Here is a 57,671-nt window from a genome sequence, read left to right on the forward strand (position 1 = left end):
CAAGGTGTTCGACCGCGCCGACGAGATCGTTCTGGTCGACCTGCCGCCGGACGAACTGCTCAAGCGCCTCGCCGAAGGCAAGGTCTATGTCCAGGATACCGCGGCCCGTGCGGTCGAGAGCTTCTTCAAGCCGCAGAACCTGACCGCGCTGCGCGAGTTGGCGCTGCGCCGCGCAGCCGAACGGGTCGACGCCGCACTGGTCGAGCGGATGCAGGCGCAGGCGATCGAGGGGCCATGGGCGGCGGGGGAGCGGATCCTCGCCTGCGTCGGCCCGGATACGGCGTCGCCCGGGGTGGTTCGGACAGCCAAGCGACTCGCCGATCTGATGGACGCGCCGTGGATCGCCGTCACGGTGGAGCGCTCCGGCGTCGGGCTCGACGCCACGTCACGCAAGCGGGTGGACACCGCGCTGAAGCTCGCCGAGAGCCTGGGTGCAGAGATCCACACCCTGACCGGCAACGATCTGCCCGACGAATTGCTGCGGTTCGCGCGGTTCGAGAACGTCACCCAGATCGTGATCGGTCGTTCCCGCGGCGGCACGCTGCGGCAATGGCTGCAACGCTCGCTGCAGCAGCGATTGATGCAGCGCTCGACCGACATCGCCATCCATCTGGTGCCATTGCCGGCGGACTCCGCGGTCCGGACGCCGCGGTCGCTGGTGGCGCGGATGAACGCCTCGACGCCGGCCCACTTCCTTTATGCCGCCGCTGCAGTGGCCGGCGCGTTGGTGGTCGGTCGCGGACTCGCCCAGGTGATTCCGGCGGCCAGCCTGTCGGCGGTGTTCCTGATGGCAGTGCTGTTCAGCGCGGTGAAATCCGGCGTGGGCCCGGCGATCTTCGCCTCGGCGCTGTCGTTCCTCACCTACAACTTCTTCTTCATCGCACCGCTCTACACCTTCACCATTGCCGAGCCTTACGAGTTGCTGGCGCTGCTGGTGTATCTGGTGGTCGCCGTGGTCGCCGCCACGCTGGCCGGCCGCCTGCGCGAGCAGGCGCGCGTCTCGGCGGGACGTGTCCGTGCGATGCGCCGGCTGTACGAGTTCACCCGGCGGTTGTCCGGGCTCGCGACGATGGATGCGATTGCCGAAGGTGCGGCGAGTGAGATCCACGCCAGTCTCGGCCGGTCTGTGATGGTCCTGTTGCCGCAGGGCGACGAACTGGTCCTGGCCGCGGCTTGGCCGCCGGAGGATTTGCTCGACGAGGCCGCCACGATGGCGGCGCGTTGGGCCTTCACCCATGCCGAGGCAGCCGGGTTCGAAACCGGGACGTTGCCGATCGTACCCTGGCGGTTTCTGCCGGTGCGTACCGGCGACACCACCTACGGCGTGGTCGGTGTGATGATGCAGGGCAAGGACGGCGCGGCGCTGGATTCCGAAGCGCAGGCGCTGCTCGATACGCTCACCGAGCAGACCGCGGCGGCGTTGCAGCGCGCGGCGCTGACCCGCGACATGGTCAGCGCCCGCACCGCGACAGAGACCGAGCGGGTTCGCAACACGCTTTTGGCGTCGATCTCACACGACTTCCGCACGCCGCTGTCGTCAATTCTCGGTTCAGCCACCAGCCTTCTGACCTATGGCGACAAGATCGACGCCAGCGCGACACGCGATCTGCTCGCCAATATTCGCGAGGAGGCCGAGGGACTCGACGAGATGGTGCGGAACCTGCTGTCGATCACCAGAATCGAGTCGGGGGCGCTGGAACTGCGGCGCGACTGGGTCGATCTGCGCGAGATTTCCGCGCGGGTGATCGCCGCCACCCGGCGTCGCGGCGCGGCGCATCATCTGGTCCTGGAGTGGCCGGCCGACGTTCCGCTGGTGAATGCCGACGCGGCGCTGATCGAACAGGCGCTCGGCAATATCGTTGCCAATGCGGTCGCCCACACGCCGCCGACGTCGAAGATCGTGATCGATGCCGAGGTCGAACCCGGCTGGGTGCGCCTGCGGATCACCGACGATGGTCCCGGCATTGCCGCGGCGGATCTGCCGCAGATCTTCGAACGGTTCGTGCAGAGCGCCTCTGCCAAGGCCACGTCCAATGATCGTGGCGGCGTTGGGCTCGGGTTGGCGATTGCGCGCGGCATCATGCAGGCTCATGGCGGCACGGTTCTCGCCGTCAGTCCGGTCGAAGCCGGTCGCGGCACCCGGATGGTCTTGAGCTTCGTGAACACCGCTGCGACCGAGGTGCAGACATCATGAGCGGTAAACCGCGCGCGCTGGTGGTCGACGACGAGCCGGCGATCCTTCGCTTTCTGAAACCGGCGCTCGAAGCCAACGGCTACGAGGTCGCGCACGCCGAAACGGTGACCGACGCCGTCAAGCACATCGCGTCACAGGCGCCCGATATTGTCCTGCTCGATCTCGGCCTGGCCGATGGTGACGGCAAGGAGGTGATCCGGCAGGTGCGGAGCTGGTCCGACCTGCCGATCGTGGTGTTGTCGGCGCGCGAGCGAGAGGCCGAGAAGATCGCCTCGCTCGACCTCGGCGCCGACGATTACGTCAACAAGCCGTTCGCCACCGGCGAGCTGATGGCCCGGATGCGTGCGGCGATGCGTCACCGGATGCAACGCCACGACGAGCCGGCCGCGCTGACCGTCGGCGGGCTCGAGATCGACGCGGTGCGGCGGCGGGTGACGCGTGGCGGCGCAGAGATCAAGCTGACGCCTAAGGAATTTGAACTGTTGGCGTTTCTGGTCCGTCATGCCGGACGGGTGGTCACCCATCGGCAGATCCTGGCGGCAGTATGGGGCCCGGCCCACACCTCCGACACGCAATATCTGCGGGTCTATATCGGCCAGCTTCGGCAGAAGATCGAAACCCGGGCCGACGAGCCGCAGATCATCCTGACCGAGCCGGGCATCGGCTACCGGATCGGTGCGGGGGACGAACCGCAACGATAAGGTTCCTGGATGCCGCAAACTGGACATTCCACGGCCAAATGTTCACGGAAAAATCGTTGTCTTCGTGGTTCCGTCGTCTCACGAATGCAAATTCGTCGCATTCGTGATTGACAATTACTGCATTGCGATAGACTAAAGTTTGCAGTGCCGCGCCCCTCGCTGCGGGGCCGCCACGGGAGCGCCGAACGCCTCCCGTTCAGATGGCAGCGGTCCAGGCAGAGGAGCAGCGCCTTGAATTTCCTGACTAAAGCCTTCTACCAAATTCCCGTCGTCGGCTGGCTGGTGAAGGACGCCAAGCATGGCAGCCCGGAGGCGCCGTATTTCTTCCTGTTCAACGCCGTGGTCGTCGGCGCCGCGCTGATCTACACCTTCGGTTATCCGCTGGTGATCACCGTGGCGGTGGCCGGTGCGTTCGCCGGGATCGCCGGCCTGGTGGTGCTGACGGCGGGCGATGCCTTCGACAAGCGCTCTTCGCAGCCTGTGGCCGATGTCCGCCGCGCCAAGACGGGGACGGTGCGCCCGCTCAAGAAGGCCGCCTGATCGGCTCACGGTTTCTCCGGCAGACGATGCCGGTTCAGCTTTGAAATCAAAAATCCCGGCAGGTCCGACCTGCCGGGATTTTTCGTGGTCGCTTATGCGCGCCTCAGGCTTCGCCTTCGGCCGCACTCACCGGGGTTGAGGCTTACGCCGCTTCGTCGCGGAAGTGATACCAGCGATACAACATGCGCTGGCCGATCCGGCGGAACGGCGAGAAGGTGTGGGTCGGCAGCGGCGAGGTGAAGATCGGCAGATCCTGACCTTTGAAACGCTGTCCGGCGATCATCTGCGCCATGCGGCGTCCCGCTTGGGCCGAATACGACACGCCGTTGCCACCATAGCCGAGCGCATAGACCAGTTTCTGGGCCGGGTTGGGCTGGAAGATTCGCGGCATCATGTCGTGGCTGACGTCGACCCAGCCCCACCACGAGTAGTCGATCTCGATCCCCTGCAGCGCCGGGAATTTGCGGTGCAGGCCATCGATCAGGAGCTGCAGGTGCTTCGGATGATCGGCGTCGGCGCCGGTGATCGACGAGCGGCTGCCGATCTGGATGCGGTTGTCCGGCAGCAGACGGTAGTAGTAACGCAGCGTGCGGGTATCGGTCAGCACCAGCTTGGTCTTGAAGCCGGTGGCTTCGAGTTCGGCCGGAGTCAGCGGCCGGGTGACGATCGAGTTCGACAGGATCGGCATGCACCGGCCCCGCAGCAGCGGCGTCAGTCCCGGGGCCGTGTAGGCGCCGGTGGCGATCCCGACCGCGCGCGCCTTCACGGTGCCGCCCGGAGTGCGCAGATAGAACGCGCCGCCCCGCTCGGTGATCTCGATCACCGGGCTGCCTGGATGCACGGTGGCCCCAAGGTCGCGCGCCATCTGCTGATAGCCAAACGCGAGCTTGGCCGGATGCACGCCGGTGCCGCGCGGCTCCAGCGTCGCGCCGACCGCCTCGGCTTCGTTGAGGTAATCACTCCGGAGCTGGCCTGCCGAGATCACCTTGGTCGGCTCGCCGAACACTTCGCTCAGCACCTTGGCCTCGGCCGAGATCTTCTCGAAATTGCGCGGACGGTGCGCGATGTAGAGATGACCGCCGCGCTGCGCTTCGCAGTCGATCGGGCTTTGCCGGATCAGTTCCTCGAAGGTCTCGAAGCCGTCGCTGATTTCGGCGTGCAGCTTGAGCGCGATGTCCTGCCCCCAGCGCGCGATCCATTGCGAGCGCGTCAGCCGGCCGGCGGCGTTTTGGCCCTGGCCTCCGTTGCGTGTGCTGCAGCCCCAGGCAACGCGATTGGCTTCCAGCACCGCGGCTTTGATGCCGTGCTCGCGCGCAAGGAACACCGCGGAGGCGAGTCCGGTGAAACCCGAGCCGACGATCGCGACATCGACGTCGATGTCGCGGCTGATCGGACCGTCGTCTTCGGGGAGCGGACCGCAGGTCGCCGTCCAGTAGGTCGGCGCATAGTCGCGATTGAGGCCGGGGCCTTCGCTGACGAGCGGATCGTAGTGCGGATCGTAGGAGGCGAGCGGCGGGGTCTTGATGGGCTTGTTCATGCCGATGCCCCCGTCGCCGGCAGCACCGGACGATCCTTACGGAACGCGCTCTTGGTGCAGATCAGCCCGTCGCGGAAGCCGAACAGGTCGACGCCCTCGGCCTCGATCCTGCCGCCGTCCTTGGTGGTCGCGCGGAAGATCCATTCGGAGATGCCGCGGTCGCCGAACACGGCGTGGCGGGTGCATTCCCAGCTCACATCCGGGAAGGTGGCGAACGTCGTCTCGAACGCGGCGCGGACATCGGCCGTGCCTGCGATGCGGCGACCGCAGGCTTCGGGACCGGCCGCTGCATCGAACACGATGTCGTCGGTCATTACGGCCATCACGGCGGCGCCGTCGTGGCGGTTGAACGCGTCGAAGAGCTGATGCAGCGTCTGCAATCGCTGAGTATCGAGATCGGACATGTCGATTCCATCATGGTGGGCGCGCGAGCGTTTCCGTGGTTGACGCGGACTCGCCGGCAGCTTCGTGCGAAGCGTGTCACGAGCCGCCGCTCGCGCCTTAGAACCAGATGGCGCGGTCTCGGCGGACCAGACGCGAAGCACTAGCGTCTGGCCCAATGGCTTGGGCCGCGCTGGACCTTCGCGTTGGAAGCCGGATCGCCAAGGTGGCGTGATGATCAACATCGCCACCCGCATCGATCCCGCCATCGCCCCCGCCGTGTCGGAGGTGATCTCGCAACTTCAGGCCCGTCACCTGATCGGCAACGCCTTGGTGCCGTCTGTCGGCGGCGCCACGCTCGACGTCGTCGACCCTGCGACCGGGCAAGTGATCGGCAAGGCGCCAGCCGCGACCGGCGACGATGTCGCCCGTGCGGTTGCGGCTGCGTCGGCGGCGTTTCCCGGCTGGGCCGCAACGCCGGCACGCCAGCGCGGCAAGCTGATCGCCGCCGCGGCGCGCGCCATCGCGGAGCAAAGCGACGTCATTGCCACCGTGCTGGCGCTGGAAACCGGCAAGGCGATCCGCACCGAATGCCGCGGCGAAGTCGCGACCGCGATTGATATCACCACGATGTATGCGGGCCTCGCCTCGGAACTGAAGGGTGAGACGCTGCCGTTCGATCCGCAGATTCTCACCTACACCAGCCGTGAGCCGCTCGGCGTCGTCGCCGCGATCCTGCCGTGGAACGTGCCGCTGGTGCTGATGATGCTGAAGATCGCCCCGGCGCTGGTGGCGGGCAACACGGTGGTGGTGAAAGCCTCGGAAGAGGCGCCGTATGCGACCATCGAAATGGCGCGGCTGATGGCGAAGCTGTTGCCCGACGGCGTGCTCAACGTCATTTGCGGCACCGGCCGTGACTGCGGCGCGGCCCTGGTCGAGCATCCTGCGGTCGCCAAGGTCACGTTCACCGGCTCGCAGGCGGTCGGCGAGCTGATCTATCAGATGGCGGCCAAGAAGATCATTCCGGTCAGCCTCGAACTCGGCGGCAAGAGCCCGATGATCGTATATCCGGACGCCGATCTGTCGCGCACTGTCGCCGGTGCGATCGCCGGCATGAGGTTCACCCGTCAGGGCCAGAGCTGCACCGCCGCCAGCCGGATCTACGTCCACGCCTCGCTGATCGATGCTTTCGTGGGGGCGCTCCGCGAGGCGGTGAGCAAGCTGAAGATCGGCGATCCGCTGGACGAGGCGACCGATATCGGCACGGTGATCTCGCAGCGGCAGAAGGCCAAGGTCGAATCCTACATCGATCTCGGCGCGCGCACCGCGGGCGCCAAAGTGGATCGCTGCGGCGAGCTGCCCGGCGCGGCTCATCTGAAGGACGGTCTGTTCCTGCAGCCCACCATCATCACCGGCGTGCCGGAGGATTCGCCGCTGATGCGCGAGGAGATTTTCGGACCGGTGGTCTGCGTGCAGCCATGGGACGACGAGGACGACGTCATCGCGCGCGCCAACGACAGCGACTTCGGCCTGGCCGCGACGGTGTGGACCAACGATCTGCGCAGCGCGCTGCGCACCGTGCAGCGGCTCGACGCCGGCTACGTCCAGGTCAATCAGAACCTCACCATCCAGCCGAATCTGAGCTACGGCGGCTTCCGCAAGTCGGGCCTCGGCAAGGAAGCGTCGCTGGAGGCGATGCTCGAGCACTTCACCAAGAAGAAGACCGTCGTCATCGATATGCGGTGACGACGACGATGCACGAGCTGATCGCCGAGGCGTCTGCGAGTTTCCTGTTGACGCTGCCGTCGCCGATGGCGATCGCCGGCGTGCTGAGCGCGGTCCTGGCGGCCGCGCTGCTGCGCGGCTTCACCGGGTTCGGCTTCGCGCTCGCCGCGGTTCCACTGATGGGCATGTTCATGCCGCCCGCGAAGGCGGTGCCGGTCGCCGTGCTGCTGCAACTGCTCGGCGGGCTCAATGATCTGCGCCGCAATCATCGCGACTGTCACTGGGCGTCGCTGCGTTGGCTGATCGTCGGCGCGGTGATCGGCTCGCCGATCGGGGCGCTGGCGCTCAGCGTTGCGCCGGCGCCGGTGGCGCGGATCGTGATTGCGACCATCACGGCGGCGGCGGTGGTGGTGTTGGGTCGCGGCTTTGCCATCGAGAAGATCCCGTCGCCGCCGGTCACGACCAGCGTCGGCATATTGTGCGGTCTGTTCAACGGCCTCGCCGCGATGCCGAGCCCACCGGCGATCGTGTACTACATGTCGGGGCCGTTCCGCGCGGTCGCGGTGCGCGCCTCGCTGCTGGTGTTTTTCCTTGCGACCTCGATCGCCGGTTTCACCAGCATTGCGCTGGTCGGCCTTGCCACCGTGAATGTGCTGTGGCTGGCGGCGATGGCGCTGCCGGTGATGGTGCTCGGCACCTGGATCGGCGAGCAGGGCTTTCGCCGCGGCAGCGAGCGGCTGCATCGCCGGGTCTCGATCGCCAGCCTCGGCGGCGTCGCGCTGCTCAGCGCCGCGAAGGGGCTGTCCGAGCTGTTGTGAGGCAGACGTGTCCCCGTCATTGCGAGGAGCGTAGCGACGAAGCAATCCAGCTCTTTGCTCGGACCTCTGGATTGCTTCGCTTCGCTCGCAATGACGGCGGTGTTCTTAGCCTTCGAGCTGCTTCGCCAGCACCTTTCCGAGCCGTTCGATGCCGACTTCGATGCGGTCGGTGCGGATCGAGGAGAATCCGAGCCGGAAGCAGTGCCGGCTCGCGGTCTCGTCCATCGAGAACACCGCGCCGGGCTCGATGACGACGCCCTGTTCGAGCGCGGCCTGAGCTAATGCGGTGGCGTCGATCGAGGTCGGGCACGTTACCCAAAAATTGGTCGAGCCCGGCCCTCGTGAGAAACTGCAGCCGGGAAGGTGCTTCGGCAGCAGATGGTCGAGCAGTTTGGCGCGCTCGAGCAGGACCCGTCCGACCTGGGACAGATGCGCCCGATAATGCCCGAGACCGATGAACAGCGCCGCGACGCGCTGATTGTTGAGCGGCGGATGTCGCAGCATCAGCCGGCGCAGCGCGCGGAGTTCGCGGATCACCGGAGCGGGCGCGACGACGTAGCCGAGCCTCAGACCCGGCGCCAACGCCTTCGACAGGCTGCCGACATAGAGCACGTTGCTGGCGCGATCGATGCTCTTCAACGGCGGCAGCGTTGCCGATTCCGGCATCAGTTCGCCTTCGTAATCGTCCTCGACCACCACCACGTCACCGGCTGCGGCGGCCTTCAACAGCTCCACCCGTCGCGGCAGCGGCATCGTCACCGCGGTCGGGCATTGATGGCTGGCAGTGACGTAGGCCAGCGCACAGCTCTGGAACGTGGCATCCGGCACCAGCCCTTCGGCATCGACGGCCAGCGGCGCCACGTTCGGCGTCAGCATCCGGAAGATGTTGCGGGCGTCCGGATAGCCGGGCTCTTCGATGCCGACCTTGGTCTGCCCGTTAATGAACAGCGTCGCGATCAGATACAGCGCGTGCTGGGCGCCGATCGTCATCATGATCTCGTCGGCGCGGGCATGGATGCCGCGTCGCGGAAGGACCTGAAGCTGCAATTGCTCGATCAGGGCCGGATCGTCGCCGTCGATCAGGTCGCGCGCCCAATTGTTGATCTCAGGCACGCTGAGCGCGGCCCGCGCGCTTTCACGCCAATCGTTGGTGGGAAACAGGCTCGGATCGAACTGGCCGAAGATGAACGGATAGGGATGGGTCTGCCAGTCGAGCGGCTTGACGATGTTGCGATGCGCCGACGGCTTGACCGCGAACCGATCGGCCCAGTGTTCGTCGCCGCGGCTCGTGGCTTCGCTGAGACCGGGCGGATCGGTGGCGAATTTCTTCGGCAGGCCGGCGACGAAGTAACCACTGCGTTGCCGGGAGACCAGAAAGTTCTGATCGACGAGTTGCTCGTAAGCGATCACCACGGTGTTGCGCGACACCTTGAGCACAGTGGCGAGGTCGCGGCTCGACGGCATCTTCATGCCGAGCGGCAGCCGTCCGTCTTCGATCGCGGTGACGATGATCTGGCGAATCTGCAATTGCAGAAAGGAGCCGCCGCGATTGAGGCCACGGAACAGTGCGCCCCAGAATAGTTCGTCTTTGCCTAATGCGGCGGCATCCGAGGAGGCAATTGCATCGCCGTTAGGCGTGCGTGCCACAGTGGACTCCCGGTATGTGAGCTGTGCTAGCTTTCCCAAGACGCGATACCCTCACTGAGGCGATGACGCGAAACCGCTGCGATTCCGAAGCATGAAGCCTTTACAAGGCGGTTGCAAGAACCGAGCCATCGGGGGTGGCGGCTGGCGCATGGCCCTGGCTCCATCCGTGCTTGGCATCTGGCGCTAGTGCCGACGGGTCGATCGCTTCACGCTCGCAGTCGCAAGCTTGGAGACTAAGCGTGACGCCCGAAACCGTCGTTTATTCCGCCCGCAAGATTATCACCATGAACCCGTCGCGGCCGAGCGCGACGCATGTTGCGGTGCGAGACGGGCGGATCGTCGCCACCGGTAGCACCGACGAACTGATGGTGAGCGGCGCCCGGCTCGATACACGCTTTGCCGACAAGGTGCTGATGCCCGGCTTCGTCGAGGGCCACAGCCACATCATGGAAGGACTGATGTGGAAGCAGCCCTATGTCGGCGCGTTCGACCGGCGGTCGCCGGAGGGCAAGGTCGTGTCGGGGGTGCCGGACATCGAAGCGATCGTTGCCCGGCTGCAGCAGGCCGAAGCTGCGATGCCGGACGACGGCTCGCCGCTTTACGCCTGGGGCTTCGATCCGCTGCACATCGGCGGCAAGATGCTGACCCGGCAGGATCTCGACAAGGTATCGACCAAGCGTCCGGTGCTGGTGGTCCACGCCTCGTTCCACATCAACAACGTCAACACGCTGACGCTGGAACGTGCCGAGCTGCTCCAGGCCACCAACATCTCCGGCGTCGTCGCGGGAGCCGACGGACTGGCCAGCGGCGAGCTGCAGGGCATTCCGGCGCGGATGCGGCTGTTCCGCGCGCTCGGCCACAACCCGCTCGCCGGCACCATCACCGAAGCCGACGTCCGGCGCTACGCGGCGTCGTCCTGCGTGCAGGGTGTGACCACCATCACCGATCTGCACAACGACCTCGCGGATCCGACCATCGAGGTCTATCGCAGCGTGACCAGCGCCGCTGACTTCGGCGTTCGCCTGGTGCCGGCGCTGGCCGCGGTGTCGCACACACCGGAGCAGGCGATCGCCAAGCTCGAAAGCTTGCGCGGCCATGCCGGCGACAAGCTGCATTACGGCATCGTCAAGCTGGTGGTCGACGGTTCGATCCAGGGCTTCACCGCGCGGCTGCGCTGGCCCGGTTATCACAACGGCGCTCCCAACGGGTTGTGGTACATCGCGCCCGAAGAGCTGCCGCGGCTGGTCGAGGCTTATCACCGTGCCGGTGTCCAGCTTCACATTCACACCAATGGTGACGAAGCGACCGAGGTTGCGCTCGATGCGATCGAGGCGGCGCAGGTCGCAGCGCCGCGCCCCGATCATCGTCACACCTTGCAGCACTGCCAGATGGCCAGTGCGGCGCAGTTCCGGCGGATGAAGAGCCTCGGCGTCTGCGCCAATCTGTTCGCCAATCACCTGTACTATTGGGGCGACGCTCACTACGAGCTGACGATGGGGCCGGAGCGGGCGGCGCGGTTGGATGCCACCGGCACCGCGCAGCGGATCGGGGTGCCGTTTGCGATTCACTCCGACGCGCCGGTAACGCCGCTCGCGCCGCTGTTCACCGCATGGTGTGCGGTCAATCGCGTCTCATCGAGTGGTCGTGTACTGGGGCGGGACACCGAAGCGCTGACCGTCGAGCAGGCGCTTGCTGCAATCACGATCGGCGCGGCCTATACTTTGAAGATGGATCATCTGGTCGGCAGCATCGAAACCGGCAAGTTCGCCGACTTCGTCGTGCTCGACGAAGATCCGCTCGCTGTGCCGGCCGAACGGCTGAAGGACATCGCCGTCTGGGGCACCGTGGTCGGCGGCATGATCCAGGAGGCGCCCCGCGCATGACGGCAGCATCCGCGACCATTTCAGTCACGGTGATCGGCGGCTTTCTCGGCGCGGGCAAAACCACCTTCGTCAACCATCTGCTGCGCAGCGGCGGTCCTCGCACCGCGGTGCTGGTCAATGATTTCGGCGAGGTCAACATCGACGCGACGCTGATCGCGAGCCACGACGGCACTACGATGACGCTGACCAATGGCTGCATCTGCTGCAGTATCGGCACCAGCTTCATCGATACGATGTGCAAGGTGGTCGACGCCGCCGTGCCGTTCGAGCGGATCGTGATCGAAGCCTCCGGCGTTGGCGATCCGTGGAAGATCGCCGAGATCGCGCTGATCGAACCGTCGCTCCGTCTCGATCAGGTGATCGTGCTCGCCGACGCCAGCCGGATCGCGCAACTGGTCGATGATGCGCGGGTCGGCGACACCGTGCGCGGCCAGTTCGAGCGCTGCGACGTGGTGCTGCTGAACAAGACCGATCTGGTCGATTGCGATGCTCTGGCCGCCGCACAGGCTGCGGTGCAGAGGCTGCGCCCGGATGTCCGCATCGTCGCGACCGCCCAGGGGGCGATGCCGACGTTGGCGGAGTTGGAAACGCCTGTCGCGACCAGCGGCTTTCGTGCCGACGCCGCTGAACCGGGGCCGATCGATCACGGCTCGACGTTCAAGAGCTGGGCCTACCGCCGTGCCGGTCGGTTCGACCGCAACCGGCTGGCTTGCGCGGTCGACAAGCTGCCGCCGCAACTGTTGCGCCTGAAAGGCTCCTGCCGCCTCGCCGGAGAGGACGACGCCAAGGTGTTTCAGATGGTCGAGAGCGTCTGGAGCCTGTCGTCCGCCGACACCGGCGTTGCGGAGCCCGGCATTGTGCTGATCGGCGTCGGCACGGCCGACCTGCCCGCGCCGGCCGAGCTCGATGCCATCCTCGATCGCGCGCTCGCGAGCGCAGGGGGAGCGTCGTGACAGCGGCTCCCTCGTCCGAACCCGACCGCGGCGGTCTCGCTTCGGTTTCTATGAGCCATCCACGCCTCTCGACAGCGGAGTCCCGACCATGAAGTTGACCAAGCGATCCTTCCTCGCCGGAGCCATCGGCGGTGCGGCCCTGATCGGTCTGCCATTCGAATTCACCGCGCGGGCCGCGGAAGGTGGCGCTGGCGGCACGCTGGTGATCGGGTCGACCCAGGTGCCGCGGCATTTCAACGGCGCGGTCCAATCCGGCATCGCTACGGCACTGCCGAGCACCCAGATCTTCGCGAGCCCGCTGCGCTACGACGACAATTGGAATCCGCAGCCGTATCTGGCCGAGTCCTGGGAGGTGTCGAAAGACGGCCTGATGGTGACGCTGAAGCTGGTCAAGAACGCCACCTTCCATGACGGCAAGCCGGTGACGTCGGAGGACGTCGCGTTCTCGATCATGACGATCAAGGCGAACCATCCGTTCAAGACCATGCTTGCCGCGGTCGAGAGCGTCGATACGCCCGATCCGCACACCGCGGTGATCAAGCTGGCGCATCCGCATCCGGCGCTGCTGCTGGCGATGTCGCCGGCGCTGATGCCGATCCTGCCCAAGCATGTCTATGGCGACGGCCAGGACGTCAAGTCGCATCCCGCCAACCTGAAGCCGATCGGTTCCGGCCCCTACAAGCTCACCGAATACAAGCAGGGCGATTACTACACGCTTGAGAAGTTCGACAAATTCTTCATCCCGGGGCGGCCCAAGCTCGACAAGATCGTAGTGCGGCTGATCTCGGATCCGAACGCGCTGATGGTCTCGGCCGAGCGCGGCGACGTTCATGTGGTCCCGTATTTTACCGGCGTTCGTGACATCGAGCGGCTCGAGAAAGCGCCCAATGTCGTCGTGACCGACAAGGGCTTCGCCGGCATCGGCGCGCTGAACTGGCTTGCCTTCAACACCAAGAAGAAGCCGCTCGACGACGCCCGCGTCCGTCAGGCGATCGGCTATGCGGCCAACCGCGACTTCATCGTCAAGAAGCTGATGGCCGGCAAGGCGATGCCGGCGACCGGCCCGATCGCACCGGGGTCGCCGCTCGAGGAAAAGAATGTCGAGCAGTACAAATTCGACATCGCCAAGGCCAACAAGCTGCTCGACGAGGCCGGGCTGAAGCCGGACGGCAACGGCGTCCGCACCTCGCTGACGATCGACTACATCCCCGGCAACGACGAGCAGCAGCGCAACGTCGCCGAATATCTGCGGTCGGCTCTGAAGCGGGTCGGCATCAATCTCGAAGTTCGCGCCGCGCCCGACTTCCCGACCTGGGCCCAGCGCGTCGCCAATTTCGACTTCGACCTGACAATGGACACCGTGTTCAACTGGGGCGACCCGGTGATCGGCGTCGATCGCACCTATCTCAGCTCCAATATCCGCAAGGGCATCATCTGGTCGAACACCCAGCAGTATTCCAACCCGAAGGTCGACGAGATCCTCGGTCAGGCGGCCAAGGAAACCTCGCCCGAGAAGCGCAAGGCCCTGTATTCGGAGTTCCAGAAGATCGTCGTCGCCGATGCGCCGATCTTCTACATCAACGCCACGCCTTACCACAGCGCCTTCGCCAAGGGACTCGCCAGCCTGCCGACGACGATTTGGGGTGTCGCCTCGCCGCTCGATGAGCTGCACTGGGCCACGCCGCCGAAGAACTGACCCGCACTCTCGATCGACGAAGCATCAATGGCTCTCCTCACCCATCTTTTCGGAAAATTCGCCAACGCCGTCCTGCTGCTGCTGGCGGTGTTGGTGATGAACTTCTGCCTGATCCATCTTGCGCCGGGTGATCCGGTGCAAGTGATCGCCGGCGAGATGGGTGGGGCGTCGCCCGAAGTAATCGCGGCGCTGCGGGCGAAATACGGCCTCGATCACAGTCTGCTCGAACAGTTGTTCACGTATCTCGGTAAAGTGGCGCACGGCGACTTCGGCTACTCGTACTATTTCAACCAGCCGGTGCTCGGCCTGATCCTGCAGCGGCTGCCCGCCACGCTCTATCTGGCGGGGGCCTCACTGGTGGTGGCCGTGCTGATCGGTACGGTGCTGGGCGTGATCAGCGCGCGGCGGCCGAACGGTCTGCTCAGCCACGGCGTCACCGTGCTGGCGCTCGCCGGCCACGCGGCGCCGATCTTCTGGACTGGTCTGCTGCTGCTGCTGCTGTTCGGCTCGGTGTGGCCGATCTTGCCGGTCAACGGCATGACCGACGTGGTCGATCCGAAGACCGGCCTGGCCTATGTGGCCGATGTCGCCAAGCATCTGGTCCTGCCGTCGGTTACGTTGGGGCTGGTGTTCGTCGCGCAATATTCGCGGCTGGCCCGCGTCAACATGATCGACGTGCTGTCTGCCGACTACATCCGCACCGCTCACGCCAAGGGCCTGCCGGAGCGGGTCGTTCTGGTCAAACATGCACTGCGCAATACGCTGATCCCGATCGTCACCGTGGTCGGTCTGCAGTTCGGCAATCTGTTTGCCGGCGCCGTCCTGGTGGAGACCGTGTATTCCTGGCCCGGCATGGGCCGGCTGGTGTTCGACTCGATCCTGCGCCGCGACTACCCGACGCTGATGGGTGTGCTGTTCTTCTCCGCCCTCATGGTGATCGCCGCCAATATCCTCACCGACCTGGTGTACCGGTTGATCGACCCCCGTATCCGCGCAGGTGCCCGATGAGCACGATGGAGACTTCGCTCGCGATGGCACAGAAGCCCGCTCCCAGCGTCACCAAGGTTCCGGAGGCGGTCTCGCCGGCCCGGGCCGCGCTCCGGCAGTTCATGAAGAGCGCGTCCGGCGTCGCCGGCGCGATCCTGCTGTTGTTGCTGATCGCCGGCACCATCTTCGGCCCGTGGCTGCATCCGATCGATCCGCTCGACATCGTCGGAATGCCGTTCGCGCCTCCGGATGCCGACGCTCTGTTCGGGACCGACTATCTCGGCCGCGACGTGCTGGCCGGCCTGATCTATGGCGGCCGCGCGACGTTGACGGTAGGAGCGGTGGCAGCGCTGATCACGATCGTGATCGGCGTCACCGTCGGCGCGCTCGCCGGCTTCTTCGGCGGCTGGGTCGACTCACTTCTGGTCAAGATCGCCGAGTTCTTCCAGGTGCTTCCGCCACTGTTGTTCGCGATGGTGCTGGTCACGCTGTTCGGGCCGAAGCTGTCGACCATCACGCTGGCGATCGGCGCGGTGAGCTGGACCTCGGCGGCGCGGCTGACGCGCGCCGAATTCATGCGGCTGCGGGATCTCGATTTCATCAAGGCCTCACGCGCCGCCGGTGCCGGCAATCTGCACCTGATCCTGCGGGTGGTGCTGCCGAACGCGCTGCCGCCGATCATCGTGTCGGCGACATTGGCGATCGGCACCGCGATCCTGTTCGAGGGTGGCCTCAGCTTCCTCGGCCTCGGCGACCCCAACACCATGAGCTGGGGCCTGATGATCGGTCAGAACCGCAACTACGTGCTGGACGCCTGGTGGGCCGTGACGTTCCCGGGCGCAGCGATCTTCCTGGCGGTGCTCGCGGTCAGTCTGGTCGGCGACGGCGTCAACGATGCGGTCAATCCGCGGCTGCGACGGAGGTAACGATGACGCCGGTGCTTTCGGTCGAAAATCTCAGCGTCAGCATGACCAATCGCGACGGCGATCTGGTGCCGGTGCTGGAGAATCTGTCGTTCACCATCGACAAGGGCCGCACCATCGCGCTGGTCGGCGAATCCGGCTGCGGCAAGAGCATGACCGCGCTGGCGATCATGCGGCTGCTGCCGGAAGGATTCGTGATCACCGGCGGCCGAATCGTGCTCGACGGCGAGGACCTGCTCACTGCGCGGCCGAAGCGGATGCGAGCGCTGCGGGGCGATGCGATGTCGATGGTGTTCCAGGAGCCGATGACGGCGCTGAACCCGCTCTACACCGTCGGCGACCAGATCGCCGAGGTGCTGTATTATCACCGCCGGCTCAGCCGCAAGGATGCCGCCGAGCAGGCGGTGCAGTTTCTGAAGGCGGTGCAGATCCCGGCCGCCGAGCAGCGCGCCAAGGCGTATCCGCATCAGATGTCGGGCGGCATGCGGCAGCGGGTGATGATCGCGATGGCGCTGGCGTGCCGGCCGAAGCTCTTGATCGCCGACGAACCGACCACTGCGCTCGACGTTACCGTGCAGGCGCAGATTTTCGATCTGCTCGCCCAGCTCCAGGACGAGACCGAGACCGCGATCGTGCTGATCACCCACGATCTCGGCGCCGTCGCCGAGCTCGCCGACGAGATCGCCGTACTGTATGCCGGCCGCTGCATCGAGACCGGGCCGGCGCAGCGGATCGCCGCAATGCCACGCCATCCCTATACGCGCGGTCTGCTCGGCTGCGTGCCGCATCTGACGGTCGGGGTCGCCAAGCCGGACCAATGGACCGATCTCGGCGAGATTCCCGGCATGGTGCCGGGGCTCGGTAATCGCGGGCCGGACTGCGCCTTCCTGGCGCGCTGCGCCAACGCTTCTGAACAATGCCGTTCGAAGCCGCAGCCGCCGCTCGGAAATGTCGAAGCTGGGCATGCGGTGTCGTGCTGGCGCGCCGCGGAGATCGCCGCATGATGATCCACGAAGACCTCCGCCCGGCTGACGGCGATCCGTATCTGCTCGACGTCAACGATCTGGTGGTGCACTTCCGCGCCGGGCGGAAGCGGCGCTGGGGCAAGCCGTCGTTCGTCCACGCGGTCGACGGCGTCAGCTTCCGCGTCAAGCGCGGCACGACGTTTGGTATCGTCGGCGAAAGCGGTTCGGGCAAGTCCACCACCGCTCAGGCGATCATGCGGCTGGTGCAGGCGACCTCGGGGCAGGTGGTGTTCCGTGGTGAAGACATCATGCCGCTCACCGGCGAGCCGCTGCGCAAGGCGCGCAAGCATCTGCAGATCGTGTTTCAGGATCCGTTCTCGGCGCTCGACCCGCGCCGCCGCGCCGGCGACCAGATCCGCGAACCGCTCGATCTGCTCGAAATCGGCAATCGCAGCGAACGCGATGCCCGGGTGCGCAAGCTGCTCGCAGAAGTCGGCCTGCCGCCCGAGGCCGCCGATCTGTTTCCGCATCAGTTCTCCGGCGGTCAGCGCCAGCGGCTGTGTATCGCCCGCGCATTGGCGCCGGAGCCCGAGCTGATCGTGTGCGACGAGGCGGTGTCGGCGCTCGACGTCGCGATCCAGGCGCAGATCCTCAACCTCCTGAAGAAACTGCAGCGCGAGCGGGGCCTCACCTACATCTTCATCTCGCACGATCTCGGCGTGATCCAGCAGTTCTGCGACGAGATCGCCGTGATGTATCTCGGCAAGATCGCCGAGCAGGCGCCGGCCTCGGCGCTGTTCACCGCGCCGCGCCATCCTTACACTTGGTCGCTGGTGTCGGCGGCGGTGCCGCCCGGTCCGCTGCGCGACGAGCTGAAGGCCAAGTATCTGGTCAAGGGCGAGCCGCCGTCGCCGGTCGATCCGCCGCCCGGCTGTCGCTTCGCCCAGCGCTGCCCGTTCGCCGAGGCGCGCTGCCGCGAGACGCTGCCATTCCTCGACGCCACCGGTCACGAGCATTACGTCGCCTGCCACCGCAAGGACGAGATCGGTGTACCCGACTTCACGCTGCGCGCCGCGAGCGGGCCGATCGGTTAGTTGCTCGGCGGCGAATATCAATCACCGTCATTGCGAGGAGCGAAGCGACGAAGCAATCCAGCCTCGTGCGTTGAGCTGGATTGCTTCGCTTCGCTCGCGATGACGAAAGAAGCTACACCTTGGCGTCGAGCAGAGCCTTGCTCATCTCGCGGTCCGCCTTCAGCGAGGCGAGGTTCGCCGTGTAGCTGTATTTGGCGACCATCTGGCCGATGAATTCCTGTGCCAGATCGACGTTCGGGGCCGCCACCATGCCGTCGGCATTCGCGAACGGCGCCTGCGGGTCGGACACGGGAATGGTGGCCGGCGAGGACGTGCTGAGGCTGGTCTGGGTGCCCCCGGTCGGCGCATCGGTCTGATTGACCTGCAGCGGCTTGTAGGCCTGAGGCGTGCCGGCCGGTACCGTGCCGTTCGCGCCCGGCAACGCTCCGGTCGATTGCTGATTGGCGATGTTGCTGGCCGACACTTCAAGCCGGCGGGTCGCTGCTTTCAGGCCGGAGACGGCGATCGACGAAATGCTGGACATGGATGGGCTCGTTGCGGCGGACAGGTGTGGGCAGAAGACGCCCGCACCTTCCAACGATCCGTGCACCGCTTCGATGCAATTCGACCGAACCGGTTAGGACAATCTCCATCCTGCCGGTGCGCTCACGCAGCCTGCCTCAGGCCGGCTGAGCCGCCGGCCGCTCCGGACGCCGCCGCAGCTTGCGCCGGGTCCACAGCCAGACGCCGGTGATCAGCAGGCCGAGCAGCACCACCGAGGTGATGACGTTGAGCGTGCCGGACAGCCACGTCGACCAGTTGCCCTCGTGCAGCAGCCGCGGCCAATTGCGCGGCAGCGCGCTGACGCCTTCCGGCGTGAAGGTGTAGGCGCGCAGTTCGCCGTTCTCATAGATCCGCGCCATCATCCGCCCGCCGCGATTGGCGATCATCGCCAGATGCGAGACGTCGTGCGACTGAGCGATCTGCTGTACCGCATCGGTCAGCTTGATCGTCATCCGCGCCGGCGGCGGGCCGCTCGAAAACGTCAGTCCGGCAGCCATGCACAGCGCGGTGAGGGGACTGAGCAGCAGCAGCGGCAGCGTGAACCATGCCGCGCCCTTGTGCCAGCCGGCGAGACTGTTGCGCAGTCGCGGCAGTCCCATCAGGATGCCGACGGTCATCAGCACCGTCATGGCGATGGTCGAGGTGATCACCAGCCATCCGTAGCCGAGCAGGTGCTCGTGGGTACGGCGCGCCCACAGCAAGAGGTCGCCGGTAGAGTCGCTGGCCGCCGCAGCTTCGCCTGTCGCCAGATCGATCGGCGGCGCCTTGATGCCGAGCAGCCGCATCTGCTGGCCGGTGGCGTTGATGGCGAGTCCGCGGGCCTGGCCTTGCGGATCGTAACGTTCGATCAGCCCGGTCAGACGGGCGGCATCGAGCGCGCCGGCCGGCAACCCGCGACCTTGGAGCATCGGCTCGACCGACAGGATCAGTCCGGTGACGATGATGGCGACCAGCGGCAGCGCGAACACGAGGCTGGTCCAGCGATGCAGTTTGAGCAGAAGTGCGTTGTTCATGATGGGACTTCGGGTTGCGATCAGCGGCGAGAAGCAAACCGATCCCGTCATTGATCAGGGCCTGAACGTCGACGTCTGGCGTCGGCGCTCCTGGATTCGTCCGGCCGCCGCATGACCGCGGTCAGCCTTGATGTCGCGGCGAGCACATGCAGCGCCGGATGAGGCGGATGGAACGCGACGTGTTGTAGGCGCCCGAACCTATCGATTCGCTGACAGCTTCCGCAGAACACGAAGCCATTGGGTTCGATCGATCGCATCCTGATTCGGGGCTGGCAGTGCCGGCGGAGGTAAGCGGCTGACGTTGTTCTGTCCGGGAAATCCCGAATCACACGAGGTTGCGGTCTGCACGGCGGCTACGATCGCATCTGCCGGTCGTCGGTGCCGTTGTGCCCGAATGCGCGCGCTCGCATGCGTCCCGTTGCCGCGCTGTCGGCCGCCGAGCTCCCCTGCGGCCTCTCTCCGCCTCTCGAACGACGTTTGCTTGTCCGGCAAATCACCAACTCGCGCAGTCCGATGCTCGACGGTAACATTGCGGCGAGTGGTCCGTCGTGACGTTGCGCAATCGATGTCCGGCTGTCTGATCGAGCCGTCGTCGGCGTGCGTCCAAAGCGTGCGATGGTTGGCGGAGGCCTCACCCTTAGTAGTAGTTGCGCGGCCTTTAAGCGTGCTGAAACTTGCACCTGTTGAAATTCCCGGGTGTTGATAACATGCTGCAGTTGCAAACAGTCTGGTGACAATTCCAACAGGTATGGAGGTAGTATGCGCTCCTCATCGATGATCTTCTTCGGTGCCATCGCCCTCGTCGCCGCGCTGTCGGTGATGAATCAGGTCGGTGTGCCTCATCCTGCGTTGATCGAACCCGCTGTCGCCGCCACCCCGGTTGCGCCTCCGGTCAGCGCGTTCCGCACCGTGACGTCGTCGACCTGTTCGTCCAACGGCTGTCCGACTGCGTGCGAGGCGGATGAAGCGCTGATTTCCGCGATCTGCATCGGCCCGAGCAGCGCCAAGTTCAGCGACAACCTCACTCTGGAGAACGGGCAGATGACCGCGAGCTGCGGCCCGAGCTCCTCCTCGATCGTGGTGTCCTGCGCCCGCAAATAACGCAGGCAGTTCGCTTCTGGGAGCCGGCGGTTGATCCAACCACCCGCGGGCTCCCGTCAGTCTCAAAGGTCTTCTCCGATGCAAAACTGGTTCATCGCACTCGCGGTCGCAGTGCTTCTGCTCATCGGCTTCGCCGCCGGACCGATGTCCGTCGTCGTCGCTTTCCTGGCGTTCTGGGTCACGCTGTATCTGGTGTGGGCCCGCGACCTCGGCTTCAAGGACACCTGGTCGCGCTACGGTCTGCAGCGCGTCAAGCCGCCGTTCTGGGCGGCGGAAAACAAGATCTGGTTCTATCCGATTTTCGACGACCGGACCAAGGTCGTGAAAGCAGCCGCGGTGCCGCTACTGATCGTCGCGCTCAGCCTGATGCTGCCGACCTCGGTGGTTCGCATCGGGACCCTGATCGTGTTGGCGTGGTATTGCCTGGAGATCTACCGGTCGCAGAAGGGGATGGATCAGCTCGACCGCGCGCGCTTCAACTAATTCCGCGCTGCGCCGTTCGTTCGGCGTGTGCGATGACGATGCTGGAAACGGCGGGTGAGGGCAGGTCCCACACCCGCCGTTCGCACGTCGGCGGTTAGGCATCTTTAAGAGCTGATCAGTTAGTACTGGACGGCGCTGCAGATTTTGCGATCATGGCCGCGTGCAGGCGTCGTGCATGGGGCTCCGGCCTTGCGGTCGTCTGGTGCTTGATAGCCGGGGAGCCTCGAGGAGATCGCGATGGCAGAGAAAAAATCGTCCGACGTCATCCTGAACATGATGACCAAGAACCTCGATCAGGCGCGCGGCGCGATGACCAACTACCTCGAGTTCATCAGCAAGAGCATGTCGGTGGCGCCGATGGGGCAGAGCACTCAGGCCACCGCGCTGAAGGACTATGTCGATCGCAACGTCCAGGCGACCTTCGATTTTTCGCAAGCGCTCCTGCACGCCAAGGATTTTCAGGACGTCGTCCGGATCCAGACCGAATTCCTGCAGACGCAATTCCGGGTGCTCACCGACCAGGCCAAGGATGTGGTCGAGATGACCCGCCCCACCGTGATCGTTCCGCGCGACGGCTAGGTTGACTCGGCCCGAGCTGGGCTTCTCGCAACGGGTAAGTGCGGCGCAGCAGAGCGTGTCGCCGGGAACGGTGATGTCCGATCGGCATTGACCAGGGACTCGACGCGACCCGTTCAGACTTGGATGAGAGGCATGCTGAAATTTATTGTCCCGATGATTTCACTGACACTGATTGCCGGTCCGGCGCAGGCGCAGCAGCAGCGCCGCCCGGACCCCGGCTGTGGCCGCGATGTGTCGCGGTTTTGCCGCGCGGTGATGAATGAGTCCGACGGTGCGATCCTCAACTGCCTGCAACAGCATCGCGCCAAACTCAGCGCCAAATGCGCCAAGGTGCTGGCCGACCACGGGCAGTAAATGTCCCGGTGAGCGCATCGCGACGGAACAATAGCGACGCGCGGGATGCGATCAGGTCGAGCCGCCGCTGACGCCGGCGACCGGGAGCACTTCGGTCGCCGTGGTCCGATCGGGCGATTCTTCTTTCCAACGCACCGAGCCGAACGGCCGCTCCAGCATTCGTCGGACGCGTAACGGTTCCGGCCCGCGATGGAACGCGATCGCGCGCCGGTGCAGCGCTCGGTCGTCCTGGGTCGAGCGGCTGCGCTGGCGCAGATAGTCGAGCCAGGTCGGGCATTGATAACGCTCGGTCCACAGTTCCGGGTCGGCGACGTCGCGCGCAATCGACCACCCATAGGCTCCGTTGCGCTGCCGGCTGAGCTGCACTTCCTGCATCACGTTGTGAAACGCGCGCGCCTCGTCGGCGTGGACGCGGTAGTCGATCTCGATCACCACGGGGCCGCTGCGCGAGGTCAGGGCCAGCTTGACCTCCGGATCGTCCAGCAGCTCGGCGTCCTCGGTGCGGGTTCCGACCGGCGGCATCGGCAGTAGAAAAGCCAGCACTGGCGAGGCCAGCATTGCCAGCCCCGAGAGCAGCATCGACGTCGCGACGCCGGACAGGTCCGCGACGTGGCCCCACCCCCAGCTTCCCATCGCGATCCCGCCGGAGATCGAGGCTTGGAACGCGGCGAGCGAGCGGCCCGCCACCCACCGCGGCGCCGAGAGCTGCACACCGATATTGAACAGCGCGATCGCCAGCATCCATACGGCGCCGGCGATCACCAGAGCGGCGGCGGTGAGCAGCGGCGAGCGGCTGATTGCGATCACCGCCATGGCGACGCCCATGATCATCGCGCACAGCCGGATCGCCGCTTCGCTGCTCAGGCGCTGCCGCGCGATCCCGACATTGAGGGCGCCGATCACCGCGCCGATGCCGAAGGCGCCGAGCAGTAGGCCGTAGGTCTCGGCGCCGCTGTGCAGCAGGTCGCGCGCCACCAGCGGCATCAGGGCCAGCACCGAAGAGCCGGCGATGCCGGTCACCAGGGTGCGGGTCAGCACGATGCGGATCGCCGGCGAGTTGGTGATGTAGCGCACGCCGGAGACGATCGCGCGGTTCAGCCGCTCCGGCGGCAACCGAGGCGCTTCGCTCTCCCGGCGCCAGAGCAGCAGAACGATCAGCAGCGGCAGATAAAGCACCGCATTGGCGGCGAAAGCCGCCACAGCGCCGGCGGCCGCCACCACGATGCCGCCGACCGCCGGGCCGAAGCTGCGTGCGATGTTGTAGCTGATGCCGTTCAGTGCGACCGCTGCCGGCAGCGTTTCGGGCGGCACTTGTTCGGATACCGAGGCCTGCCAGGACGGGCCAAACAGCGCCATGCCGGTGCCGATCACGAAACAGAAGATCAGCAGGATGTTGGGTGTCACCAGGCCCAAATGTGCCAGCGCCGCAAGCGTGGAGGCCCCGCTGAGTCCGATACCGAGCGCCGCCAGTGCCACCAGGCGGCGGTCGTACATGTCGGCGATCGCACCGGCCGGCATCGCCACCAGCATGATCGGCAGCATCAGGGCGGTCTGCACCAGCGCCACCTTGTCGGCGGACGCTGTCATCTGCGTCATCGCCCAGGCGGCGCCGACGCCGTTGATCATCAGGCCGAGATTGGACAGCAGGCTCGCCAGCCAGATCCGCCGGAACAGCGCGTGCCGCAGCGGCGCCGCGATCCCGTCGCCGGAGAACAGCCCGCGCTTCGCCGTGCCCGCCATCTGGTGCCGCCCCTCCGCCGCCGTCCTCGCCGCCTCGCCGATTCACCGGCGCTGGAAACAGTGATGCCTGCGAAGCGCTCGCGCTGTCCAGAGCCAACGCTGCGAAGGTCTCAGGCCAAGGCGCGGCTCAAAGGTGTCGGCTGAGATCGGTGATGGTCGGGGCATCGCCGTTCAGCGGATTTTGCGGGTCGCGGCTGTAGCGCAGCGTTTCGAACCGCATCGCGCGGGCGTCGATCATCACCAGCCGTCCGACCAGCCCTTCCCCGAAGCCGACGATCTCGCGGATCGCCTCCAGCGCCATCATCGAGCCGAGCATGCCGGCGAGCGCCCCCATCACGCCGGCTTCTTCACAGCTCGGCACGGTGCCGGCCGGCGGCGGTTCCGGGAACAGGCAGCGATAGGTCGGGTTCGGCTCGCCCGCTGCATTGCGTTCATGGGCGCGGATCGTGGTCAGGGATCCGTCGAACTGGCCGAGCGCGGCGGTGACCAGCGGCTTCTTGGCCAGATAGCAGGCGTCCGAGACCAAATAGCGCGTGGCGAAATTGTCCGAGCCGTCGAGCACCAGGTCGCATCCGCCGATCAGTGCCAGCGCGTTGGAGCCGTCGAGCCGCACCCGGTGCGGCACCACGCGGACATTGGGATTGAGCGCGAGGATCCGGCTCGCTGCGCTGTCGGCCTTGCGGGCGCCGATGTCCGGCGTGGCATGGATCACCTGACGCTGCAGGTTCGACAGCGTGACGATGTCGTCGTCGACGATATCGAGCATGCCGATGCCGGCGGCAGCGAGATACATCAACACCGGCGCGCCGAGCCCGCCGGCACCGACCACCAGCACCCGCGCGTTCTTCAGCGCCGCCTGCCCAGGGCCACCGACATCGCGCAGCACGATGTGGCGGGCATAGCGTTCCAGTTCTTCGGCACTCAGCATGATCGGATGGTATCCTTCACTTCCACGGCCGGGCCGGCACCGTCATTTGGAAGACGCGCATCCGGTTCATCCTTTCCTGCCGCCGAATGGGGAAGGGGCAGGCGAGTTGTCACGCTGCGGGCCGCGTCGAACCGGCGCAGCATTGGCGCCGACCAAGCGGGTGTGATTATTTGCGCATGGCGCAACGTTGTTCGGGAATTGTCATGAGATCGATGCTGGCTGCAACCCTGATCGTCGCCGGTGCCGCCACGCTGGCGGTGCATGGCGTGCACGCTGCACCGAAGCAGGCCGCAGCACCTCCGGCGGCGCAGACACCGGCCGAGACGGCGAAGACGCTGACCCTCGCCGAGCGGCAGGCGATTCAGTCTGATCTCGCCTGGACCGGCGATTACAACGGTCTGATCAACGGCGAGGTGTCCGACCGGATGATCACGGCGATCAAGCAGTTCCAGACCAACCAGGGCCACAAGCCGACCGGGGTGCTCAATCCGCAGGAGCGCGGACAGCTCGCCCAGGCTTCGCGCAAGCTGCAGGCCAGCGTCGGCTGGAAACTGGTGTCCGATCCGGTCACCGGCGCGCGGCTCGGCGTGCCGACCCGGCTGGTCCCGCAGCAGGCTTCCGACGCCAACGGGACGCGCTGGAGCTCCTCCACCGGCACGATCCAGGTCTCGCTTGCACGGCGCAAGGAGGCGAACCTTTCGACTGCCAAGCTCGCCGACAGGGAAAAGAAGGAGCCCGGCCGCAAGGTCGAATACAGCGCGGTCAAACCGGACTTCTTCGTGCTGTCGGGCACTCAGAACCAGAAGAAGTTCTACATCCGCGGCAGCTTCAAGGATGCCGAAGTGCGCATCCTCACCGTGCTGTACGATCAGGCCACCGAAGGCACGATGCAGCCGGTCGTGGTGGCGATGTCGAGCGCCTACAATCCGTTTCCGGCCGGCGTGCAGGGCGGCCCGCCGCCGCGCAAGAAAGTCGAGTATTCGACCGGCACGATCGTCGGTGCCGACGGCGCGATCCTCGCCGATCGCGAAGCGGTCGACGGCTGCCTGTCGATCGTCGTCGCCGGCTACGGTCCAGCCGATCTAGCGGATCGCAGCAAGGAGCACGAACTGGCGCTGCTACGAATCTACGGTGCGTCCGAGCTGAAGCCGCTGCCGATCGGCGGTGCTGCCGCTAAGCCCGGGCTGGTCGAAATCACCGGCGTCGCCGATCCGCAGAGCCAGGGCGGCGGTGCGGCCGTTACCACGGTCAAAGCCCAGATCGCTCCGGCCGGCAGCAGCGCTGGCCTCGCCGTGACACCGCCGCCGAGCCTCGGCTTTTCCGGCGCGCCGGCACGGGATGCGGACGGGCGTTTCGCCGGGCTGACGACGCTGCGTCTGCCGCTGGTCGCAGGACCGGCGGATGGCGCCGCGGTACAAGCGTCGCTGATTTCAGCCGACATCGTCCGCGGCTATCTCGCCGGTCTCGGCGTCAAGTCGGCCGATGGCAGTGCCAAGGACATCAAAACGAGCGTCGTCCGGGTGATCTGCGTGCGGAAGTAAACGGTCTAGTGCCAGAGTTACTTCTGGCACTTCGGGCACCAGAACGTTGATCGCCCGTTCTGCACGAAGCGCTGCACCGTGCCGCCGCAGGTCGGGCACGGCTCACCCTCGCGGTCGTAGACTTTGAAGGAGTGCTGGAAGTAACCGAGTTCGCCGCTGGTCTGGCGATGGTCGCGCAGTGACGAGCCGCCGGCCTTGATCGCTTCGCTCAGCACCTCGCGGATTGCTTCCGTCAGCAGAACCGCGCGGTCGGTCGGTTCCTCCTTGCGATTGGCCAGGGTCGAGGCTTTTCGCTTGGGCGACAGGTGCGCACGGAACAGCGCTTCGCAGACATAGATGTTGCCGAGTCCGGCGACGACGCGCTGGTCGAGCAGGGCTGCCTTGAGGCTAGTCTGCTTGCCGGCGCAGGCCTTCGCCAGCAGGCTGGCGTCGAATGCGTTGCCGAGCGGCTCGGGGCCGAGGCCCTTCAGATGGGGTTCGGTGTCGATCTCGCTGCGCGGAAACACCTTCATGAAGCCGAACCGGCGCGGGTCGTTGAACACGATGCGGGCGCCGGACGCCATGTCGAACACGACGTGGTCGTGGGTGCGGTTCTCGCCGCGCGGATAGTGGAACTCGCCCGGCGTGGTCTCGCCGTCGGCCTCGACCACCCGGAACGAACCGGACATCCCGAGATGCATCAGCAGCACGTCGCCGCTCGACAGATCCGCGAGCAGATATTTGGCGCGCCGGCCGAGGCCGGTGACGGTCTGGCCGGTGAGGCGGGCGACGAAGTCCTTCTGCAGCGGGAACCGCAAATTCTCCCGGTGCGCCACCGCGCGGTCGATCCGGAAGCCCTCCATCGCCGGCTGCAGCCCGCGGCGGACGGTCTCGACTTCGGGGAGTTCAGGCATGGGCGGCTCGTCGCTTGGCTTTTCCCGTCATTGCGCGCGCAGCGAAGCGATCCAAGGCCGCTCGGGCAGCCTCAATTGCTTCGCTGCGCGCGCAATGACGGGGAAGGCTTGATCCGTCTCGAAAATTCCTGCCCCAAAGCTAGGGCATTCAGGCAATAGCGCCTCCGCATTAGGCGCGCTATATGGTCCGCCGCGGACCGCGTTTTTTGTTTCGGGCGGCATTCGGCCCGAAAAGCGGTCCGCGCGCAGGAGTTGAAGGCATGACTGAGCCGGGCGAAACCACGCATTTCGGCTATCGCGACGTTCCGCTGGACGAGAAGCAGACGCTGGTCAACGACGTGTTTCACAGCGTCGCCGGCCGTTACGACCTGATGAACGATCTCATGTCGGGCGGCATGCACCGGTTGTGGAAGGACGTGATGATCACGACCCTCAACCCGCCGCGCGACGACACGCCGTTCCGGCTGCTCGACGTTGCCGGCGGCACCGGCGACATCTCGTTCCGCGCCGCCAAGGCCTCGGGCGCCGGCTTCCATGCCACCGTCTGCGACATCAACACCGACATGCTCGAAGTCGGTCGGCAGCGCGCGGTCGAACGCAATCTCGACGACAAGGTTGATTTCGTCGAAGGCAACGCCGAGAGCCTGCAATTCGACGATCGCAGTTTCGACGCCTACACCATCGCGTTCGGCATTCGGAACGTGCCGCAGATCGATCTGGCGCTGAAGGAAGCCTATCGGGTGCTGAAGCCGGGCAGTCGGTTCCTGTGCCTCGAGTTTTCGTCGGTCGACGTGCCGGGCCTGTCGAAATTGTACGATCTGTTCTCGTTCAAGGTGATCCCGGAGATCGGCCGCGTCGTCACCGGCGATGCCGACAGCTACCAGTATCTGGTCGAATCGATCCGCAAATTCCCCAAGCCCTACGACTTCGCCGAGATGATGCGTGACGCCGGCTTTGCGCGCGCCAACTGGCAGGTGATGAGCGGCGGCATCGTCGCGCTGCATTCGGGCTGGCGTTTGTGATCGCAGCACTCACTCATGTGGCGCGGCTCGGCCGCGCCGCCTTCGTGTTCGCGCGCGAGGGCGTGTTCGGCGTGGTCGATCCGGGGCTGATTCCGCCTGCCGGCCAAGTGCCGGTGCGGCTGGCACGTCTGATCGAACGCCGCGGCGCCAAGTCCGGGGCGCGGCTGACGCGTGCGCTGACCCGGCTCGGCCCGGCCTATCTCAAGCTCGGCCAATTCCTCGCCACCCGCCCCGACGTCGTCGGCGTCGCGATGGCGCGCGATCTCGAGAGCCTGCAGGATCGGCTGCCGCCGTTCTCCCAGGACGAGGCCGAACAGGTGATCGCGACCTCGCTGGAGCGGCCGCTCCGCGAGCTGTTCATCAGTCTCAGCCCGCCGGTGGCGGCCGCCTCGATTGCTCAGGTGCATCGCGGCGAGGTCGAAGTCGACGGCGTGCGCAAGCAGGTCGCCGTCAAGGTGCTGCGGCCGAACGTTTCGGCGCGGTTCAGGCGCGACCTGTCCGACTTCTTCTACGTGGCCGAGAAGGCCGAGATGTACTCCGCCGAAGCGCGGCGGCTGCGGCTGGTCGAAGTCATCAACACCATGTCGCGCTCGGTCGCGATGGAGATGGATCTGCGGCTGGAAGCGGCCGCGGCGTCCGAGATGGCGGAGAACACCAAGGACGATCCGGACTTCCGTGTCCCCTCTGTCGATTGGGATCGCACCAGCCACAACGTGCTGACGATGGAGTGGATCGACGGCATCCCGCTGAACGATCACGCCCGTCTCAAGGAAGCCAACGTCGACACCGTCGAGCTCGGCCGCAAGGTGATCCAGAGCTTCCTGCGCCATGCGCTGCGCGACGGCTTCTTCCACGCCGACATGCATCCGGGCAATCTGTTCCTGGATCGCGACGGCAAGCTGGTGGCGGTCGATTTCGGCATCATGGGCCGGCTGCTGCCGAAGGAGCGGCGCTTCCTCGCCGAGATCCTGCTCGGCTTCATCACCCGCAATTATCGCCGCGTCGCCGAGGTGCATTTCGAAGCCGGCTATGTGCCGCCGCATCATTCGGTCGAGAATTTCGCGCAGGCGATCCGCGCCATCGGCGAGCCGATCCACAATCGCACCGCCGAAGAAATCTCGATGGCCAAGCTGCTGACGCTGCTGCTCGAGGTTACCGGCCTGTTCGACATGCGGACCCGGCCGGAGCTGATCCTGCTGCAGAAGACCATGGTGGTGGTCGAAGGCGTTGCGCGGTCGTTCGATCCCAAGCTCGACATCTGGAAGGTCGCGGACCCAGTGGTGCGCGAGTGGATCCAGCGCAATCTCGGCCCGATCGGCAAGGTCGAGGGCGCGCTCGCCGGCGCCGGCGAGCTCGGCCACACCCTGACCAGCCTGCCGACCATCGTGTCGCGTGCCGTCACCGTGCTGAACCAGCTCGAGGTCATGACCAAGGATGGCCTGGTGCTGGCGCCCGAGACGATCGCCGCGATCGGGCGAACCGAGCGCGGCCGCACCCGCGGCCGGACGGTGGCGCTTTGGGTGATTGCCGCAACCTTCATCGGCGTCCTGATCGCGCTGTCGCGCATGATTTGATCGCATTGCATTCATCTCTTGAATGCAATGCGGGTGTCGATTAGCCTTTCCGCATGGCCAATCTGACGATCCGCAAGCTCGACGACGTCCTTAAAGCCGAACTGCGCCAGCGCGCGGCCGCCAACGGCCGCTCGATGGAGGACGAGGTTCGGGTGATCCTGCGCGACGCCTGCCACAGGCGGCTCGGCTTCGCGGAGTCCGCCTCGGCTGATCCGTCCGGCCCTGCAGCTCCGGCGGCCGATGAGCCGGCGGACGGCGTGCGGTCCCTGCCGCAGCCGGGCGGCGCGCGGGTGACGCTGATCGTCGGCGGCGGCATCGCAGCCTACAAGGCGATGGATCTGATCCGCCGGCTGAAGGAGCGCGGCGCCGATGTCCGCGTGGTGCTGACCAAGGCCGCCCAGCAATTCGTCACGCCGCTGACGGCGAGCGCGCTGTCGCATCAGCGCTGCTACACCGACCTGTTCGACCCCTCGAGCGAGTTCGATGCCGGGCATATCCGCCTGGCGCGCGATTGCGACCTGATCGTGGTGGCTCCGGCGACCGCCGATCTGATGGCCAAGATCGCCGGCGGCCATGCCGACGACCTCGCCACCGCGATCCTGCTCGCCACCAACCGCCAGATCCTGCTGGCGCCGGCGATGAACCCGCTGATGTGGAACAACGCCGCGACCCGGCGCAACGTCGCCCAGCTCAAGCAGGACGGCGTCGCGCTGATCGGCCCCAATGCCGGCGAGATGGCCGAGCGCGGCGAAGCCGGCGTCGGCCGGATGGCGGAACCGACCGAGATTGCGGCCGCGGCTGAAGCGCTGTGGCGGCCGCAGCCGCCGAAGCCGCTGCTCGGCAGGCGGGTGCTGATCACCGCTGGCCCGACCCACGAGCCGATCGATCCGGTCCGCTACATCGCCAACCGCTCGTCCGGCAAACAGGGCTACGCCATCGCGGCTGCGGCGGCTGCCGCGGGGGCCGAGGTGGCGCTGATCTCCGGCCCTGTCGATCTCCGGGCGCCGGCGGGGGTCGACTGCACCCGCGTTGAGTCCGCACGCGAGATGCTCGCCGCCGTGCAATCCGCGCTCCCGGCCGATGTGGCGATCTTCGCTGCCGCGGTGGCGGACTGGCGCGTCGCCAGCGAAGGGATGCAGAAGCTCAAGAAGGGCGCGGGCGGGCCGCCGCCGTTGCAGCTCACCGAGAATCCCGACATCCTCGCCACGATTGCGAAGCTGACCGAAGGCCGGCCGCCGCTGGTGATCGGCTTTGCGGCCGAAACTGAAAACCTGATCGATAACGCCACCGCCAAGCTCGCCCGCAAGGGCTGTGACTGGATCGTGGCCAATGATGTGTCTCCGGCCACCGGCGTGATGGGCGGCGACCGCAACACCGTGCATCTGTTGATGCGCCATGGCGCCGCCACCGATCTCGAATCGTGGCCGCTGATGACCAAGGACGAAGTCGCGACCGCGCTGGTGGCGCGGATCGCCCAAGCAATGGCAGTTCCCGCATGAGCCAAGTGATCACCGTTTCGATTCGCCATCTGCCGCACGGCGAAGGCTTGCCGCTTCCGGACTATCAGACCGCGAACGCCGCCGGGCTCGACCTGATCGCGGCGGTTCCGCAGGGCGCACCGCTGACGCTGCAGCCGGGGCGCTATGTGCTGGTGCCGACCGGGCTCACCATTGCGCTTCCGGAGAACTACGAGGCTCAGGTGCGGCCGCGCTCGGGCCTCGCCGCCAAGCACGGCGTCACGGTGCTCAATGCGCCGGGCACGATCGATGCCGATTATCGCGGCGAGATCGGCGTGCTGCTGATCAATCACGGCACCGAACCCTTCACCATCTGCCGCGGCGAACGCATCGCCCAGATGGTGATCGCGCCGGTCGGCCGCGCGCGGTTCGTCGCCGTCGACGCACTGCCGGAAAGCGGCCGCGGCGCCGGTGGGTTCGGATCGACCGGCCGCTGAGTAGCGGCTCCGCATTGAGGTGATACTTCCGCGACTCAACTAGATTTAGTGTCAAGCACGGCCGGAATCCGCGTCGGAAAATATAAACCGTCCGTTTACGAACGGTCCTGCCTCCGTTCACGGTCTGGACTCTTACCCCCCGAGTCGTGATGGCGATAATGTCCCGTGATTCGGCTATGGTGCGGCTTGTCAGTTGCGCCGTGCGGTTTGGGGCAATCGATGTCAGGCGTATTGGGGTCCATACGTCGGACCAGTCTGTCGTGCACGTCGCTGGTGCATGGTCTGGCTGGGACGGCCGTGATGGTCGTGTCGTCGCCGGCGCGAGCCGCAGACGATCGCCTGGCCGCCGTCACCTCGTCGCTGCTGATCGATCTCAATCGCCACGAGATGATGACGCTGATCGTCGCGCTCGCGGCGCTGGGCTTTTCGGTGATGGCGGCGATCGTGCTGGTCCGGACGCGGCAGCGCGCGGTCGAGCGCGAAGCTGCGCTGCGCGCCGACCTGATCGGCCTGCAGGCGGAGTCCGATCGGTTTCAGGCGCTGCTGTTCGCAGAGCCGCAGGTGCTGGTGTCCTGGACCGCGGGTGAGAGCCGGCCGCAGATCAGCGGCGACACCGCCTTGTTCATGCCTCCGGACGCCCAGAACCGTCAGTCGCAGCGCATCCTGGCATTCGGCACCTGGCTGCCGCCCGAGCCGGCGCTGCAGATGGATCACGCAGTCGATGCGCTGCTCGACAAGGGCGAGGGGTTCCTGCTGCAGCTCGTCACCTCCGGCGGTCGAGCGATCGAAGCGATGGGCCGTGCCGTCGGTGGACAGGCGGTGGTGCGGATTCGCGAACTCAGCGGCGTGCGCCGCGAGCTTGCCGACATGACCCGGCGGTTCAAGGCGCTGCAGGAAGAAACCGAAATGCTGCGCGGCTTCGCCACCGCTGCGCCGTGGCCGATCTGGACCCGTCGCACCGACGGCACGCTCAGCTTCGCCAACGCCGCCTATGCGCGCGCGACCGATGCCAGCGACGCTGCGGACGCGGTCGGCCGCAATCTCGAGCTTTTGGATTCGGGCGATCGTGCCGCGCTGGCCCGTTCGCTCGGTGAAAGCGCCGAGTTCGCCGGCCGGCTGCCCATCGTGGTCGGCGGCGAGCGCCGCTATTACGACGTGCGGGCGCTCAAGGTGAACGGCGGCAGTGCCGGCATCGCGGTCGACGCCAGCGAAACCGCTGCGCTGGGCGCAGCGCTCGAGCGGATGGCGGATGCGCACCGGCGCACGCTCGACCAGCTCTCGTCCGGCGTCGCGGTGTTCGACGCCCAGCGCCGGCTGGCGTTCTACAACGACTCCTATCGCAAGCTGTGGAGCCTCGATCGCGTCTTCCTCGACGGCCACCCCGACGACTCCAGCGTGCTCGACCGGCTCCGCGCCGAACGCAAGCTGCCGGAGGAGCGTGACTTCAAGGCCTGGAAGAACAAGCTGCACGAAGCCTATCGGGCGGTCGAAGCCGAAAAGGACGTCTGGTATCTGCCGGACGGCCGCGCCGTCAGCATCGTCACCACGCCGAATCCCGAAGGCGGCGTCACCTATCTGTTTGACGACGTCACCGAAAGCCTCGACCTCAAGCGTCGCTACGGCGGCCTGATCGACGTCCAGCGCGAGACGCTCGACAACCTCTCCGAAGCGGTCGCGGTGTTCGGCTCCAACGGCTGCGCGCAGTTGTTCAATCCGCCGTTCGCGCGGATGTGGAACCTGACCGCGGAGTCGATGCAGAGCCAGCCGCACATCGAGGCGATCGAGGAGTGGTGCCGGCCGTTGTTCGACGACGACGTGTTCTGGCAGGCGCTGCGCGGTGCCATCACCGGCATCGACGATCGCCGCCACGTTCTGCTCAAGCTGGAGCGGAAGGACGGCAGCGTGCTGGCGTGCAAGACCATGCCGCTGCCCGACGGCGCCACGATGCTGACGTTCCAGGACATCACCGACACCGAGAACGTCGAGCGGGCGCTGCGCGAGCGCAACGAAGCGCTGGAGACGGCCGATCGGATCAAGATCGATTTCGTCCACCACGTCTCCTACGAGCTGCGGTCGCCGCTGACCACGATCATCGGTTTCGCGCATTTCCTCAGCGATTCCTCGACCGGACCGCTGACCGACAAGCAGGCCGAGTACGTGAATTACATCACGACCTCGACCAACGCGCTGATGGCGATCATCAACAACATCCTCGATCTCGCCAGCATCGATGCCGGGGCGATGACGCTCAACCTCGGGCCGATCGACATCCGCAAAGCGATCGACGCCGCTGCCGAGGGCATTCAGGATCGGCTGGCGCGCGACCAGATCGCCCTGCAGATCGACGTCGATCCGACGATCGATCGCTTCATCGGCGACGAGCGGCGCGTCGTGCAGGTGCTGTACAATCTGCTCGCCAATGCGATCGATTTTTCGCCGCCGCAAGGGACGGTTCGGCTGGCCGTGCACAAAGGTGAGCAGCGCGTGGCGTTCACCGTCGCCGACGCCGGGCCGGGAATCGCGCCGGCGTTCAAAGAAAAAATGTTTGATCTGTTCGAAAGCGATCCGCAGGGCTCGCGGCATCGCGGCGCCGGGCTCGGGCTGTCGCTGGTGCGCTCGTTCGTCGAACTGCACGGCGGCAAAGTCCAGGTCGAGTCGGCGGTTGGCCGCGGCACCTCGGTGACCTGCGAGTTTCCGATCGAGCCCGCCGCCCAACGTCACGCCGCCGAATGAGCGCGGCGGCGACATTCTCGGTCGCGCTCGCGAACGAGGTTGCGACCACGCGGCTGATGGCGGAAGTCGCGCTGCTGATCGGCTCCGGTGATGTCGTGACTCTGTCGGGCGATCTCGGCGCCGGCAAGACCGCTGCGGCGCGGGCGATGATCCGCTATCTGGCCGCGGACGACACGCTGGAAGTGCCGAGCCCGACCTTCACGCTGGTGCAGACTTACGATTTACCGCCGTATCCGCTGCTGCATGCGGATCTCTACCGCGTCGAGGATCCGTCGGAGCTGGAAGAGATCGGGCTGTCGCCGCTGCCGGACGGCACCGTGGCGCTGATCGAATGGCCCGAGCGTGCCGCGTCGGAGCTGCCGGAAGACCGCATCGATATCGCGCTGAGCCATCGCCCGGCGCTGGGCCCTTCGGCGCGCGCTGCGGAGATCACCGGTCACGGCAAGGCCGTGAAGCAGGTCGAGCGTCTCGCCGCGCTGCGCAGCTTCATCGAGACCGCCGGCTATGCGGACGCCGAGCGCCGCCACATGCCGGGCGACGCCTCGACGCGCTCCTACGCGCGGCTGCAGCGCGGCGGCGAGAGCGTGATCCTGATGAACGCGCCGCGCCGTCCGGATGGTCCGGCGCTGTATGCCGGCAAGAGCTACAGCGCAGCGGTGCATTTGGCTGAGGACGTCCGGCCGTTCGTTGCCATCGCCCAGGGGCTGCGCGAACGCGGCTTCTCGGCGCCCGCGATTCATCACGCCGATCTCGACGCGGGCTTTCTGATCACCGAGGACCTCGGCAGCGTCGGCTTCGTCGAAGGCTCCCCTGCGGGGCCGGTGGTGGAGCGCTATCAGGCTGCCGCCGACATGCTGGCGGCGCTGCATGCCAGGCCGCTGCCGGATCATCTGCCGCTGTCGGCGCGCGAGAGCTACGCGGTGCCGAGTTTCGACGAAGACGCGATGATGATCGAGGTCGGGCTGATGCCGGAATGGTATCTGCCGGATCGCGGCGCGCCGCCGACCGAGGTGCTGCGCGCCGAATTCGCCGCGCTGTGGCGCAAGCTGCTGGCCGGCATCGCGGCCGAGCCGCGGACCTGGGTGCTACGCGATTATCACTCGCCGAATCTGATCTGGTTGGAAGGCCGTCCCGGTATCGAGCGCGTCGGGATCATCGACTTCCAGGACACCGTGCTGGGCCCTGCCGCCTATGACGTAGTGTCGCTGCTGCAGGATGCCCGGATCGACGTGCCCGAGGCCGTCGAGCTGTCGCTGCTCGGCCGCTACGTCAAAGCCCGGCTCGCCGCGGATCCGGAGTTCGATGCCGCCGGTTTCGCGCGGCTCTATGCGGTGATGTCGGCGCAGCGGAATACACGGCTATTGGGAACTTTCGCTCGACTCAACCGGCGGGACGGCAAGTCGCAGTACTTGAAGCATCAGCCCCGGGTGTGGGCGTATCTGGCGCGTTCGCTGGCGCATCCGGCGCTCGCCGAGGTCCGGGCTTGGTACCGGGACCATGTGCCGCCACCGCTCTGATGCGGCCGATTTCTTTTACCCATCTTTAGCGCAGCGCTCGTAGCTTTGCGGGGCGGGGCGCCGCGGCATGGCCGGGCGGCACGAAGACCAAACTGCAGGACGACGAGATGGTTGCCGAACGCAATAAGGACGGTCGCGTTGTATTCGATCGTGGGTTGCGCGCTCAGATGATGGCGATCGACGGCACCTGGCGCCGTCCCTGCCTGATCGAAGACGTCTCCGAACTCGGCGCCAAACTGACGATCGAAGGCTCGGTCGAAGGGCTCAACCTCAAGGAGTTCTTCCTGCTGCTGTCGTCCACCGGTCTGGCCTATCGGCGTTGCGAGCTGAGCTGGATCAATGGCGACCAGATCGGCGTGAGCTTCCTCCGTCTCGACAAGAAAAAGAAACGCCCCGCGGCCCAGGCCGAGGACGCCTGACCTGCTCCGGGAGCGCGTTTCCGGGTGTCCCGCCGAGCGTCGCCCGGCGTCGTATCTCCGTCATGATCCCCGACTACCCAGAGGCCGCCTCCGATAGACCGTTCGGAGCAGCATGATACAATCGATTCGCGCCGCTTGGTGCGTTCCGAGTCGGAGAACATGACCGTTCGCCCCCACAAAGCCATGGTACTTGCCGCCGGCCTCGGCCTGCGGATGCGACCGCTCACCGATCATTTGCCGAAGCCGCTGGTGTCCGTCGCCGGCCGCCCGCTGCTCGACCACGTTCTCGACCGTCTGGCCGAGGTCGACGTCGCCGAGGCGGTCGTCAACGTCCACTATCTGCCGGACCAGATCATCGACCACGTCGCCGGGCGGACGAGCCCGCGGGTGATGATTTCGGACGAGCGCGATCAGGTGCTCGGCACCGGCGGCGCGGTGGTGAAGGCGCTGCCGTTGCTCGGCGATGCGCCGTTCTATCACCTCAATGCCGATACGATGTGGATCGACGGCGTGCGGCCCAATCTGGCGCGGCTCGCCGAAGCGTTCGATCCGGCCCGGATGGACATCCTGCTTCTGATGGCGCCGACCGCGAACAGCATCGGCTATACGGGCAAGGGTGACTTCGCGATGAGCCCCAACGGCAGCCTGCACCGGCGCAAGGAAACCGAGGTGGTGCCGTTCGTCTATGCGGGCGCCGCGATCATGTCGCCGGCAATCTTCAAGGACGCGCCGGAGGGCGAATTCTCGCTGACCAAGATGTTCGACCGCGCCGGCCAGCAACATCGGCTGCACGGGCTGCGGCTCGACGGCGTGTGGATGCATGTCGGCACGCCGGACGCGGTGGCTGCGGCAGAACGAGCGTATCTCGCCAGCGTCGCCTGACGGGGCGGCCCGCGCCGGCCACCTCCTTTCGCCGGATTTGCCGTGCCATGATGGCGAAGGCGAATCAGGACATCGATGCACCTTTTCAGCGTTCCATCTTCGGCGCCGTTTCTGCGCACGATCATCGCGGCCCTGGTCGACGGCCGGCTGGTCGAGGGCTTCGAGGCGCGCACTGCGCCGGAGCGGCTCGCCGACGCCACGCTTTACTTGCCGACCCGGCGCGCCGGCCGGATGGCGCGCGAGATATTCCTCGACGTGCTCGGCACCGATGCGGTGCTGCTGCCGCGGATCGTCGCGCTCGGCGATATCGACGAAGATGAGCTGGCATTCGCGCAGGCCGCATCGGGCCTCGCCGATCTGGAGATTCCGCCCGCGCTCGACGGGCTGCCGCGCCGGCTGTTGCTGGCGCAACTGATCGCGAGCTGGGCGGCGCGGCTGAAGCCGGACGATCCGGCGCAGGCGCCGCTGGTGGTCGGCGGACCGGCCTCGGCGCTGGCGCTCGCCGACGATCTGGCGCGGCTGATCGACGACATGGCAACCCGCGGCGTCGGCTGGTCGGCGCTCGATGCGCTGGTGCCTGATGCGTTCGATCGCTACTGGAGTCTGACACTCGACTTCCTCAAGATCGCCGGTCACGCCTGGCCGCAATATCTGAAAGAGACCGACCGGATCGAACCGGCGGCGCGGCGCGACCGGCTGATCGACGCCGAGGCGCAGCGGCTCGCGACCCAGCGCAGCGGGCCGGTGATCGCCGCGGGCTCGACCGGCTCGATGCCGGCGACCGCGAAACTGCTCACCGCGATCGCGCGGCTGCCGCATGGCGCCGTGGTGCTGCCCGGGCTCGATGTCGATCTCGATAATGCGGCGTGGGGCTTGATTGGCGGCAGCCGCGACAAACAGGGCAAGCTGGTGACGTTGCCGTCGCCCAACCATCCGCAATACGCCATGCACGGCCTGCTCGAACGGATGGGTGTAACGCGCCGCGACGTGCAGCAGCTCGGCACCCCGGTCCGGCACGGCCGCGAACTGCTCGCCTCCGAGGCGTTGCGGCCGTCGTCGGCGACGGCGGTGTGGCACGACCGGCTGAAGGACGCCGAGGTCGACCGTCTGATCGGCGAAGGCACAGATGGGCTCACGCTGATCGAAGCGCCGAACTCGGAAGCCGAGGCGCTGGCGATCGCCGTGGTGCTGCGCGAGGCGCGGGAGCAGGGCAAGACCGCCGCGCTGGTGACGCCGGATCGCGCGCTGGCGCGCCGCGTGGTCGCCGCGCTCGGCCGCTGGCATCTGCCGGTCGACGATTCCGGCGGCGACTCGCTGATGGAGACGCAGCCAGGCATCTTCGCGCGGCTCGCGGCCGAGACCGCGCTCGAAGGCTGCGAACCGGCGACGCTGCTGGCGTTGCTCAAGCATCCGCTTCTGCGGCTCGGGCGCGCGGGTCATGGCTGGCGCGGCGCGATCGAGACTTTGGAACTCGCGCTGCTGCACGGCCCGCGGCCCGCGGCGGGTAGTGACGGCCTCGCCAAGGAGTTCGTCACCTTCCGCGCCGAGCTGGCCAAGCTGAAGCGCGGCGAGGCCAGCGCGCTGCATCCGTCCGAGCCGCGCACCCGGCTGTCCGAACCGAGCCTCGATGAAGCGCAGGACCTCATCGCCCAGTTCAAGGCCGCGCTCGCACCATTGGAAACCGTCGGGCCGAACCCGCTCGATCTGTGCGAGATCGGCGCGCGGCATTGCGCGGCGCTGAAGGCGCTGACGACGGATGACGACGGCATCGCCGAAGTGTTCGAAGGGCCGCAAGGCTCGGCACTGCTGCGCGCGTTCGACGATCTCGCTGCTGTGGGGCCGGCGAGCGGCGTGCTGGTCGCTGCACGCGACTATGGCGAGGTGTTCGAGACCGCGTTCGGTGATCGCGTCGTCCGCCGTCCCGAACTCGCCGAGGCGCCGATCCGGATTTACGGCCCGCTCGAAGCGCGTCTGACTCAGCAGGACCGTATCGTCCTGGGCGGACTCGTCGAAGGCGTGTGGCCGCCGGCGCCGCGGATCGATCCATGGTTGAGCCGGCCAATGCGGCACGACCTCGGGCTCGATCTGCCGGAGCGCCGCATCGGCCTGTCGGCGCACGATTTCGCGCAGGCGCTCGGTGCCGATGAGGTGGTCATCAGCCACGCCGCCAAGGTCGGCGGCGCGCCGGCGGTAGCGTCGCGCTTCCTGCACCGGCTCGAGGCGGTGGCCGGCGAGAGCCGCTGGAAGGCGATGAAAACGCGTGGACAGACGTATCTCGACTACGCGCACGAACTGGATCGCCCCGAAACCGTGACGCCGATCGCGCAGCCTGCGCCGAAGCCGCCGCGGATCGCGCGGCCGCTGAAGCTGCCGGTCACCGCGATCGAGGACTGGCTGCGCGATCCTTATACGATCTACGCCAAGTACATCCTGCGGCTGTCGCCGCTCGATCCGGTCGACATGCCGCTGTCGGGCGCCGATCGCGGCTCGGCGATCCATGCGGCGCTCGGCGAATTCACCGAGCGCTACCAGGATGCACTGCCGGACGATCCGGCGACGGCGCTGCGCCAAATCGGCCAGAAACATTTTGCGCCGCTGATGGATCATGCCGAGGCGCGGGCGCTGTGGTGGCCGCGCTTCCTGCGGATCGCGACCTGGTTCGCTACGTGGGAGCAGCAGCGCCGTACCGGCGTTGTACAGGTGCAGGCGGAGCGCCGCGGCACGCTGACGATCCCGCTTGGTGGCGAGCGCAATTTCGAACTGTCGGCGCGTGCCGACCGCATCGAACGGCGCGATGACGGCAGCTACGCGATCCTCGACTACAAGACCGGCCACCCGCCGACCGGCAAGCAAGTACGGATGGGGCTGTCGCCGCAGCTCACGCTGGAAGCGGCGATTCTGCGTGACGGAGGTTTTGAGGATATTCCGGCCGCAGTCTCGGTGAGCGAACTCACTTACGTCAAGCTGAGCGGCAATACGCCGCCCGGCGATGAGCGTGTGCTCGAGCTCAAGATCGAACGCAAGGACGAGCCGCAGCTCCCCGACGATGCCGCCGACGAAGCGCGTGCCAAACTGGAAGCGCTGATCCGCCGCTTCGAAGACGACCAGCAGCCGTATCGTTCGCTGGTATTGTCGATGTGGTCGCAGCGCTACGGCACTTATGACGATCTGGCGCGGATCAAGGAATGGTCGGCCGCCGGCGGTCGCGGAGACGCGACGTCATGAGTCGCCTCATTCCCGATGAAGCGCGCGCCCGCCAGGAGATCGCCTCCGATCCATCGGCGTCGGTGTTCGTCTCGGCCAATGCCGGCTCCGGCAAGACTCATGTGCTGGTGCAGCGCGTGATCCGCCTGCTGCTCGACGGCGTGCCGCCGGAGCGCATTCTGTGTATCACCTTCACCAAGGCTGCCGCCGCCAACATGGCGGAACGGGTGTTCACCACGCTCGGCCATTGGGTGAAGCTCGACGACGATGCGCTGTCGGCGGCGATCCGAGCCACCGGGGTCAAGTCGGTCGGCCCCTCGCTGCTGGCGCAGGCGCGAAAGCTGTTCGCCTGCGCGCTGGAGACGCCGGGCGGGCTGAAGGTGCAGACCATCCACGCGCTGTGCACGCGGTTGCTGCAGCAGTTTCCGTTCGAGGCCAACGTGCCGGCGCGGTTCAGCGTGCTGGACGATCGCGATCAGGCCGAACTGATGCAGCGCGCTAGTCTCGACGTGTTGCTACGCGCGGCTGCGGCGCCGGACAGCGATGCCGGGCGCGCGCTGGCGTTTGCGATGACCAGCGCCGCCGACGTCACCTTCCGCGACGTGGTGCAGGAAGCCTGCACGAGCCGCGATCGCTTCATGGCGTGGATCGCGCAGGCCGGCAGCGTCGAGCGCGCGATGGCGCAATTGTCTGCAACGCTCGGCGTCGCGCCGGACGATAGTTGCGAGACGGCCGATCGCGACATCGTCGATGGGCCGCATCTGCCGCGGTCGGAATGGGCTGCGGTCGCCGCAACGTTCGAAGGCGGCAGCGCCAACGATCAGGCGCAGGGCAGGCGCCTGCGCGCGGCACTGGCGCTCACTGACGCGGCGCAGATCGAGGCCTATCTCCAGGTGTTCTTCACCAAAGATAGCGGCCTGCGCAAAAGCCTGATCACCAAGAAGCTCGGCGACTCAGCGTCCGGCCTCGCCGAACGGCTGCAGCGTGAAGGTGCGCGGCTCGCCGGGCTGCTCGAACGCCGCCGCGCGCTGGCCTTGCGCGAGCGCACGCGGGCGCTGCTGGTGATCGCCGCGCAGGTTGCGGGCAACATCGCGCGCGAGAAGCGCGAGCGTGGGCTGCTCGATTACGACGATTTGATCGACAAGACGCTGGCGATGCTCGACAGCGGCGCGGCCGGCTGGGTGCATTTCAAGCTCGACCGCGGTGTCGATCACGTCCTGATCGACGAAGCGCAGGATACGTCGCCGAAGCAGTGGAAGATCGTCGCCCGGCTGATCGACGAATTCACCGCCGGCGAGGGGGCGCGCGATGGCATCAAACGCACCATCTTTGCGGTCGGCGACGAGAAACAGTCGATCTTCTCGTTCCAGGGCGCGGTGCCGAAGGAGTTCGCCGAGTGGCGCGATCTGCTGCAGCGCCGTTTCAGCGGTGCCGGGCTGACCTTCGAGAAGGTGGCGTTCAACTACTCGTTTCGCTCCGGCGCGGCGATCCTGCAGTCGGTCGACCATGTGTTCCGCGACCCGGCGATCTATCGCAGCATCCACGCCGATTCGACCTATCCGCTGCATCAGTCGCTCGGCGATGCCGGACCGAGCCTGATCGATCTGTGGCCGCTCGAAGTTCCGGACGATCGTCAGCAGATCGAAGGCTGGCAGGCGCCGTTCGACGCCCGGTCGGAAACCAGTCCCGAGGTCCGGCTCGCCGACAAGGTGCGGGCCGAAATCAGTGAACTGATCGGCCGCGGCACCCGGACCGGGCCGGTCGGTCAGCGCCGTCCGCTGAGCTACGGCGACGTGCTGATCCTGGTGCGGCGGCGCGGCTCGGCGTTCGACGCGGTGATCCAGGCATTGAAGCGCGGCGGCATTCCGGTGGCGGGCGCCGACCGGCTGAAGCTGACCGAGCACATCGCGGTCATCGACCTGATGAATCTCGCCGACGCGCTGCTGCTGCCGCAGGATGATCTAGCACTCGCAGTGGCGCTGAAGAGTCCGCTGTTCGCGCTCGATGACGACGACCTGTTCAAGCTGGCTTGGCAGCGCAAGGGCTCGCTGCGCGCCGCGCTCGCCGATCATGCCGCAGCTGATTCGAAGTTTGAAACGGTGCAGCGCCGGTTGGAGAGCTACGCGGCGCGGGCGCAGGCCGAAACGCCATTCGGGTTCTTCGCCTGGCTGCTCGGCGGCGATGGCAGCGACAGCGGTCGCGCCCGGATCCTGCGGAGGCTCGGGCCGGAGGCCAACGATGCGCTCGACGAGTTTCTCGAACTGGCGCTGAGTTTCGAGCAGAAGCGCGCGCCGTCGCTGCAGGGTTTCATGGCGTGGCTGCGCGAGGCCGATACCGAGATCAAGCGCGATATGGAAATCTCACGTGACGAAGTCCGGGTGATGACCGTGCACGGCGCCAAGGGTCTGGAAGCACCGGTGGTGTTCCTGATCGACACCACCTCGTCGCCGGCCGACACCCAGCGGCTCAACCTGATCCGTCTGCCCGGCGGCAATGCCGCGCCGGGCTCGGTCGCCGCGATGGTGTGGGCCGGCCGCAAGGCGGAAGATCCGAGCATTGTCGAGCAGGCGCGCAGCGCCATGATCGAGGAGACCGAGGACGAGTATCGCCGGCTGTTGTACGTGGCGATGACCCGCGCGGCCGACCGGTTGATCGTCGGCGGCTGTCTGCCGGGCAACCGCAACGAGGTGCGGCCGCACTCTTGGTACGATCTGATCAGCAAGGGATTGGAGTCGTCCGGGTTGGTGATGCAGCCGGTCCCGCCGGACGGTGTGATCAAGCGCTACTGCCGCCCGGAGGATGTGATCGACGAAACCGGCGCGGCGACGCCTATCCGCGAGGCGACGGTCACGTCGCTGCCGGATTGGCTGCGCCGGTCGGCGCCCGGCCTGCCATCCGCCGAACAGGTGCTGCGGCCCTCGGATGCGGAGGACGACGATCGCAGGCGTTTGCGGCTCGGGGAGTCCGATGCCAGCCGCAGCCGTGCGCTCCAGCGCGGCACGCTGGTGCACCGGCTGCTGCAATCGCTGCCCGATATCGCGGCTGCCGATCGCCCCGCGGCGGCCGGCCGGTTCCTCGCCCGCAACGCGCCGGATTGGAGCGAGGAGGATCGGGGCGCGCTCGCCGCGCAGGTGCTCAGGCTGATCGCCGATGCCAGGTTTGCGGCAGTGTTTGCGCCCGGCAGCCGCGCCGAGGTGCCGATCGTCGGCCGGCTGCAGCAGCGCGGCAGATCGGTACTGGTTTCCGGCCAGATCGACCGGCTGGTGGTCACGAGCGCCGAGGTTTTGATCGTCGATTACAAGACCAACCACGCCCCGCCCCGTTCGGAACGCGAGGCGCCGCAGTCCTATGTCCGCCAGCTTGCCCAGTACCGGGCGGTGCTCGCCGCAATCTATCCACGGCACAACGTGCGCGCCGCCCTGCTGTGGACGGAAGCTCCTGAAATAATGGAGATTTCTGCCTCTGCGCTGGACGCGGGGCAGGCCGATCTGACGGTGCCGTGAGCCCGCTTGACCGCATCGCAGCGCGTTCCTACGTTCACCCGTCATCACGGCGCGATTCCCGCCGCCGCTCTTCATCCGGTTTTCACGAGGTATCCTATGGCCGTTGGTAAGGTGTCAGACGCCGATTTCGAAAACGAGGTTCTCAACGCCGAGGGGCCTGTCGTGGTGGACTTCTGGGCCGAATGGTGTGGCCCGTGCCGCATGATCGCGCCGGCGCTCGATGAAATCGCCGGGGCGATGGGCGACAAGGTCAAGATCGTCAAGCTCAACGTCGACGAGAGCCCGGTCACCGCTTCGAAGTACGGCGTGATGTCGATCCCGACCCTGATGATCTTCAAGGGCGGTGAGATGGCCTCCCGTCAGGTCGGCGCGGCGCCGAAGGCCAAGCTGCAGCAGTGGATCAGCGCGGCTGTCTGAACTCAGGCGCGCCACGAACGTTCTGAAACGGCCGGCATTCAGCCGGCCGTTTTGCTTTTTCGGCCTCTCGTCATTGCGAGGAGCGCAGCGACGAAGCAATCCAGCCCCGTGCTCGGCGCACTGGATTGCTTCGCTACGCTCGCAATGACGGGGATAGGGCGATTGGCAATGGGACTAACTCGGCGGCGTGCCGTTGAGGTTCAGCACATGGCCGGCCAGATACAGCGATCCGGTGATCAGGATCCGCGGCGGGAGTTCGTAGGCAAGCGAGGCGATCCGCCGGAGCGCCCCCGGGACGTCGCCCGCAAGCTCGACCCGCAGCCCGAGGGCGCGGCCGGCGTCGGCGAGATGCTCGGGCGGCATCGCGCCGTCGCGATGCGGGATCGGCACCGCGATCAGGTGCCGGGTCAGGCCGGTGAAGTTGGCCAGGAACGCGGATGCGTCCTTGTTGGCCATCATCCCGGCAATCAGCACCAGAGGCCGCGACACCCGCTCTTCCAGATCGCCGAGCGCGGCGGCGGCAACGCGTCCGCCGTCGGCATTGTGGCCGCCGTCGAGCCACAGTTCGCAGCCGGCCGGTGCATCGTCGAGCAGTTTGCCCGAGGTGATCCGCTGCATCCGTGCCGGCCACTCGGCTGCCTGTAATCCGGCCTGATACGCGCTCTGCGGAATCGCGAACAGCGATTGCGCCCGCAGCGTTGCGATCGCCAGACCCGCATTGTCGATCTGATGGCGGCCGAACAATTTCGGAGCGTCGAGGTCGAGCAGTCCGCGCTCGTCCTGATAGGCGAGCCGGCCGTGTTCGAGTTGGACGTGCCATTGCTGGCCGCAGGCGAACAGCGGCGCACGCAGCCGCTTCGCCTCGCGCTCGATCACATCCATCGCGTCGTCGCGCTGCTCGGCGACGATCACCGGCACGCCGCGCCGCAGGATGCCGGCCTTCTCGGCCGCGATGGTGGCGATGGTCGGCCCCAGGAATTCGGTGTGGTCGATGCCGATCGGCGTCAGCACGCTAGCCAGCGGTTGCTCGATGACGTTGGTGGCGTCGAGCCGGCCGCCGAGGCCGACTTCCAGCAGCGTGACGTCGACGGGATGCTGCGCGAACAGCCACAGCGCCGCGGCAGTTTCGATCTCGAACAGCGTGATCGGCGCACCGGCATTGGCGCGCTCGCAATGCGCCAGCGCCGTCGCGAGCGCGTCGTCGCTGACCAGCCGGCCGGCGATCCGGATGGTTTCGTTGACGCGCACCAAATGCGGCGAGGTGTAGGCGTGAACCGCGAGGCCGGCGGCTTCGAGGATCGCGCGCAGGAACGCGACGGTCGAGCCCTTGCCGTTGGTGCCGGCGATGTGGATCACCGGCGGAAGCTTGCGTTCAGGGTGGTCCAGCGCGGCGAGCAGCCGTTCGATCCGGCCCAGATCGAGGTCGATGCGTTCGGGATGCAGCCGCGCCAACCGCGCGCGCAACTCGGCTACGGACGGCAATGATGGCGGCGTGCTGCCCTCGCTCACGCCTGCGGCGCGGCCGGCGGAGCCGGAGGCTCGGGCGGATTCGGCGTTGCCTCGTCGGCGGTCTCGATCGCGTCGAGCTCCGGCTTGGCATCGTCGACAGGCGTGGCGGCCACGGTCTCGACCACGGCGGCCGGCGCCTTGGTCAGAATCCGGCACAGCCGCGCCAAAGTCGGGCGCAGGTCGTGGCGGTGGACGACCATGTCGACCATGCCGTGGTCTTTGAGGTATTCGGCGCGCTGGAAGCCGTCCGGCAGCTTCTCGCGGATGGTCTGTTCGATCACGCGGGCGCCGGCGAAGCCGATCAGCGCGCCGGGTTCGGCGATGTGGATGTCGCCGAGCATCGCATAGGAGGCGGTGACGCCGCCGGTGGTCGGGTTGGTCAGCACCACGATGTAGGGCAGCCTGGCTTCGCGCAGCATTTGCACCGCGACCGTGGTGCGCGGCATCTGCATCAGCGACAGGATGCCTTCCTGCATCCGCGCGCCGCCGGAGGCCGCGAACATGATGAAGGGCGCGTGCTTCTCCACCGCGAGTTCCATGCCGCGGATGATGGCTTCGCCCGCCGCCATGCCGAGCGAGCCGCCCATGAAGTCGAAGTCCTGCACCGCGACGACGACCGGAAAGGTTTCGAGCTTGCCGAAGCCGACGCGCACGGCGTCATGGGCGCCGGTCTTGGTGCGAGCGTCCTTGATGCGGTCGGCGTATTTGCGCTCGTCGCGGAACTTGAGCGGATCGGCGACCACTTCGGGCAGCGCGACGTCGTACCAGGTCTCGTTGTCGAACACCGACTTCAGGCGCGCCAGCGCGCCCATCCGCATGTGATAGTTGGAGCCGGGAATGACGAACTGGTTCTGCTCGACGTCCTTGTAGAACACGAGCTGTCCGGTATCCGGACATTTGATCCAGAGGTTCTCCGGCGTATCGCGCCGCAGAATGTTGCGGATCTTCGGACGGACGACGTTGGTCAACCAGTTCATGACGTGCTCCGCGCGTCGCCCGACAAGGCGCCGCCTGGGTTCATGGCGTTGTCAGGATATGGCGGCGGGGCTCGGCCCCGTCCAGACCATCGTCCTGCTTCGATTGCTGCTATTCGGCAGCCTGTTTCGCACCGCGAACACCGGCCGCGAGCGAAGCGACCAGATCCGCCACCGCACCGACCGTTGCCTTGGTGGCGCGGCCCTCGGCGTCGAGGCTGGCCTTGACCGCATCGATCAGAGCCGAGCCCACCACCGCGCCGTTCGCCTGCGCAGCGATCGCCTGCGCCGCTTCCGGCGTGCGAATGCCGAAGCCGACGCAGACCGGCAGGTTGGTGTGACGCTTGATCCGCTGCACCGCGGCGCCGACCGCCGAGGCGTCCGCCGAGGCCGATCCGGTGATGCCGGTGATCGAGACGTAATAGACGAAGCCTGAAGTGTTGGCGAGCACCGCCGGCAACCGCTTTTCGTCGGTGGTCGGGGTGGCGAGGCGGATGAAGTTGAGCCCGGCCTTCATCGCCGGCAGGCACAGCTCTTCGTCCTCTTCGGGCGGCAGATCGACGATGATCAGGCCGTCGACACCGGCCTGCTTGGCGTCGGCCAGGAACGCGTCGACGCCGTAGATGTAGATCGGGTTGTAGTACCCCATCAGCACGATCGGCGTGGCGTTGTCGGTGGTGCGGAAGTCGCGGACCAGCGCCAGCGTCTTCTTCAGCGTGGTGCCGGCCTTCAGGGCGCGCAGGCCGGCGGCCTGGATCGCCGGGCCGTCCGCCATCGGGTCGGTGAACGGCATGCCGATTTCGATCACGTCGGCACCGGCGGCTGGCAGGGCTTTCAGGATCTGCAGCGAAGTGTCGAGATCGGGGTCGCCCGCCATCACGAAGGTGACGAGAGCGGGACGGCCCTGCTGCTTGAGATCGGCGAAGCGGGTGTCGATACGGGTGGTCATCAGAACTGGCCCCCGAGATGTTCGGCGACCGAAGCAAGATCCTTGTCGCCGCGGCCGGACATGTTGACGACCATCAGGTGATCCTTCGGCAGCTTTGGCGCGAGGTCGGCGACCTTGGCGAGGGCGTGGCTCGGCTCCAGCGCCGGGATGATGCCTTCGAGCCGGCAGCACAGTTTGAACGCGTCGAGCGCTTCGGTGTCGGTCGCGGACAGGAATTTGACGCGGCCGACATCGTGCAGCCAGGAGTGCTCGGGGCCGACGCCCGGATAGTCGAGGCCGGCGGAGATCGAATGCGCTTCCTCGATCTGGCCGTCCGGGTCCATCAACAGATAGGTGCGGTTGCCGTGTAGCACGCCCGGCTTGCCGCCGGCGATCGACGCGGCGTGCAGCTTGTCGAGGCCGTGGCCCGCGGCTTCGACGCCGTAGATCGCAACGCCTGGGTCGTCGAGGAACGGATGGAATAGGCCCATCGCGTTGGAGCCGCCGCCGATGCAGGCGACCAGCGAGTCGGGCAGGCGGCCTTCGGCCTGCATGATCTGCTCGCGGACTTCCTGACCGATCACCGCCTGAAAGTCGCGCACCATCATCGGATAGGGATGCGGGCCCGCTACGGTGCCGATGCAGTAGAACGTGTCGTGGACGTTGGTGACCCAGTCACGCAACGCCTCGTTCATCGCGTCCTTTAGCGTGTTGGCGCCGGAGGTCACGGGGCGGACTTCGGCGCCGAGCGCCTTCATCCGCAGCACGTTGGGCTGCTGTCGCTCGACGTCGACCGCGCCCATGAACACCACGCATTCGAGGCCGAACTTGGCGCACATCGTCGCGGTGGCGACGCCGTGCATGCCGGCGCCGGTCTCGGCGATCACCCGCGGCTTGCCCATGCGCTTGGCCAGCATGATCTGGCCGAGCACGTTGTTCACCTTGTGGGCGCCGGTGTGATTGAGGTCTTCGCGCTTGAAGTAGATCTTGGCGCCGCCGAAATGCTCGGTCAGCCGCTCGGCGAAATACAGCGCCGACGGCCGGCCGACATAGTGCTTGAGATGGCCGTCCATCTCGGCACGGAACGCCGGGTCGACCTTGGCTTGCGCATAGGCCTTCTCCAGATCGAGGATCAGCGGCATCAGCGTCTCGGCGACGAAGCGGCCGCCATAGATGCCGAAATGCCCGCGTTCGTCGGGGCCCGACCTGAAGGAGTTCGGCAAAGCTTGGTTCATGTCAGCTCTTGGGTTAGGCCGCGCGGGCGGCGCGGATGAAGTCGCGGATCAGGTCCGGGTCTTTTTCGCCCGGCGAGGTTTCCACCCCCGACGAGACGTCGACGCCCTGCGCGCGCGTCACCCGCAGCGCTTCGGCGACATTGCCGGCGTTGATCCCACCGGAGACCAGGAAAGGCAGTTTGACATCGACGCCGTCGAGGAGCTTCCAGTCGAACGCGGTGCCGAGCCCGCCGGGCCGGGTGGCGTCCTTCGGCGGCCGTGCGTCGAACAGGATGTGGTCGGCGACTGCGGCATAGTCCGGCAGCACCGCCAGATCGTCCGGGCCGGCCACCGCAATCGCCTTCATCACCGGCAGGCCGTAGATCCGCTTGATCGAACGCACCCGCTCCGGGCTCTCGCTGCCGTGGAATTGCAGCCAGTTCGGCCGAAGCTGCTCGACGATGGCGTCGAGGAGGTCGTCGTCGGCATCGACGGTGAGCGCGACCTTGGCGGCGCGGCTGCGGACTTGACGGCCGAGCGCATCGGCGAAGTCGATGTCGAGGTGACGCGGTGAAGCGGGGAAGAACACGAAGCCGACCATATCGGCGCCGGCTTCGACCGCTGCTTCCAGCGTGTCGGCGGTCGTCAGACCGCAGATTTTCACAATGGTGGACATGGCTATGCGCTGAATCTGGGTTGCCGGCGCTCCAGGGCGCCGCAGAGAATGCGCAGTCTTACAACGTCGCGCGGGACTTGTCGCGCCCGGCGCCGGTGGAACCGTTCTCGAGCAGCAGCCGGCGCGGCTCGCTTTGTGCCGGCGTGGACATGCTGGCGCGCAGGCTGGCGAGCTGGTTCTGGGCTTCGATCGCTTCGGCCTGATGCCGGCGGGCGGCGCGTCGCCAGCGGCGCTGTCCGAACCAGGTGGCGATACCGCCGAGGATCACGCCGATGATCGCGGTCGCGATGATCACGACGAACAGCGGCAGCCGGATATGGCCGAACGGGCTGGTGGGGTCGAGCGGGTCGAACGACACATCGACCATGTGGCGGTTGGCGACCGCGAACACCACGAGGATCAAACCGAGCGGGATCAGCACCAGGGCCGTCAGGAATTTCTGCATGTCATTCGCTCGCCTGGCTCGGCAATGGAGCGTCGCGCTACGCTGTATCGGTGGTTGGGGCGTCGTCGCCGCTGTCGCGGTTCAGCCGCTCACGCATTTCCTTGCCGGTCTTGAAAAACGGCACGGTCTTCTGCTCGACCGGCACATGAGCTCCGGTGCGCGGATTGCGGCCGGCCCGTGCCGGACGATGCTTCACCGAGAATGCGCCAAAGCCGCGAAGCTCGACCCGATCCCCACGCGCTAACGCATCGACGATCTCGTCGAGGATCGCGTTGACGATGTTCTCGACGTCCCGCTGGTACAGGTGCGGGTTGTGCTCGGCGATACGCTGAACGAGTTCGGATTTGATCATCGAGGATGTGGTCCGTGCGTGCGGACCGCCATTTCCGTGAAAATGCCGTGAACTGTCAAGACGCTAAATCGGATGGACGGCGCCGGAAAGAGGGCTGTGGCGGCGGTTTAGACGCCCTCTACGCAGGCGGCCCGCCGCCCGCGCGTGCACGCTCCGCGGGCAGAGATCGCGGGCCAAGATCAATGGGCGGCGGACGGCGCCCAGAGTGCCAACATGCCGTCCATGCCGAGCCGCTCGACCGACTGCATGGCGCCGGTCTGTTCGACGCGACGCGCCATCGCGCTGAGGCCGACTGCGTCGAATGCGATCGATGCCGCAGCGCGCAGGAAGGTCAGATCGCCGAACTGCGGGGCCAGCTTGTAATCGCGCACCGGCAGACCGGATTTGACGTTCTTGGCCTTCTCGAGCCAGGCGATTGCGGTCTTTTCGTTGCCGAGTTCGTCGATCAGCTTCAGACCGATCGCCTGCCGCCCGGTGAACACGCGTCCGTCGGCGACGACGTTGAGCTGATCTTCGGTCATCTTGCGGCTCTGCTGCACCATGCCGCGGAACCAAGCGTAGGAATCCTTCACCAGCGATTCCAATGCGGCGCGTGCCTCGGGGCTGGTCGGTTCGAAGCCGTTCGGCGCGGCCTTCAGCGGCGACGATTTCACTTCCTCGACTTTGACGCCGACGGTCTTCAGCAACTCCGACACGTTCGGATACTGGAACAGAACACCGATCGACCCGACCAGCGAGGTCTGCTGGGCGACGATATGGTCGGAAGCGAGGGCGGCGATGTAGCCGCCGGAGGCGGCGAGCCCTTCGACCACGACCACCATCGGCTTCTTCGCCTTCAGCCGGACCAGCGCGTCGTGCAATTCCTCGGAGCCTGCGGTGGTGCCGCCCGGCGAATTGATGTGAACGACCACGGCCGAGTAGGACGACTTGCCGAGCCGGTCGAGCGCCTCGATCCGTTCGTCGTTGCTGCGGATCAGGCCTTCGATCTTGATGCGGGCGATCGACCCGGTCGAGGTGAGCGCGCCGCGCCCAGCCGGCGACACCATGGCGCCGATCGCCACCACGGCGACGATTGCCACCAGCACCGTCGCCACGCGCCAGAACGTCAGCTTCCTTCGCATCCGGCGGCGATCGACGATCACATCGGAATCAAGCGACATCAGCGGTTCTCCGGTCGGCGGCCATCATGCGGTTGTCGGGCGGGATCGTTGACGTCCCATGATCGGATTACATCAATTGCAATCCAATATGAAGAAAACATGGTTCGTGCCGCAGCGTACTCGGCTCACCGCGGTTGCGTGGCACTCGCCGTCACATGGCTGATCGCGTGCAACGACATCGCGTGCAACGAAAAAGGGCCCCGGCGATGCCGGAGCCCTTCGATTTCGTCAGGTAAGCGCGAGGCTTACTTGTCGCGCTGCTTGAGCGCGGTGCCGAGAATGTCGCCCAGCGTCGCGCCCGAATCGGACGAGCCGTACTGCGCGATGGCTTCCTTCTCCTCGGCCACTTCCAGCGCCTTGATCGACACCTGGACCTTGCGGGCCTTCTTGTCGAACTGGATGACGCGGGCGTCGACCTTCTCACCAACCGCGAAGCGGTCGCTGCGCTGATCGTTGCGGTCGCGCGCCAGCTCCGAGCGCTTGATGAAGGTGTTGAAGTCGGTGCCGACGATCTGCACGTCGATACCGCTTTCCTTCACGTCGAGCACTTCGCAGGTCACGACCGCACCCTTCTTGACGTCGCCCGGCTCGGCGAAGGGGTCGCCTTCGAGCTGCTTGACGCCGAGCGAGATGCGCTCCTTTTCGACATCCACGTCGAGCACCACGGCCTTGACCATGTCGCCCTTCTTGAAGTTGTCGATCACCTGTTCGCCCGGCTGCTTCCAGTCGAGGTCCGAGAGGTGGACCATGCCGTCGACGTCGCCGTCGAGGCCCAGGAACAGACCGAACTCGGTCTTGTTCTTGACCTCGCCTTCGACGGTCGAACCGACCGGATGCTTCTCGACGAACACTTCCCACGGATTGCGCATGGTCTGCTTGAGACCGAGCGAGATCCGGCGCTTGACCGAATCCACCTCGAGCACCTGCACTTCGACTTCCTGAGAGGTCGAAACGATCTTGCCGGGGTGCATGTTCTTCTTGGTCCACGACATCTCGGAGACGTGGATCAGGCCTTCGATGCCCGGTTCGAGCTCGACGAACGCACCGTAGTCGGTGATGTTGGTGACGCGGCCGGTGAAGCGCGCGTTCAGCGGGTACTTGGCCTCGATGCCCTGCCACGGATCGTCCAGCAGTTGCTTCATGCCGAGCGAGATGCGGTGGGTCTCGTGGTTGATCTTGATGATCTTGACCTTGACGGTCTGGCCGATGGTCAGCACCTCGGTCGGGTGATTGACGCGGCGCCAGGCGATATCGGTCACATGCAGCAGGCCGTCGATGCCGCCGAGGTCGACGAACGCACCGTAATCGGTGATGTTCTTGACGACGCCGTCGATCACCTGACCCTCTTCGAGGTTCTGCACCAATTCCTGGCGCTGCTCGGCGCGGGTCTCTTCGAGAACCGTGCGGCGCGACACCACGATGTTGCCGCGGCGACGATCCATCTTGAGAATCTGGAACGGCTGCGAGTTGTTCATCAGCGGCGCGACGTCGCGGATCGGACGGATGTCGACCTGCGAGCGCGGCAGGAACGCCACGGCGCCGTCGAGGTCGACCGTGAAGCCGCCCTTGACCTGATTGAAGATGACGCCGAATACCTTCTCGTTGGCGTTGAACGCCTTCTCGAGCTTGCCCCAGCTCTCTTCGCGGCGCGCTTTGTCGCGCGACAGCACGGCTTCGCCGAGCGCATTCTCGATCCGATCGAGGAACACCTCGACGGTATCGCCGACCTTGATCTCGTTGTCGCGGCCCGGACCTGCGAATTCGCGCAGCGGCACGCGGCCTTCGGTCTTCAGGCCGACGTCGATGACGGCCATGTCCTTCTCGATCGCGACCACCTTGCCCTTGATAACCGAGCTTTCCTGCAGGTTACCGCCGGCGAAGGACTCGTCGAGCATCGCAGCGAAATCGTCACGGGTCGGATTGTAAGTGTCAGTCGAAGCCATTTGTTCTCCAGATGCGGATGTCGCCGGCAGTTCGGTTGAGGGCCGTCTCGCGCGCGCAGTGTCAGGGGTCCGCGAACCTGACGACCGCCCAGCACATCGGTGCGGAGCGGGCCGGCAGCATGCCTGCACGGTCGAGACGTTGATCCGCGGTGAGGCGGATCGCAGATAGGGGCATTCCAGCAGATCGTCCGGCGGCGAAAGGCGCGACGAATCCGAAGCGGATCACGCGGTCTTCATCCGGCCATCGCGGCGGTGGCGGCGGAGCGGGCGAACCTCCAATGACGGCGTCGGTTTTGTCGCTAGACCCGACGCCGGCCCGCTCGAACGGCCTCGACAATGTCGATGGCGGCCCGGACGCCGCCTTCTATATCCAAATAGGAATTATCGAGCAAGACTGCATCCGGTGCTTGCTTCAGCGGCGCCGCGGAGCGGTTCTGGTCGCGTTCGTCGCGCTTGAGGATGTCGGCCAGGATGACCGCCTCGTCGGCCGGCTCGCCGCGGGATTGCGCTTCCAGGAAGCGGCGGTGGGCACGGACCTCGGCGGAGGCGACCACGAAGATCTTCACCTCGGCATCCGGGCAGATCACCGTGCCGATGTCGCGGCCGTCGAGCACGGCGCCCGGCGGCGTGGCCGCGAAGCTCTGCTGGAATTCGACCAGCGCGGCGCGAACCCGCGGATGCGCCGACACCACCGAGGCGGCCTCGCCGGCGGCTTGACTCTTCAGCGCCGGGTCGTCGAACCGGGCCGGGTCGAGCGTGCGGGCGACCTCGGCGGCACGCGCCTCGTCGGTCAGGTCGGCACCGGCGTCCAGCATCGCCTTGCCGACCGCGCGGTAAATTACCCCGGTATCAAGGTGCCTGAGTCCGTAATGCGCGGCCAGCCGCTTGGCGAGCGTGCCCTTACCCGATGCGGCAGGTCCGTCGATTGCGATGATCATTCTCTGTTGCATTCCAATTGCTTGGTGCGCCTGTGCGGTCAGCGTGGCACTCCGACGCGGGCAGGCGATCGTTTGCAGCCGTGAACGACTGGGTATAAACCCGCGATCCGCCGAAGCCAGCCTCGTTGGCGATTTCCTATCAATCTCTGCCCGGACCCTGCCTGGATGGCCACGCCCGCTTTCGTCAAACGCATTACGCGATCGGATGCGGTCCTGTCGCTCGGCGTCAACTTTTCCAAGATCTATTTTAAGTTCGTGATGTGGACCGGCCGGTACGACCGGCAGGCCGTTCCGATCCCCGAGCCTTACATCCTGGCAATGTGGCACGGGCGGCTGATCATGGCGCCGATGCTGCAGACCAAGAGCAAGCCGCTGGTCGCGCTGATCAGCGGGCATCGCGACGGCAAGATCATCTCCAGGGTCGGGGCCGCGTTCGGGATTCAGACGGCGGTCGGCTCGTCCTCGCGCGGCGGCATGCGGGCGGCGCGCGAAATGATGCGGCTTGGAAAGTCCGGCCACAGCCTGTTCGTCACGCCCGACGGCCCGCGCGGTCCGCGGATGCGCATCAACAGCGAGGGCGTTCTCGATCTGGCGCGGCTGACCGGCATGCCGATCCTTCCGGTCTCGGTCAGCCTGTCACGTCACAAGCTGCTTCGGAGCTGGGATCGGCTGATGCTGCCGGGATTGTTCGCAAAGGTTGCGATCCGGTTCGGCGAGCCGATCACCGTCGAGGCAGGCTCACCGACCGCAGAGATCGCCGAGCGGCTGCAGGCGGCTCTGACCGCCGCGCAGAACGAAACCGACCGGCTTGTCGGCGTTCAGCCGGTCGAAGCGGCCTGAAGCTCAGCCGAATTCGGCGCCGAGCCGCCGCATCATCGGGACGAAGTCCGGGAAGCTGGTGGCGATGAAGGCGGTGTCGTCGACGGTCACCGGCTTGTCCGACGCAAGCCCCATGGCGAGCGCCGACATCGCGATGCGATGGTCCATGTGGGTGGCAACCACGCCGCCGCCCGGCACGTGACCCTTGCCCTCGACGATCAGATCATCGCCGGCGATCTCGACCGCGACGCCGTTGACCCGCAGCATCGCGGCGGTTGCTTCGAGCCGGTCGCTTTCCTTGACCCGCAATTCGTGCAGGCCGCGCATCACGGTGGTGCCGTCGGCGAACGCGGCGGCCACCGCCAGCACCAGATATTCGTCGATCATCGACGGCGCCCGCTCCGGCGGCACCTCGACGCCCTTCAGCTTCGAACCCCGCACCCGGAACCGGGCCATCGGCTCGCCGGCATCGCCCCGAATGTCGTTTTCCTCGATCGAGGCGCCCATTTCGCGCAGCGTCGTGATCAGCCCGGTGCGCAGCGGATTGGTCATCACGTCGGTCAGTTCGATGTCGGAGCCGGGGACCACCAAAGCAGCGACCATCGGGAACGCCGCCGACGACGGATCGGCCGGCACCACGACAGGAGCGCCGCGCAATTCCGGTTGTCCGGTTAACGAAATCTTACGGCCGTGCGCGCCGTCCGGCTCGGTGACGATGGTGGCGCCGAAATGCTGCAGCATCAGTTCGGTGTGGTCGCGGCTGGCCTCGGCCTCGATCACGGTGGTGATTCCGGGCGCCGACAGGCCTGCGAGCAGCACCGCGGATTTGATCTGCGCCGACGGCACGGGGGTGCGGTAAAGAATGGGCAGCGGCTCACGGGCGCCCTGCAGGGTCAGAGGCAGCCGTCCGCCCTCGTTGCTCGACACCACTTTGGCGCCCATCAGCTCTAGCGGATCAACGATTCGCCGCATCGGTCGGCTGCGCAGCGACGCATCGCCGTCGAACGTCGCCACGATCGGCGAGCCCGCCACCGCGCCCATCGCCAGCCGGCAGCCGGTGCCGGAATTGCCGAAATCGAGCGGAGCCTCCGGGGAGGCGAATCCTGCGACGCCGACACCATGCACGCGCCATTCGCAATCGCCGGTGCGCTCGACCTTGGCGCCGAGCGCGCGCATTGCCTTGGCGGTGTTGAGAACGTCCTCGCCCTCGAGCAGGCCGGAGATTCGGGTCTCGCCGACTGCCAGCGCGCCGAGAATCAGCGCCCGATGCGAAATCGATTTGTCGCCCGGGACGCGCGCGGCGCCTCGCAATGCGCTGCTCTTGCGCGCCTGCAGCGGCGTCGGCTGGATCGGATCGGTCAAGATTGTGGTCCCTCGCGGCTGCGGGTGATTCGGCTCGATGCCACGGCCCGCCTCGCGGCCTTCGGCATAAACCGCTATTGACAGCGGCGTGCCAACTAGCCAAGTGAAGCACCGTTTTTCAAGAAATCCCAAGGTTGCACAAGTGGCGAAATCCGATCTCGGAACCAAACGTATTTGCCCGACGACGGGCAAAAAGTTCTACGATCTGAACAAGAATCCTGTGATCTCGCCCTATACTGGCGAGGTGGTGCCGATTGCGCCGGTGGCCGTGCCGCGCACCCGTGCCGACCAGCGCGCCACCGCTGGGGCGGATACCGAGGCGCCCGAGGCTGTGGAGGCCGAAGAGCTGGTGTCGCTCGAAGAGGCCGATGCCGAGGAAAACACCGGCAAGGTCAAGGCCGTGGTTCCGGAATCCGAGGACGATATCGAAATCGACGAGTCGATCGACGACGATGACGACGATTCGACCTTCATCGCCGATGAAGAAGAAGAGGATGAAGACGTCACGGACATCATTGGTGACGTTTCTGGCGATGAGGAGACTTGAGATCGTCGCCGATATGTGATCAACGATTGCCGCGCGGCCGATTTGATTTGCGCCGCGCACCCAGGGAAGGGGCCATAGCTCAGCTGGGAGAGCGCTTGCATGGCATGCAAGAGGTCGGCGGTTCGATCCCGCCTGGCTCCACCATCTTCCTTCCCTCCCTTCAGGCTTATGCGGCCTTCGTTTCGCCCAGGCGCAGAGCCTGCGCCCTCAACGCCAATCCTCCGCCAGTCCTGAAGCCGCTCGCCCGCCGCCGACGAAGCTGAAAGCCGCCGGGCATTTGCCAAGACGGTGTCGAGGACGGTAAGTTCGCCGCCCCTGCAAAGCTTCGATAAGAAAGCCCTTAATGACCTCTGCATCGAT

At 66.5% G+C, this 57,671-nt stretch carries 50 protein-coding genes and 1 tRNA gene (2 of these 51 only partly in view); 32 read left to right on the forward strand and 19 right to left on the reverse strand.

All coding sequences use genetic code 11. The features are described from left to right. The 3 genes from M9H71_RS10590 to M9H71_RS10600 all read left to right on the forward strand — a co-directional run. On the forward strand, positions 1–2,194 hold the 3' portion of the coding sequence (locus M9H71_RS10590; RefSeq protein WP_455404985.1) for an ATP-binding protein. Its footprint begins 506 nt before the window's first position; only the last 2,194 of its 2,700 coding nucleotides appear in the window; the start codon falls outside the window, past its left edge; the stop codon is at positions 2,192–2,194. Next, complete coding sequence (locus tag M9H71_RS10595; RefSeq protein ID WP_455404986.1) at positions 2,191–2,895, forward strand: response regulator; 705 nt, start codon at positions 2,191–2,193, stop codon at positions 2,893–2,895. Before M9H71_RS10590 ends, M9H71_RS10595 begins: the two co-directional genes overlap by 4 nt. 231 nt (positions 2,896–3,126) lie before the next feature. Next, positions 3,127–3,435 (forward strand): hypothetical protein, encoded by a 309-nt coding sequence (locus tag M9H71_RS10600; RefSeq protein ID WP_455404987.1) that lies wholly within the window; start codon positions 3,127–3,129, stop codon positions 3,433–3,435. A 142-nt stretch (positions 3,436–3,577) separates the two neighbouring features. Here M9H71_RS10600 and M9H71_RS10605 read toward each other — a convergent pair whose 3' ends face one another. Both M9H71_RS10605 and M9H71_RS10610 read right to left on the reverse strand, forming a co-directional pair. Beyond that, complete coding sequence (locus tag M9H71_RS10605; RefSeq protein ID WP_455404988.1) at positions 3,578–4,972, reverse strand: NAD(P)/FAD-dependent oxidoreductase; 1,395 nt, start codon at positions 4,970–4,972, stop codon at positions 3,578–3,580. Next, entirely contained in the window at positions 4,969–5,376 is a 408-nt protein-coding gene (locus M9H71_RS10610) for a nuclear transport factor 2 family protein (protein ID WP_455404989.1), read from the reverse strand. Before M9H71_RS10610 ends, M9H71_RS10605 begins: the two co-directional genes overlap by 4 nt. Positions 5,377–5,587: 211 nt before the next feature. Between M9H71_RS10610 and M9H71_RS10615 the strand changes: the two genes are divergently transcribed. Further along, positions 5,588–7,099 (forward strand): aldehyde dehydrogenase family protein, encoded by a 1,512-nt coding sequence (locus M9H71_RS10615; protein ID WP_455404990.1) that lies wholly within the window; start codon positions 5,588–5,590, stop codon positions 7,097–7,099. Continuing rightward, the gene (locus M9H71_RS10620) at positions 7,096–7,896 is read left to right on the forward strand and encodes a sulfite exporter TauE/SafE family protein (protein WP_455404991.1); all 801 of its coding nucleotides are present in this window, start codon (positions 7,096–7,098) and stop codon (positions 7,894–7,896) included. The genes M9H71_RS10615 and M9H71_RS10620 overlap by 4 nt, the downstream gene beginning before the upstream one ends. A gap of 105 nt (positions 7,897–8,001) precedes the next feature. Here M9H71_RS10620 and pdxR read toward each other — a convergent pair whose 3' ends face one another. Then, positions 8,002–9,543, reverse strand: coding sequence for a MocR-like pyridoxine biosynthesis transcription factor PdxR (gene pdxR / locus M9H71_RS10625; RefSeq protein WP_455404992.1), 1,542 nt, complete (start codon positions 9,541–9,543; stop codon positions 8,002–8,004). 239 nt (positions 9,544–9,782) lie between these two features. Between pdxR and M9H71_RS10630 the strand changes: the two genes are divergently transcribed. The 7 genes from M9H71_RS10630 (at position 9,783) to M9H71_RS10660 (ending at position 18,044) form a co-directional block, all read left to right on the forward strand. After that, the gene (locus M9H71_RS10630) at positions 9,783–11,426 is read left to right on the forward strand and encodes an amidohydrolase (protein ID WP_455404993.1); all 1,644 of its coding nucleotides are present in this window, start codon (positions 9,783–9,785) and stop codon (positions 11,424–11,426) included. Continuing rightward, a complete protein-coding gene (locus M9H71_RS10635; RefSeq protein ID WP_455404994.1) occupies positions 11,423–12,379 on the forward strand; it encodes a CobW family GTP-binding protein in 957 nt (318 codons plus the stop codon). Before M9H71_RS10630 ends, M9H71_RS10635 begins: the two co-directional genes overlap by 4 nt. An 88-nt stretch (positions 12,380–12,467) precedes the next feature. Then, on the forward strand, positions 12,468–14,075 hold the full coding sequence (locus tag M9H71_RS10640) for an ABC transporter substrate-binding protein (protein WP_455404995.1): 1,608 nt from the start codon (positions 12,468–12,470) through the stop codon (positions 14,073–14,075). A 27-nt stretch (positions 14,076–14,102) separates the two neighbouring features. Next, the gene (locus M9H71_RS10645; RefSeq protein ID WP_455404996.1) at positions 14,103–15,083 is read left to right on the forward strand and encodes an ABC transporter permease; all 981 of its coding nucleotides are present in this window, start codon (positions 14,103–14,105) and stop codon (positions 15,081–15,083) included. Continuing rightward, the gene (locus tag M9H71_RS10650; RefSeq protein WP_455404997.1) at positions 15,080–15,988 is read left to right on the forward strand and encodes an ABC transporter permease; all 909 of its coding nucleotides are present in this window, start codon (positions 15,080–15,082) and stop codon (positions 15,986–15,988) included. Before M9H71_RS10645 ends, M9H71_RS10650 begins: the two co-directional genes overlap by 4 nt. Positions 15,989–15,990: 2 nt before the next feature. Then, positions 15,991–16,989, forward strand: a complete 999-nt coding sequence (locus M9H71_RS10655) for an ABC transporter ATP-binding protein (RefSeq protein WP_455404998.1) — start codon at positions 15,991–15,993, stop codon at positions 16,987–16,989. Beyond that, entirely contained in the window at positions 16,986–18,044 is a 1,059-nt protein-coding gene (locus M9H71_RS10660; protein ID WP_455404999.1) for an ABC transporter ATP-binding protein, read from the forward strand. The genes M9H71_RS10655 and M9H71_RS10660 overlap by 4 nt, the downstream gene beginning before the upstream one ends. A 112-nt stretch (positions 18,045–18,156) precedes the next feature. On the opposite strand, the gene M9H71_RS10665 is transcribed toward M9H71_RS10660, so the two are convergent. Both M9H71_RS10665 and M9H71_RS10670 read right to left on the reverse strand, forming a co-directional pair. Then, positions 18,157–18,567: a flagellar basal body rod protein FlgC gene (locus tag M9H71_RS10665; RefSeq protein ID WP_455405000.1), complete on the reverse strand. Its 411-nt coding sequence runs from the start codon at positions 18,565–18,567 to the stop codon at positions 18,157–18,159. 136 nt (positions 18,568–18,703) lie between these two features. After that, positions 18,704–19,600: a PepSY domain-containing protein gene (locus M9H71_RS10670; RefSeq protein ID WP_455405001.1), complete on the reverse strand. Its 897-nt coding sequence runs from the start codon at positions 19,598–19,600 to the stop codon at positions 18,704–18,706. A gap of 759 nt (positions 19,601–20,359) precedes the next feature. On the opposite strand from M9H71_RS10670, the gene M9H71_RS10675 reads away from it, so the two are divergent. The 4 genes from M9H71_RS10675 (at position 20,360) to M9H71_RS10690 (ending at position 22,117) form a co-directional block, all read left to right on the forward strand. Beyond that, the gene (locus tag M9H71_RS10675) at positions 20,360–20,701 is read left to right on the forward strand and encodes a hypothetical protein (protein ID WP_455405002.1); all 342 of its coding nucleotides are present in this window, start codon (positions 20,360–20,362) and stop codon (positions 20,699–20,701) included. Positions 20,702–20,779: 78 nt separating this feature from the next. Continuing rightward, positions 20,780–21,184 carry a hypothetical protein gene (locus tag M9H71_RS10680; protein WP_455405003.1) on the forward strand — a complete coding sequence of 135 codons (405 nt, stop codon included), beginning with the start codon at positions 20,780–20,782 and terminating at the stop codon, positions 21,182–21,184. Positions 21,185–21,421: 237 nt separating this feature from the next. Then, positions 21,422–21,763: a phasin family protein gene (locus M9H71_RS10685; protein WP_455405004.1), complete on the forward strand. Its 342-nt coding sequence runs from the start codon at positions 21,422–21,424 to the stop codon at positions 21,761–21,763. 132 nt (positions 21,764–21,895) lie between these two features. Continuing rightward, positions 21,896–22,117: a hypothetical protein gene (locus M9H71_RS10690; protein ID WP_455405005.1), complete on the forward strand. Its 222-nt coding sequence runs from the start codon at positions 21,896–21,898 to the stop codon at positions 22,115–22,117. Between the two features lie 51 nt (positions 22,118–22,168). On the opposite strand, the gene M9H71_RS10695 is transcribed toward M9H71_RS10690, so the two are convergent. Both M9H71_RS10695 and M9H71_RS10700 read right to left on the reverse strand, forming a co-directional pair. Beyond that, a complete protein-coding gene (locus M9H71_RS10695; protein WP_455405006.1) occupies positions 22,169–23,857 on the reverse strand; it encodes an MFS transporter in 1,689 nt (562 codons plus the stop codon). 127 nt (positions 23,858–23,984) lie between these two features. Beyond that, positions 23,985–24,785, reverse strand: a complete 801-nt coding sequence (locus tag M9H71_RS10700; protein ID WP_455405007.1) for a HesA/MoeB/ThiF family protein — start codon at positions 24,783–24,785, stop codon at positions 23,985–23,987. 203 nt (positions 24,786–24,988) lie between these two features. Here M9H71_RS10700 and M9H71_RS10705 point away from each other — a divergent pair, with 203 nt between their 5' ends. Further along, positions 24,989–26,326 (forward strand): peptidoglycan-binding protein, encoded by a 1,338-nt coding sequence (locus M9H71_RS10705; protein WP_455405008.1) that lies wholly within the window; start codon positions 24,989–24,991, stop codon positions 26,324–26,326. Positions 26,327–26,343: 17 nt separating this feature from the next. Here M9H71_RS10705 and mutM read toward each other — a convergent pair whose 3' ends face one another. Further along, positions 26,344–27,219: a bifunctional DNA-formamidopyrimidine glycosylase/DNA-(apurinic or apyrimidinic site) lyase gene (gene mutM / locus M9H71_RS10710; protein WP_455405009.1), complete on the reverse strand. Its 876-nt coding sequence runs from the start codon at positions 27,217–27,219 to the stop codon at positions 26,344–26,346. 260 nt (positions 27,220–27,479) lie between these two features. Here mutM and ubiE point away from each other — a divergent pair, with 260 nt between their 5' ends. The 11 genes from ubiE to trxA all read left to right on the forward strand — a co-directional run bounded on the left by ubiE (position 27,480) and on the right by trxA (position 44,444). Continuing rightward, on the forward strand, positions 27,480–28,241 hold the full coding sequence (gene ubiE / locus M9H71_RS10715; RefSeq protein WP_455405010.1) for a bifunctional demethylmenaquinone methyltransferase/2-methoxy-6-polyprenyl-1,4-benzoquinol methylase UbiE: 762 nt from the start codon (positions 27,480–27,482) through the stop codon (positions 28,239–28,241). Further along, positions 28,238–29,815: a 2-polyprenylphenol 6-hydroxylase gene (ubiB, locus tag M9H71_RS10720; protein ID WP_455405011.1), complete on the forward strand. Its 1,578-nt coding sequence runs from the start codon at positions 28,238–28,240 to the stop codon at positions 29,813–29,815. The genes ubiE and ubiB overlap by 4 nt, the downstream gene beginning before the upstream one ends. A gap of 53 nt (positions 29,816–29,868) precedes the next feature. Beyond that, entirely contained in the window at positions 29,869–31,314 is a 1,446-nt protein-coding gene (coaBC, locus tag M9H71_RS10725) for a bifunctional phosphopantothenoylcysteine decarboxylase/phosphopantothenate--cysteine ligase CoaBC (RefSeq protein ID WP_455405012.1), read from the forward strand. Continuing rightward, positions 31,311–31,769 carry a dUTP diphosphatase gene (dut, locus tag M9H71_RS10730; protein WP_455405013.1) on the forward strand — a complete coding sequence of 153 codons (459 nt, stop codon included), beginning with the start codon at positions 31,311–31,313 and terminating at the stop codon, positions 31,767–31,769. The genes coaBC and dut overlap by 4 nt, the downstream gene beginning before the upstream one ends. A gap of 219 nt (positions 31,770–31,988) precedes the next feature. Continuing rightward, positions 31,989–34,502, forward strand: a complete 2,514-nt coding sequence (locus tag M9H71_RS10735; RefSeq protein WP_455405014.1) for an ATP-binding protein — start codon at positions 31,989–31,991, stop codon at positions 34,500–34,502. Then, positions 34,499–36,019, forward strand: a complete 1,521-nt coding sequence (gene tsaE, locus M9H71_RS10740) for a tRNA (adenosine(37)-N6)-threonylcarbamoyltransferase complex ATPase subunit type 1 TsaE (protein ID WP_455405015.1) — start codon at positions 34,499–34,501, stop codon at positions 36,017–36,019. The genes M9H71_RS10735 and tsaE overlap by 4 nt, the downstream gene beginning before the upstream one ends. Before the next feature lie 107 nt (positions 36,020–36,126). Further along, entirely contained in the window at positions 36,127–36,438 is a 312-nt protein-coding gene (locus M9H71_RS10745; RefSeq protein WP_455405016.1) for a PilZ domain-containing protein, read from the forward strand. Positions 36,439–36,597: 159 nt separating this feature from the next. After that, positions 36,598–37,320, forward strand: a complete 723-nt coding sequence (locus tag M9H71_RS10750; RefSeq protein WP_455405017.1) for a nucleotidyltransferase family protein — start codon at positions 36,598–36,600, stop codon at positions 37,318–37,320. 75 nt (positions 37,321–37,395) lie between these two features. After that, complete coding sequence (addB, locus tag M9H71_RS10755) at positions 37,396–40,545, forward strand: double-strand break repair protein AddB (protein WP_455405018.1); 3,150 nt, start codon at positions 37,396–37,398, stop codon at positions 40,543–40,545. Then, positions 40,542–44,027: a double-strand break repair helicase AddA gene (gene addA / locus M9H71_RS10760; RefSeq protein ID WP_455405019.1), complete on the forward strand. Its 3,486-nt coding sequence runs from the start codon at positions 40,542–40,544 to the stop codon at positions 44,025–44,027. Before addB ends, addA begins: the two co-directional genes overlap by 4 nt. A gap of 96 nt (positions 44,028–44,123) precedes the next feature. Further along, positions 44,124–44,444, forward strand: coding sequence for a thioredoxin (trxA, locus tag M9H71_RS10765; RefSeq protein ID WP_455405020.1), 321 nt, complete (start codon positions 44,124–44,126; stop codon positions 44,442–44,444). Between the two features lie 174 nt (positions 44,445–44,618). Here the strand turns inward: trxA and M9H71_RS10770 are convergent, their stop codons facing one another. The 10 genes from M9H71_RS10770 to cmk form a co-directional block, all read right to left on the reverse strand. Beyond that, complete coding sequence (locus M9H71_RS10770; protein ID WP_455405021.1) at positions 44,619–45,953, reverse strand: bifunctional folylpolyglutamate synthase/dihydrofolate synthase; 1,335 nt, start codon at positions 45,951–45,953, stop codon at positions 44,619–44,621. Further along, entirely contained in the window at positions 45,950–46,930 is a 981-nt protein-coding gene (accD, locus tag M9H71_RS10775; protein ID WP_455405022.1) for an acetyl-CoA carboxylase, carboxyltransferase subunit beta, read from the reverse strand. The genes M9H71_RS10770 and accD overlap by 4 nt, the downstream gene beginning before the upstream one ends. A gap of 109 nt (positions 46,931–47,039) precedes the next feature. Next, a complete protein-coding gene (trpA, locus tag M9H71_RS10780) occupies positions 47,040–47,876 on the reverse strand; it encodes a tryptophan synthase subunit alpha (RefSeq protein WP_455405023.1) in 837 nt (278 codons plus the stop codon). Next, positions 47,876–49,090, reverse strand: a complete 1,215-nt coding sequence (trpB, locus tag M9H71_RS10785; RefSeq protein WP_455405024.1) for a tryptophan synthase subunit beta — start codon at positions 49,088–49,090, stop codon at positions 47,876–47,878. The genes trpA and trpB overlap by 1 nt, the downstream gene beginning before the upstream one ends. Positions 49,091–49,103: 13 nt before the next feature. Beyond that, positions 49,104–49,745: a phosphoribosylanthranilate isomerase gene (locus M9H71_RS10790; RefSeq protein ID WP_455405025.1), complete on the reverse strand. Its 642-nt coding sequence runs from the start codon at positions 49,743–49,745 to the stop codon at positions 49,104–49,106. Between the two features lie 58 nt (positions 49,746–49,803). Further along, entirely contained in the window at positions 49,804–50,190 is a 387-nt protein-coding gene (locus tag M9H71_RS10795) for a lipopolysaccharide assembly protein LapA domain-containing protein (protein ID WP_455405026.1), read from the reverse strand. A 37-nt stretch (positions 50,191–50,227) separates the two neighbouring features. Then, entirely contained in the window at positions 50,228–50,542 is a 315-nt protein-coding gene (locus tag M9H71_RS10800) for an integration host factor subunit beta (RefSeq protein WP_455405027.1), read from the reverse strand. Positions 50,543–50,721: 179 nt separating this feature from the next. Continuing rightward, on the reverse strand, positions 50,722–51,702 hold the full coding sequence (gene sppA, locus M9H71_RS10805) for a signal peptide peptidase SppA (protein ID WP_455405028.1): 981 nt from the start codon (positions 51,700–51,702) through the stop codon (positions 50,722–50,724). A 245-nt stretch (positions 51,703–51,947) separates the two neighbouring features. Next, positions 51,948–53,645, reverse strand: coding sequence for a 30S ribosomal protein S1 (rpsA, locus tag M9H71_RS10810; RefSeq protein WP_164604654.1), 1,698 nt, complete (start codon positions 53,643–53,645; stop codon positions 51,948–51,950). Between the two features lie 299 nt (positions 53,646–53,944). Next, on the reverse strand, positions 53,945–54,583 hold the full coding sequence (gene cmk, locus M9H71_RS10815; protein WP_164604653.1) for a (d)CMP kinase: 639 nt from the start codon (positions 54,581–54,583) through the stop codon (positions 53,945–53,947). Positions 54,584–54,748: 165 nt separating this feature from the next. Between cmk and M9H71_RS10820 the strand changes: the two genes are divergently transcribed. Next, a complete protein-coding gene (locus tag M9H71_RS10820; RefSeq protein ID WP_164604652.1) occupies positions 54,749–55,423 on the forward strand; it encodes a lysophospholipid acyltransferase family protein in 675 nt (224 codons plus the stop codon). Positions 55,424–55,426: 3 nt separating this feature from the next. Here the strand turns inward: M9H71_RS10820 and aroA are convergent, their stop codons facing one another. Continuing rightward, complete coding sequence (gene aroA / locus M9H71_RS10825) at positions 55,427–56,764, reverse strand: 3-phosphoshikimate 1-carboxyvinyltransferase (protein ID WP_455405029.1); 1,338 nt, start codon at positions 56,762–56,764, stop codon at positions 55,427–55,429. A gap of 142 nt (positions 56,765–56,906) precedes the next feature. On the opposite strand from aroA, the gene M9H71_RS10830 reads away from it, so the two are divergent. The 3 genes from M9H71_RS10830 to M9H71_RS10840 form a co-directional block, all read left to right on the forward strand. Continuing rightward, a complete protein-coding gene (locus M9H71_RS10830; protein WP_455405030.1) occupies positions 56,907–57,311 on the forward strand; it encodes a TIGR02300 family protein in 405 nt (134 codons plus the stop codon). 68 nt (positions 57,312–57,379) lie between these two features. Then, positions 57,380–57,455: transfer RNA gene (locus tag M9H71_RS10835), tRNA-Ala, on the forward strand. A gap of 199 nt (positions 57,456–57,654) precedes the next feature. Then, positions 57,655–57,671, forward strand: the 5' end (the start) of a protein-coding gene (locus M9H71_RS10840; protein ID WP_455405031.1) for a CaiB/BaiF CoA transferase family protein. 1,189 nt of this gene lie beyond the right edge of the window; only the first 17 of its 1,206 coding nucleotides appear in the window; its start codon is at positions 57,655–57,657; its stop codon lies beyond the right edge, outside the window.

It is taken from the genome of Rhodopseudomonas parapalustris, assembly GCF_053772255.1.

Excerpts from the sequence above, each read along its gene's own strand:
- M9H71_RS10595 (WP_455404986.1), top strand. The coding sequence starts at position 2,191 with ATGAGCGGTAAACCGCGCGCGCTGGTGGTCGACGACGAGCCGGCGATC.
- M9H71_RS10605 (WP_455404988.1), bottom strand. The coding sequence starts at position 4,972 with ATGAACAAGCCCATCAAGACCCCGCCGCTCGCCTCCTACGATCCGCAC.
- M9H71_RS10610 (WP_455404989.1), bottom strand. The coding sequence starts at position 5,376 with ATGTCCGATCTCGATACTCAGCGATTGCAGACGCTGCATCAGCTCTTC.
- M9H71_RS10615 (WP_455404990.1), top strand. The coding sequence starts at position 5,588 with ATGATCAACATCGCCACCCGCATCGATCCCGCCATCGCCCCCGCCGTG.
- M9H71_RS10635 (WP_455404994.1), top strand. The coding sequence starts at position 11,423 with ATGACGGCAGCATCCGCGACCATTTCAGTCACGGTGATCGGCGGCTTT.
- M9H71_RS10640 (WP_455404995.1), top strand. The coding sequence starts at position 12,468 with ATGAAGTTGACCAAGCGATCCTTCCTCGCCGGAGCCATCGGCGGTGCG.
- M9H71_RS10645 (WP_455404996.1), top strand. The coding sequence starts at position 14,103 with ATGGCTCTCCTCACCCATCTTTTCGGAAAATTCGCCAACGCCGTCCTG.
- M9H71_RS10650 (WP_455404997.1), top strand. The coding sequence starts at position 15,080 with ATGAGCACGATGGAGACTTCGCTCGCGATGGCACAGAAGCCCGCTCCC.
- M9H71_RS10655 (WP_455404998.1), top strand. The coding sequence starts at position 15,991 with ATGACGCCGGTGCTTTCGGTCGAAAATCTCAGCGTCAGCATGACCAAT.
- M9H71_RS10660 (WP_455404999.1), top strand. The coding sequence starts at position 16,986 with ATGATGATCCACGAAGACCTCCGCCCGGCTGACGGCGATCCGTATCTG.
- M9H71_RS10665 (WP_455405000.1), bottom strand. The coding sequence starts at position 18,567 with ATGTCCAGCATTTCGTCGATCGCCGTCTCCGGCCTGAAAGCAGCGACC.
- M9H71_RS10670 (WP_455405001.1), bottom strand. The coding sequence starts at position 19,600 with ATGAACAACGCACTTCTGCTCAAACTGCATCGCTGGACCAGCCTCGTG.
- M9H71_RS10675 (WP_455405002.1), top strand. The coding sequence starts at position 20,360 with ATGCGCTCCTCATCGATGATCTTCTTCGGTGCCATCGCCCTCGTCGCC.
- M9H71_RS10680 (WP_455405003.1), top strand. The coding sequence starts at position 20,780 with ATGCAAAACTGGTTCATCGCACTCGCGGTCGCAGTGCTTCTGCTCATC.
- M9H71_RS10685 (WP_455405004.1), top strand. The coding sequence starts at position 21,422 with ATGGCAGAGAAAAAATCGTCCGACGTCATCCTGAACATGATGACCAAG.
- M9H71_RS10690 (WP_455405005.1), top strand. The coding sequence starts at position 21,896 with ATGCTGAAATTTATTGTCCCGATGATTTCACTGACACTGATTGCCGGT.
- M9H71_RS10695 (WP_455405006.1), bottom strand. The coding sequence starts at position 23,857 with ATGGCGGGCACGGCGAAGCGCGGGCTGTTCTCCGGCGACGGGATCGCG.
- M9H71_RS10700 (WP_455405007.1), bottom strand. The coding sequence starts at position 24,785 with ATGCTGAGTGCCGAAGAACTGGAACGCTATGCCCGCCACATCGTGCTG.
- M9H71_RS10705 (WP_455405008.1), top strand. The coding sequence starts at position 24,989 with ATGAGATCGATGCTGGCTGCAACCCTGATCGTCGCCGGTGCCGCCACG.
- mutM (WP_455405009.1), bottom strand. The coding sequence starts at position 27,219 with ATGCCTGAACTCCCCGAAGTCGAGACCGTCCGCCGCGGGCTGCAGCCG.
- ubiE (WP_455405010.1), top strand. The coding sequence starts at position 27,480 with ATGACTGAGCCGGGCGAAACCACGCATTTCGGCTATCGCGACGTTCCG.
- coaBC (WP_455405012.1), top strand. The coding sequence starts at position 29,869 with ATGGCCAATCTGACGATCCGCAAGCTCGACGACGTCCTTAAAGCCGAA.
- dut (WP_455405013.1), top strand. The coding sequence starts at position 31,311 with ATGAGCCAAGTGATCACCGTTTCGATTCGCCATCTGCCGCACGGCGAA.
- M9H71_RS10735 (WP_455405014.1), top strand. The coding sequence starts at position 31,989 with ATGTCAGGCGTATTGGGGTCCATACGTCGGACCAGTCTGTCGTGCACG.
- tsaE (WP_455405015.1), top strand. The coding sequence starts at position 34,499 with ATGAGCGCGGCGGCGACATTCTCGGTCGCGCTCGCGAACGAGGTTGCG.
- M9H71_RS10745 (WP_455405016.1), top strand. The coding sequence starts at position 36,127 with ATGGTTGCCGAACGCAATAAGGACGGTCGCGTTGTATTCGATCGTGGG.
- M9H71_RS10750 (WP_455405017.1), top strand. The coding sequence starts at position 36,598 with ATGACCGTTCGCCCCCACAAAGCCATGGTACTTGCCGCCGGCCTCGGC.
- addB (WP_455405018.1), top strand. The coding sequence starts at position 37,396 with ATGCACCTTTTCAGCGTTCCATCTTCGGCGCCGTTTCTGCGCACGATC.
- addA (WP_455405019.1), top strand. The coding sequence starts at position 40,542 with ATGAGTCGCCTCATTCCCGATGAAGCGCGCGCCCGCCAGGAGATCGCC.
- trxA (WP_455405020.1), top strand. The coding sequence starts at position 44,124 with ATGGCCGTTGGTAAGGTGTCAGACGCCGATTTCGAAAACGAGGTTCTC.
- accD (WP_455405022.1), bottom strand. The coding sequence starts at position 46,930 with ATGAACTGGTTGACCAACGTCGTCCGTCCGAAGATCCGCAACATTCTG.
- trpA (WP_455405023.1), bottom strand. The coding sequence starts at position 47,876 with ATGACCACCCGTATCGACACCCGCTTCGCCGATCTCAAGCAGCAGGGC.
- trpB (WP_455405024.1), bottom strand. The coding sequence starts at position 49,090 with ATGAACCAAGCTTTGCCGAACTCCTTCAGGTCGGGCCCCGACGAACGC.
- M9H71_RS10790 (WP_455405025.1), bottom strand. The coding sequence starts at position 49,745 with ATGTCCACCATTGTGAAAATCTGCGGTCTGACGACCGCCGACACGCTG.
- M9H71_RS10795 (WP_455405026.1), bottom strand. The coding sequence starts at position 50,190 with ATGCAGAAATTCCTGACGGCCCTGGTGCTGATCCCGCTCGGTTTGATC.
- M9H71_RS10800 (WP_455405027.1), bottom strand. The coding sequence starts at position 50,542 with ATGATCAAATCCGAACTCGTTCAGCGTATCGCCGAGCACAACCCGCAC.
- sppA (WP_455405028.1), bottom strand. The coding sequence starts at position 51,702 with ATGTCGCTTGATTCCGATGTGATCGTCGATCGCCGCCGGATGCGAAGG.
- rpsA (WP_164604654.1), bottom strand. The coding sequence starts at position 53,645 with ATGGCTTCGACTGACACTTACAATCCGACCCGTGACGATTTCGCTGCG.
- cmk (WP_164604653.1), bottom strand. The coding sequence starts at position 54,583 with ATGATCATCGCAATCGACGGACCTGCCGCATCGGGTAAGGGCACGCTC.
- M9H71_RS10820 (WP_164604652.1), top strand. The coding sequence starts at position 54,749 with ATGGCCACGCCCGCTTTCGTCAAACGCATTACGCGATCGGATGCGGTC.